Source organism: Cutibacterium sp. LaCa_255 (genome assembly GCF_057458005.1).
In genome coordinates this window covers 1724664-1782334 of sequence record NZ_CP190956.1, presented here as the reverse complement: position 1 = coordinate 1782334, position 57671 = coordinate 1724664, and the positions used below count along the sequence as shown (strand labels likewise).

General features: G+C 63.3%; 51 protein-coding genes and 1 pseudogene (2 of these 52 cut by a window edge). 34 read left to right on the top strand and 18 right to left on the bottom strand.

Going from position 1 to position 57671, the window contains the following annotated elements; genetic code table 11:
• The 4 genes in view from sufC to ACP8ML_RS08045 are tightly spaced (at most 2 nt apart) and all read left to right on the top strand, a layout consistent with a single transcriptional unit that may run on beyond the window.
• Positions 1-244, top strand: the 3' end of a protein-coding gene (sufC, locus tag ACP8ML_RS08060) for a Fe-S cluster assembly ATPase SufC (protein WP_004808738.1). The gene continues 524 nt to the left of window position 1, outside the view; only the last 244 of its 768 coding nucleotides appear in the window; its start codon lies beyond the left edge, outside the window; its stop codon occupies positions 242-244.
• A 2-nt stretch (positions 245-246) separates the two neighbouring features.
• Positions 247-1488, top strand: coding sequence for an aminotransferase class V-fold PLP-dependent enzyme (locus ACP8ML_RS08055; protein ID WP_065673451.1), 1242 nt, complete (start codon positions 247-249; stop codon positions 1486-1488).
• A complete protein-coding gene (gene sufU / locus ACP8ML_RS08050) occupies positions 1485-1976 on the top strand; it encodes a Fe-S cluster assembly sulfur transfer protein SufU (protein WP_117188569.1) in 492 nt (163 codons plus the stop codon). Before ACP8ML_RS08055 ends, sufU begins: the two co-directional genes overlap by 4 nt.
• Entirely contained in the window at positions 1976-2332 is a 357-nt protein-coding gene (locus ACP8ML_RS08045; RefSeq protein ID WP_004808735.1) for a metal-sulfur cluster assembly factor, read from the top strand. Before sufU ends, ACP8ML_RS08045 begins: the two co-directional genes overlap by 1 nt.
• Positions 2333-2408: 76 nt before the next feature.
• On the opposite strand, the gene ACP8ML_RS08040 is transcribed toward ACP8ML_RS08045, so the two are convergent.
• The 3 genes from ACP8ML_RS08040 to ACP8ML_RS08030 all read right to left on the bottom strand — a co-directional run bounded on the left by ACP8ML_RS08040 (position 2409) and on the right by ACP8ML_RS08030 (position 5821).
• A complete protein-coding gene (locus tag ACP8ML_RS08040) occupies positions 2409-4421 on the bottom strand; it encodes an oxidoreductase (protein ID WP_171048535.1) in 2013 nt (670 codons plus the stop codon).
• A gap of 156 nt (positions 4422-4577) precedes the next feature.
• Positions 4578-5450 (bottom strand): KPN_02809 family neutral zinc metallopeptidase, encoded by an 873-nt coding sequence (gene ypfJ, locus ACP8ML_RS08035; RefSeq protein WP_117188567.1) that lies wholly within the window; start codon positions 5448-5450, stop codon positions 4578-4580.
• A gap of 11 nt (positions 5451-5461) precedes the next feature.
• A complete protein-coding gene (locus ACP8ML_RS08030; RefSeq protein ID WP_036975351.1) occupies positions 5462-5821 on the bottom strand; it encodes a hypothetical protein in 360 nt (119 codons plus the stop codon).
• Positions 5822-5839: 18 nt separating this feature from the next.
• Between ACP8ML_RS08030 and ACP8ML_RS08025 the strand changes: the two genes are divergently transcribed.
• The 3 genes from ACP8ML_RS08025 to ACP8ML_RS08015 all read left to right on the top strand — a co-directional run bounded on the left by ACP8ML_RS08025 (position 5840) and on the right by ACP8ML_RS08015 (position 8562).
• Complete coding sequence (locus ACP8ML_RS08025; RefSeq protein ID WP_171048534.1) at positions 5840-6337, top strand: GNAT family N-acetyltransferase; 498 nt, start codon at positions 5840-5842, stop codon at positions 6335-6337.
• A 54-nt stretch (positions 6338-6391) separates the two neighbouring features.
• Positions 6392-7990, top strand: a complete 1599-nt coding sequence (locus ACP8ML_RS08020) for an ABC-F family ATP-binding cassette domain-containing protein (RefSeq protein WP_016665770.1) — start codon at positions 6392-6394, stop codon at positions 7988-7990.
• Positions 7991-8058: 68 nt separating this feature from the next.
• Entirely contained in the window at positions 8059-8562 is a 504-nt protein-coding gene (locus ACP8ML_RS08015) for a helix-turn-helix domain-containing protein (protein ID WP_016665769.1), read from the top strand.
• A gap of 19 nt (positions 8563-8581) precedes the next feature.
• On the opposite strand, the gene ACP8ML_RS08010 is transcribed toward ACP8ML_RS08015, so the two are convergent.
• From ACP8ML_RS08010 to ACP8ML_RS08000, 3 genes are all read right to left on the bottom strand, one after another.
• Entirely contained in the window at positions 8582-9403 is an 822-nt protein-coding gene (locus ACP8ML_RS08010; RefSeq protein WP_346723500.1) for a methyltransferase domain-containing protein, read from the bottom strand.
• Positions 9400-10230, bottom strand: a complete 831-nt coding sequence (locus ACP8ML_RS08005; protein ID WP_117188563.1) for an SURF1 family cytochrome oxidase biogenesis protein — start codon at positions 10228-10230, stop codon at positions 9400-9402. Before ACP8ML_RS08005 ends, ACP8ML_RS08010 begins: the two co-directional genes overlap by 4 nt.
• 71 nt (positions 10231-10301) lie before the next feature.
• Positions 10302-10589, bottom strand: a complete 288-nt coding sequence (locus ACP8ML_RS08000) for a DUF3099 domain-containing protein (RefSeq protein ID WP_306453171.1) — start codon at positions 10587-10589, stop codon at positions 10302-10304.
• A 135-nt stretch (positions 10590-10724) separates the two neighbouring features.
• Between ACP8ML_RS08000 and ACP8ML_RS07995 the strand changes: the two genes are divergently transcribed.
• Positions 10725-11444: a beta-ketoacyl-ACP reductase gene (locus ACP8ML_RS07995; protein ID WP_016665764.1), complete on the top strand. Its 720-nt coding sequence runs from the start codon at positions 10725-10727 to the stop codon at positions 11442-11444.
• A gap of 41 nt (positions 11445-11485) precedes the next feature.
• On the top strand, positions 11486-12259 hold the full coding sequence (gene fabI, locus ACP8ML_RS07990) for an enoyl-ACP reductase FabI (RefSeq protein WP_016665763.1): 774 nt from the start codon (positions 11486-11488) through the stop codon (positions 12257-12259).
• Here the strand turns inward: fabI and ACP8ML_RS07985 are convergent, their stop codons facing one another.
• On the bottom strand, positions 12260-13000 hold the full coding sequence (locus tag ACP8ML_RS07985) for a hypothetical protein (protein ID WP_069102703.1): 741 nt from the start codon (positions 12998-13000) through the stop codon (positions 12260-12262).
• Positions 13001-13113: 113 nt separating this feature from the next.
• Here ACP8ML_RS07985 and ACP8ML_RS07980 point away from each other — a divergent pair, with 113 nt between their 5' ends.
• From ACP8ML_RS07980 to ACP8ML_RS07960, 5 genes are all read left to right on the top strand, one after another.
• The gene (locus tag ACP8ML_RS07980) at positions 13114-13899 is read left to right on the top strand and encodes an ABC transporter ATP-binding protein (protein WP_036979508.1); all 786 of its coding nucleotides are present in this window, start codon (positions 13114-13116) and stop codon (positions 13897-13899) included.
• Positions 13900-13924: 25 nt separating this feature from the next.
• Complete coding sequence (locus tag ACP8ML_RS07975) at positions 13925-14389, top strand: NfeD family protein (RefSeq protein ID WP_004808721.1); 465 nt, start codon at positions 13925-13927, stop codon at positions 14387-14389.
• Positions 14390-14474: 85 nt separating this feature from the next.
• Positions 14475-15743, top strand: a complete 1269-nt coding sequence (locus tag ACP8ML_RS07970) for an SPFH domain-containing protein (RefSeq protein ID WP_004808720.1) — start codon at positions 14475-14477, stop codon at positions 15741-15743.
• A 169-nt stretch (positions 15744-15912) separates the two neighbouring features.
• Positions 15913-16254: an ArsR/SmtB family transcription factor gene (locus ACP8ML_RS07965; protein WP_065673460.1), complete on the top strand. Its 342-nt coding sequence runs from the start codon at positions 15913-15915 to the stop codon at positions 16252-16254.
• Complete coding sequence (locus ACP8ML_RS07960; RefSeq protein ID WP_065673461.1) at positions 16251-17387, top strand: MFS transporter; 1137 nt, start codon at positions 16251-16253, stop codon at positions 17385-17387. Before ACP8ML_RS07965 ends, ACP8ML_RS07960 begins: the two co-directional genes overlap by 4 nt.
• 4 nt (positions 17388-17391) lie before the next feature.
• Here the strand turns inward: ACP8ML_RS07960 and ACP8ML_RS07955 are convergent, their stop codons facing one another.
• Positions 17392-18378, bottom strand: a complete 987-nt coding sequence (locus ACP8ML_RS07955; RefSeq protein WP_065673462.1) for a bile acid:sodium symporter family protein — start codon at positions 18376-18378, stop codon at positions 17392-17394.
• A 32-nt stretch (positions 18379-18410) separates the two neighbouring features.
• Between ACP8ML_RS07955 and ACP8ML_RS07950 the strand changes: the two genes are divergently transcribed.
• On the top strand, positions 18411-19250 hold the full coding sequence (locus ACP8ML_RS07950; protein ID WP_117188561.1) for a TrmH family RNA methyltransferase: 840 nt from the start codon (positions 18411-18413) through the stop codon (positions 19248-19250).
• On the opposite strand, the gene def is transcribed toward ACP8ML_RS07950, so the two are convergent.
• On the bottom strand, positions 19234-19836 hold the full coding sequence (gene def, locus ACP8ML_RS07945; RefSeq protein ID WP_016665755.1) for a peptide deformylase: 603 nt from the start codon (positions 19834-19836) through the stop codon (positions 19234-19236). The two genes, ACP8ML_RS07950 and def, sit on opposite strands and share 17 nt — an antisense overlap.
• Positions 19837-19902: 66 nt before the next feature.
• Positions 19903-20985: a lactonase family protein gene (locus ACP8ML_RS07940; RefSeq protein ID WP_036979503.1), complete on the bottom strand. Its 1083-nt coding sequence runs from the start codon at positions 20983-20985 to the stop codon at positions 19903-19905.
• 151 nt (positions 20986-21136) lie between these two features.
• Here ACP8ML_RS07940 and ACP8ML_RS07935 point away from each other — a divergent pair.
• Positions 21137-21888, top strand: a pseudogene (locus ACP8ML_RS07935) (peptidoglycan DD-metalloendopeptidase family protein).
• Here the strand turns inward: ACP8ML_RS07935 and ACP8ML_RS07930 are convergent.
• Complete coding sequence (locus tag ACP8ML_RS07930; RefSeq protein ID WP_117188559.1) at positions 21850-22785, bottom strand: tyrosine recombinase XerC; 936 nt, start codon at positions 22783-22785, stop codon at positions 21850-21852. The pseudogene ACP8ML_RS07935 and the gene ACP8ML_RS07930 sit on opposite strands and share 39 nt — an antisense overlap.
• Before the next feature lie 326 nt (positions 22786-23111).
• On the opposite strand from ACP8ML_RS07930, the gene ACP8ML_RS07925 reads away from it, so the two are divergent.
• The 8 genes from ACP8ML_RS07925 (at position 23112) to gdhA (ending at position 33594) form a co-directional block, all read left to right on the top strand.
• Complete coding sequence (locus ACP8ML_RS07925) at positions 23112-26420, top strand: endo-beta-N-acetylglucosaminidase (protein WP_117188557.1); 3309 nt, start codon at positions 23112-23114, stop codon at positions 26418-26420.
• Positions 26421-26745: 325 nt separating this feature from the next.
• Positions 26746-27594: a 30S ribosomal protein S2 gene (rpsB, locus tag ACP8ML_RS07920; protein WP_016665751.1), complete on the top strand. Its 849-nt coding sequence runs from the start codon at positions 26746-26748 to the stop codon at positions 27592-27594.
• A gap of 35 nt (positions 27595-27629) precedes the next feature.
• The gene (gene tsf, locus ACP8ML_RS07915) at positions 27630-28442 is read left to right on the top strand and encodes a translation elongation factor Ts (RefSeq protein ID WP_016665750.1); all 813 of its coding nucleotides are present in this window, start codon (positions 27630-27632) and stop codon (positions 28440-28442) included.
• Between the two features lie 233 nt (positions 28443-28675).
• On the top strand, positions 28676-29392 hold the full coding sequence (gene pyrH / locus ACP8ML_RS07910) for a UMP kinase (RefSeq protein WP_036975349.1): 717 nt from the start codon (positions 28676-28678) through the stop codon (positions 29390-29392).
• Between the two features lie 33 nt (positions 29393-29425).
• Complete coding sequence (frr, locus tag ACP8ML_RS07905) at positions 29426-29980, top strand: ribosome recycling factor (protein WP_016665748.1); 555 nt, start codon at positions 29426-29428, stop codon at positions 29978-29980.
• A gap of 11 nt (positions 29981-29991) precedes the next feature.
• The gene (locus ACP8ML_RS07900; protein WP_063279302.1) at positions 29992-30855 is read left to right on the top strand and encodes a phosphatidate cytidylyltransferase; all 864 of its coding nucleotides are present in this window, start codon (positions 29992-29994) and stop codon (positions 30853-30855) included.
• Between the two features lie 61 nt (positions 30856-30916).
• Positions 30917-32170 (top strand): dual-specificity RNA methyltransferase RlmN, encoded by a 1254-nt coding sequence (gene rlmN, locus ACP8ML_RS07895; RefSeq protein WP_051128978.1) that lies wholly within the window; start codon positions 30917-30919, stop codon positions 32168-32170.
• Positions 32171-32256: 86 nt separating this feature from the next.
• Positions 32257-33594, top strand: a complete 1338-nt coding sequence (gene gdhA, locus ACP8ML_RS07890) for an NADP-specific glutamate dehydrogenase (protein ID WP_486702907.1) — start codon at positions 32257-32259, stop codon at positions 33592-33594.
• Positions 33595-33752: 158 nt separating this feature from the next.
• On the opposite strand, the gene ACP8ML_RS07885 is transcribed toward gdhA, so the two are convergent.
• Positions 33753-35123 carry a serine hydrolase domain-containing protein gene (locus ACP8ML_RS07885; RefSeq protein ID WP_016665744.1) on the bottom strand — a complete coding sequence of 457 codons (1371 nt, stop codon included), beginning with the start codon at positions 35121-35123 and terminating at the stop codon, positions 33753-33755.
• A 98-nt stretch (positions 35124-35221) separates the two neighbouring features.
• Here ACP8ML_RS07885 and dxr point away from each other — a divergent pair, with 98 nt between their 5' ends.
• The 5 genes from dxr to ACP8ML_RS07860 all read left to right on the top strand — a co-directional run bounded on the left by dxr (position 35222) and on the right by ACP8ML_RS07860 (position 42633).
• Positions 35222-36445 (top strand): 1-deoxy-D-xylulose-5-phosphate reductoisomerase, encoded by a 1224-nt coding sequence (gene dxr, locus ACP8ML_RS07880; RefSeq protein ID WP_117188555.1) that lies wholly within the window; start codon positions 35222-35224, stop codon positions 36443-36445.
• Positions 36442-37719: a M50 family metallopeptidase gene (locus ACP8ML_RS07875; protein ID WP_117188553.1), complete on the top strand. Its 1278-nt coding sequence runs from the start codon at positions 36442-36444 to the stop codon at positions 37717-37719. Before dxr ends, ACP8ML_RS07875 begins: the two co-directional genes overlap by 4 nt.
• A gap of 156 nt (positions 37720-37875) precedes the next feature.
• Positions 37876-40524 (top strand): ExeM/NucH family extracellular endonuclease, encoded by a 2649-nt coding sequence (locus tag ACP8ML_RS07870; RefSeq protein WP_117188703.1) that lies wholly within the window; start codon positions 37876-37878, stop codon positions 40522-40524.
• A gap of 86 nt (positions 40525-40610) precedes the next feature.
• Entirely contained in the window at positions 40611-41792 is a 1182-nt protein-coding gene (gene ispG, locus ACP8ML_RS07865; protein WP_036975348.1) for a flavodoxin-dependent (E)-4-hydroxy-3-methylbut-2-enyl-diphosphate synthase, read from the top strand.
• Between the two features lies 1 nt (position 41793).
• A complete protein-coding gene (locus tag ACP8ML_RS07860; protein ID WP_486702906.1) occupies positions 41794-42633 on the top strand; it encodes a GNAT family N-acetyltransferase in 840 nt (279 codons plus the stop codon).
• A 537-nt stretch (positions 42634-43170) separates the two neighbouring features.
• Here the strand turns inward: ACP8ML_RS07860 and ACP8ML_RS07855 are convergent.
• Genes ACP8ML_RS07855 through ACP8ML_RS07835 form a run of 5 tightly spaced genes read right to left on the bottom strand, consistent with a single transcriptional unit; the run spans position 43171 to position 50210 of the window.
• Positions 43171-44028 carry an anchored repeat-type ABC transporter permease subunit gene (locus ACP8ML_RS07855; RefSeq protein ID WP_015582435.1) on the bottom strand — a complete coding sequence of 286 codons (858 nt, stop codon included), beginning with the start codon at positions 44026-44028 and terminating at the stop codon, positions 43171-43173.
• A gap of 13 nt (positions 44029-44041) precedes the next feature.
• Complete coding sequence (locus tag ACP8ML_RS07850) at positions 44042-44815, bottom strand: anchored repeat-type ABC transporter ATP-binding subunit (protein ID WP_117188551.1); 774 nt, start codon at positions 44813-44815, stop codon at positions 44042-44044.
• Positions 44808-45887: a choice-of-anchor M domain-containing protein gene (locus tag ACP8ML_RS07845; RefSeq protein WP_117188549.1), complete on the bottom strand. Its 1080-nt coding sequence runs from the start codon at positions 45885-45887 to the stop codon at positions 44808-44810. Before ACP8ML_RS07845 ends, ACP8ML_RS07850 begins: the two co-directional genes overlap by 8 nt.
• Before the next feature lie 19 nt (positions 45888-45906).
• Complete coding sequence (locus ACP8ML_RS07840) at positions 45907-47433, bottom strand: anchored repeat ABC transporter, substrate-binding protein (RefSeq protein WP_065673865.1); 1527 nt, start codon at positions 47431-47433, stop codon at positions 45907-45909.
• Positions 47430-50210 (bottom strand): TIGR03773 family transporter-associated surface protein, encoded by a 2781-nt coding sequence (locus tag ACP8ML_RS07835; protein WP_117188547.1) that lies wholly within the window; start codon positions 50208-50210, stop codon positions 47430-47432. The genes ACP8ML_RS07840 and ACP8ML_RS07835 overlap by 4 nt, the downstream gene beginning before the upstream one ends.
• A 506-nt stretch (positions 50211-50716) precedes the next feature.
• On the opposite strand from ACP8ML_RS07835, the gene ACP8ML_RS07830 reads away from it, so the two are divergent.
• From ACP8ML_RS07830 to ACP8ML_RS07820, 3 genes are all read left to right on the top strand, one after another.
• The gene (locus ACP8ML_RS07830) at positions 50717-52462 is read left to right on the top strand and encodes a proline--tRNA ligase (protein ID WP_036975346.1); all 1746 of its coding nucleotides are present in this window, start codon (positions 50717-50719) and stop codon (positions 52460-52462) included.
• A 162-nt stretch (positions 52463-52624) separates the two neighbouring features.
• Positions 52625-54376: a TIGR03767 family metallophosphoesterase gene (locus ACP8ML_RS07825; protein WP_171048533.1), complete on the top strand. Its 1752-nt coding sequence runs from the start codon at positions 52625-52627 to the stop codon at positions 54374-54376.
• An 87-nt stretch (positions 54377-54463) separates the two neighbouring features.
• A complete protein-coding gene (locus ACP8ML_RS07820) occupies positions 54464-55231 on the top strand; it encodes a sulfite exporter TauE/SafE family protein (RefSeq protein ID WP_117188544.1) in 768 nt (255 codons plus the stop codon).
• 31 nt (positions 55232-55262) lie between these two features.
• On the opposite strand, the gene ACP8ML_RS07815 is transcribed toward ACP8ML_RS07820, so the two are convergent.
• Positions 55263-56207: a DUF4439 domain-containing protein gene (locus ACP8ML_RS07815; protein ID WP_065674223.1), complete on the bottom strand. Its 945-nt coding sequence runs from the start codon at positions 56205-56207 to the stop codon at positions 55263-55265.
• A 144-nt stretch (positions 56208-56351) separates the two neighbouring features.
• On the opposite strand from ACP8ML_RS07815, the gene rimP reads away from it, so the two are divergent.
• Both rimP and nusA read left to right on the top strand, forming a co-directional pair.
• Positions 56352-56888, top strand: coding sequence for a ribosome maturation factor RimP (gene rimP, locus ACP8ML_RS07810; protein WP_065674222.1), 537 nt, complete (start codon positions 56352-56354; stop codon positions 56886-56888).
• 1 nt (position 56889) lies between these two features.
• A protein-coding gene (gene nusA / locus ACP8ML_RS07805; RefSeq protein ID WP_016665729.1) for a transcription termination factor NusA crosses the window boundary here: on the top strand, positions 56890-57671 show its 5' portion. The gene runs 190 nt beyond the window's last position; the window shows 782 of its 972 coding nt (coding positions 1-782); it begins with the start codon at positions 56890-56892; its stop codon lies beyond the right edge, outside the window.

The following is a 57671-nucleotide window of genomic DNA, read 5'->3' as shown; positions in this document are numbered from 1 at the left end:
CTCCGGCCTGGACATCGATGCCCTCAAGGTCGTCGCCAACACCGTCAACCGGTACATGACCGACCCTGAGCATGGGCTCATGCTCATCACCCACTACACCCGAATCCTGCGTTACGTTAAGCCCACCCAGGTTCACGTCTACGTCGATGGCCGGGTGGCCGCCACCGGTGGTCCGGAGCTGGGTGAGGAGCTCGAGGCTGAGGGCTACGAGAAGTACGTGTCCGCTGTCAAGGCCAACTCTTGATCATGAGCTACGACGTCGAGAAGATCAGGAAGGATTTCCCCATCCTGTCCACCAGGGTGGGGGAGTACCCGCTGACGTACCTTGACTCGGCCAACACCTCCCAGAAACCGCAGGTCGTCATCGACGCCCTGAGCGAGCACTACGCCCGACACAACGCCAACGTTGCTCGGGCCATGCACCAGCTCGGGTTGGAGTCCACCCAGGCATACGAGGGCGGGCGTGAACGCACCGCGCGGTTCCTCGGGGCGTCTCGTCCCGAGGAAGTAGTGGCCCTGTCGAACGCCTCGGAGGCTCTCAACCTGTGTGCCCACACCTTGGGTGAGCGTCTCGGACCCGGTGACGAGGTCGTCATCTCGGTGATGGAGCATCACTCCAACCTGGTGCCATGGCAGCTCGTGTGTCAGCGCACCGGAGCCACCCTGCGGTGGTTCGACATCACCGATGAGGGCCGTCTCGACCTCGAGAAGGCCGAGGCGGAGGGCCTCATCAACGAGCACACCAAGGTCGTCTCCCTGACCCTGGCCTCCAACGTGCTCGGCACGATCAACCCGATCGGGATGATCGCCGAGCAGGCCCATGCCGTCGGTGCCGTCATGGTGGTCGACGCATCCCAGGCCGTCCCACAGATGCCTGTTGATGTGTCGGCCCTGGGAGCTGACCTGGTGGCTTTCACCGGCCACAAGATGTGCGGCCCGACCGGTATTGGCATTCTCTGGGGGCGCTACGACCTGCTCGCCGAGCTCCCGCCCTTCCTCGGCGGTGGCGAGATGATCGAGGTCGTGCGCATGGAGGGATCGACCTACGCCGAGCCCCCGCATCGCTTCGAGGCAGGCACCCCGCCGATCGCTCAGCTCGCCGCCCTCGGCGTGGCCGCTGACTATCTGGATGGCATCGGGATGGAGGCCATTGCCGAGCACGAGCACGAGCTCGCGGCCCGGATGCTCGAGGGTCTGCAGACCGTCAAGGGGGTGCACATCCTCGGACCGATCGACGCCACCGCCCGTACCGGCACGGTGTCCTTCACCATCGAGGGAGTACATCCGCACGACGCCATGAGCCTCATGGATGGTCACGGGGTCGCAGTGCGCGGTGGCCACCACTGTGCCAGGCCGTTGCACGAACGGCTGGGAATACAGTCGTCCCTTCGTGCGTCGTCATACCTGTACTCCACCACGGACGAGGTGGATCGGCTCGTCGAGTCCGTCGAGTACGCTCGGAGCTTCTTTGCCGGAGGTGTCGCATGAACGTCGAGGAGATGTATCAGCAGATCATCCTGGATCACTACCGGGAGAAGCACCACAGTGGTCTGCGCGAGGACTACGACGCCGAGGTGACCCAGGTCAACCCGTCTTGTGGCGACGAGTTGCTGCTGCGGGTTCACCTGGATGGCGACGTCATCTCCGACGTGTCCTATGACGCGGTGGGGTGCTCCATCTCCCAGGCGTCGACCTCGGTCATGACCGATCTCATCATCGGCAAGACCATCGACGAGGCCCAGGAGCTCTACCGCGGCTTCCAGGAGATGATGCGCTCTCGCGGCACCATCGAGCTCGACGAGGACACCTACGAGGACGCCATTGCCTTCGAGGGAGTCGCCAAGCTCATGGCGCGAGTCAAGTGCGCGATGCTCGGCTGGTCAGCACTGGAGGACAGTCTGCTCAAGGCGACCGAGAAGGCTCCGGCCACTGCCGATGCGATCGCTGAGAAGAACGAGACGAAGGAGGAGGGCTGATGAGCGATGACAACGCCGTGCCCGCCCAGGAAGTGACGCTGACGGCCATGCCGACCGTCGACGACGTCATCGAGGCGATGAAGGACGTCATCGACCCCGAACTCATGGTCAACGTCGTTGACCTCGGCCTCGTCTACGGGGTCAACATCGACGACGAGGGCAATGTCACCATCGACATGACGCTGACCAGCCCCACCTGCCCGCTGACGGATCGGCTGGAGTATGACACCCAGACGGTGCTGGAGGGGATCGTCAAGTCCGCGACGATCAACTGGGTGTGGCTGCCGCCGTGGGGTCTGGAGCGCATCACCGATGATGGCCGGGCGCAGCTCCAGGCGATTGGCTTCAACGTCTGAGTCTGTCGTCACGCCCCTGTGCCCGCAGGGACTGACGGGAGGGGCCGGGGAAGACCCAGCCCCTCCCTGGGCACACTCAAATACTGGAGGCCACCTCGTAGGCGTCCCAGATCGCGTACATGATGTTGGCGGGCTTGCGGGCGTCCCCGATGATGTTGAACGGCAATCCGGTCGCCTCGACGGCGCCACGCAGGTCCTGCTCAGGCAGATAGCCGATGGCGGCGACGACCGAGTCGGCGGGCAGTTCCTTCTCGTGGCCGTTGACCTCGACCATGAGCCCCTTCGGCGTGGTGTGCAGGGCCTTGGCATTAGCCATCACCTCGATCCCATGGAAGGGAACCAGGCGACGCAGCATGTCCTCATTGGCAGCGCACAGCGGGGCATTTCGGGTGAGAATGTCGGGTTCGGCCTCGACGATCGTCACTTCGGCCTCGGCTTCCCGCATCGCCAGAGCCAGCTCGCAACCCGTCAGGCCGCCGCCGATGATGACGATCCTCTTGCCCAGTGAGTCACGATGGAGCAGGGCGTCGGTGGCGTCGACGACCGTGGTGTCATCACCCAGATCGAGTCGACGTGGCGTTGACCCGGTGGCCAGGATGATGTGATCGGCCCCGAAGGACGCGATGAGGTCGGCGGTTGCCGGGGTGTTGAGACGGATCTCCACACCCAGCTCCTCCAGGGTCGTTCGGTACCAGTCGAGCAGGGCCAGGTCGTCCTCCTTGAAGGAGGGTTGGCCACCAGCGAGTACGACACCGCCGATGTGGTCGCTGGCCTCGACGATGACGGCCTCGTGTCCGCGTTCGCTGAGGACTCGCGCTGCCTCCATGCCCGCCAGACCAGCACCGATGATGAGCACCCTCTTGGCGCGGTGCGGCAACACCGGATGCAGATGGGTGTCGGCCTCGCGTCCGGTCTCCGGGTTCACCGAGCAGTTCAGCACGGTGTACTTGCCGATACGACCGATGCAGCCCTCCTGGCAGGAGATGCAGGGACGTACCCGTTCCGAATGGTCGGTCTGCAACTTGATGACGATGTCCGGGTCAGCCAGGGTTGGTCGGGCCAAGGACACCATGTCGACGATCCCGTCGGAGACCGCATTGGCGGCAAGGTCAGGATCGTCCATCCGTCCTGCGACGATGAGCGGGATGTCCGGCAGAGCCTCCTTGAGCTCGGAGGCATAGGGCAGGTAGAGCCCCTTCGCCTGGTACATCGGCGGATGGTTCCAGAACCAGGCGTCGTAACAGCCGACGTCGATGTCGAGGGCTTCGTATCCATAGGAGTGCAGCAGGCGAGCGGCCTCGATGCCCTCAGGCATGTCACGACCGACTTCCTCGAACTCCTCGTCGGGAAGGGCACCGACGTTCCAGTCCTTCATCATGGACTTCGGCGAGAAGCGGATCTGGACCGGGAAGTCGTCCCCGACCGCCTCGTGGATGGTCTCGACGATCTCGCGCGGGAACCGCAGGCGGTTCTCCAGCGATCCGCCGTATTCGTCGGTGCGGTGGTTGAACCTCTCGATGGCGAACTGGTCAATGAGGTAGCCCTCATGGCAGGCATGCACCTGGATCCCGTCGAAGCCAGCTTCATCGGCAACCTTCGCGGCGATCCGGAACTGGGCGACGATCTGGTGGATCTCGTCCTTGGTGATCTCGCGGCAGGTAACCCTCGGATTCCACATGTAGGGGATTTCAGACGGGGCTGCCGGCTTCTCACCGGGACGCAGCACGACAGGCATGATGACTCGTCCGAACCCGGCACCGACCTGCAGGACGATGCGGGAGTCATGGGCGTGAACCCGTTCCGTCATCTCCCGTGACGTCCGCAGGAAGCAGGCAGGAGACAGCGTCGGATTGGGCAGCGTGCCGCTGGGCAGGTGTTCGATCGGGTTCGTCACCTGACAGACGCCGGTGATGATGAGGCCGATACCGCCGGCAGCTCGCCGGACGTAGTAGTCGATTCCTCGTTGGTTCCAGCCGCCCTCAGCGGTGGACATGCCCAGTGGGCCCATCGGGCCCATGGCGTAGCGGTTCTTGACGTGGATGGAGCCGATGGTCGTCGGCTCGAACAGAATTCGATGGATCTCGCTCACAACAACCTCCCCTCGGCCGGCGTCATCGATGACGCACTGAATTGGATGCCGTGTGCATCTCTATTGTATTCGCTGGACGCGAACGCGGTGGCTGAATCCGTTCAGACGCTGCGTTGGGGGCTATGGGTCAGGTCGTGTGAGCCGACGGCTCACACGTCACCCCAGGTCATTGGTGGAGAAGGTGTCGCACTTGGCCGGGTCGCCGGTGTCGAAGCCGCGCTGGGCCCAGTGAACTCGCATCCCCGACGAGCCGTGGGTCCACTTGTCGGGTTGCACGCCGCCACTGTACTGACGCTGGATGTGGTCATCGCCGACGGCTCGAGCAGCCTCGACGACCTTGGCCAGGTCGTCACGGGTGACATTGTCGATGATGTCGTCCTCGTTCTCCGAGGTCCACTTGAGATAGGTGCCGGCATAGCAGTCGGCCTGCAATTCGAGGCGTACTGACGCCGACTTCGGGCCGGTCTGGTTACCCGATGCGTGAGCCTCGGACAATGTCCCCAGCAGGTCCTGGGCGTGATGACCGTATTCGTGGGCCATGATGTAGGCCTCGGCAGCGGTGGAGGACTGAGTACCAAGCTGCTGCAACAGGGTGCCGAGGAAGTTCGTGTCGAGATAGACCATCTTGTCCGGCGGGCAGTAGAAAGGCCCAGTCTGGGCGTCGGCGTGACCACACCCGGTGCGCGCCGAACGGCTGAATGGGGTCGTCTTGGCCTTGGCGTAGCCCTCGATCTGGGTTTCCCAGTACTGGTTGATGCTGGTGGCGTAGGCCGCCCAGCGGCAGTTGGGGTCCCTCTTGACGTCGGCTCCGGTACGGCAGCGTGACACCGCGGTCGTCGAGTTGGCCGGGACGGTTTGTGATTGATCGTTCTGACCGAGCAGATCGCCAGGATTGACGCCCAGCAAAACCGCAATGAGAAGGACGACGACCCCGGCACCTCCTCCGATGGCGACACGCCCACCGCCGCCACCGCCACCGGGGGAGCCGATGGAACCGGGATCAATACCTGCGTCGTCCTTGAAATCCATGACGCCCCGTCTCAGACGGCGAACCAGCAGATGACGCCAGCGATGACCAGCGCGGCTGGAATGATGATGGCCAACAGGTGCCACCACCGTTTCTCCAACCAGATCTGCGTCAGGACGCCAATGATGAGGCCAAGAACGCCCAGGGCAACCACCGAACACCAGTAGGTGACGGGCTCACCACGCTGGCACACGTCGGCGGCCTGGTCGCAGAGGGACCACCACGCGAGATATCCGAAAATCCCCAATCCAAGCACGGCGACGACAACACCGCAGATGACGAGAATCAGGTATCGGCGCCATGAACGGGCGACGTCTTCAAGGTCGTCGTCATCCTCTGGTGCTGCTCGGCGTGGCGTACTCATGCCTGACATTCTGTCAAGATGTGGGGCATGATGTCTCCTTTCGCGCGGGGAAATGAACCCAATGTCGCCCGGAAAGACCCTGGAAAAGGCATTGTCACCCTTCATCACGATCACGCCACGCGGATGGACGCCACTACCCTCTACGAATGCCTGTGGTTGCGCAGCGCCGTGTTCAACGGGGAGCAACAGTGCACTGAGCCGGACCTGGACGGACGAGAACTCGAACCCACCACGGTCCTGGTGTGGGCCGCGGTCGACGGGCATCCGGTTGGAACCCTGCGCATCCTTGACGACGACCACATCGTCATCGGACGAGTCGTCGTCGACGACAACCACCGCGGCCTCCACATTGGCCGGCGCATGATGGATCTGGCCCGTGAACTTGCGCGCGCCATCGACAAGGAGATCACCTTGCACGCTCAGTCGTACCTGGAGAACTGGTACGGCGATTTCGGTTTCGTCGTCACCGGGCCGCACTTCGACGAGGCAGGTATCGATCACGTCCCCATGACCTTGGGACGCTGATTCATCCAGGCTCTCCATTTGGTCCAAGTCGTCAGGACGGGGGAAGATGGGCCGGTGCTGCAGGTCAAGGATGTGGAGGTGCGGGTCGGAGCCAGGCTCCTGCTCAACCCAGTGAGTTTCCAGGTCACCGCTGGGGACAAGATCGGTTTGGTGGGTCGAAACGGTGCCGGCAAGACGACCCTGACCCGCATCCTGGCGGGTGAGGGGCTACCCGCCGCAGGTTCGGTGAGACGTACCGGGGAACTCGGCTACCTGCCTCAGGACCCCCGCGATCCTGACATGGAGACCATTGCCCGAGCACGAATCCTCTCGGCCCGTGGCCTGGACCACATGCTCGAACGGATGCGTACCCTGGAGCACCAGATGGCCAACGGCTCCGACGAGGAGCGGGCGGTCGCGATGGACAAGTACTCCAAGGCGGAGGACCGTCTCATCGCCGCTGGCGGTTACGGAGCCTCTGCCGAGGCTGCTCGGATCGCGTCGAACCTGGGACTTGACGATCGCGTGCTGTCCCAGCCACTCAAGAACCTTTCCGGTGGTCAGCGTCGTCGAGTCGAGCTGGCGCGCATCCTGTTCTCCGGGGCAGACACCCTCCTCCTGGACGAGCCGACCAACCACCTGGACGCCGACTCCATCGTCTGGCTGCGCAGCTTTCTGCAGTCCTACTCGGGCGGGGTCCTCATGATCTCCCACGACACCGGTCTGGTGGAGGCCACCGTCAACAAGGTCTTCCACCTCGACGCCAACCGCGCCACCCTCGACATCTACTCCATGGGGTGGAAGCTCTATCTGGAGCAGCGAGCTGCTGACGAGAAGCGTCGTCACAAGGAGAGGATCAACGCCGAGCGCAAGGCTGCTGCCCTGCAGGTCCAGGCTGACAAGCTGCATGCCAAGGCGACGAAGGCCGTTGCCGCCCAGCAGATGGCCCGGCGCGCCGAGAAGCTGCTTGCCGGGGTAGAGGGAGAGAGAGCTGTCGACAAGGTGGCCGCCATCCGCTTCCCCGACCCGGCCCCCTGTGGCAAGACGCCTCTGACGGCCCGCAACCTCACCAAGACCTACGGTTCCCTGGAGGTCTTCACCGGGGTGGACCTGGCCATTGACCGGGGTTCCCAGGTCGTCGTCCTCGGGCTCAACGGTGCCGGAAAGACAACCCTGCTTCGGATCCTGGCAGGCAAGGAGACCCCCGACACCGGCGAGGTCATCGCCGGGCATGGCCTCAAACTGGGCTATTTTGCTCAGGAGCACGACCTGCTGGACATGGATCGCACTGTGCTGGAGAACATGGCCAGCGCAGCAGCTGATCTCGACGAGACCGAGATGCGCAAGGTGCTGGGCTCCTTCCTCTTCACTGGCGACGACGTCCACAAACCGGCCGGGGTGCTCTCCGGCGGCGAGAAGACCCGTCTTGCCCTGGCCACCCTCGTCGTCTCCTCGGCCAATGTGCTGCTGCTCGACGAGCCGACCAACAATCTTGACCCAGCCAGCCGAGAGCAGGTCCTCGACGCCATCGGCCACTTCGGTGGGGCGATCATTCTCGTCACCCACGACGAGGGAGCCGTCCATGCCCTCGACCCTGATCGGGTGCTCGTGTTGCCCGATGGCACTGAGGACATGTGGAGCGCTGACTACGCCGAGCTCATCAGTCTGGCCTGATATTGCAGTCCTGACGACCATGACATGCCGTAGCATGATGGCGCACAGGACGTTGTCGAGGAGGGCTGATGGTCACACGTGCGCCCAGACTGGTTGGTGAGGCCAGGCAGGCGATGGCCGAGGAATTGGCGGGTCGGTACAACCAAGGTGCGTCGATCCGGTCGTTGGCACGCGAGTCCGGACGGTCCTACGGACTGGTGCAGAAGCTCTTGCGGGAAGCCGGGGTGGAGTTTCGTCCTCGTGGTGGTGCGGACCCGGCGTCGCCTGAGACCAAGGCCGAGCGTGAGACCGTGCAGCAGGAACAGGCAGATGATCAGCCCGACGTCGAGGCCCTCCGGCTGGCCGTCGAGACCGCAGTGGCCCGTGCGGAGAAGGCCGACCGCAAGGCACGCAAGGCTGAGAAGGCATTGCGCAAGTTGCGTCGCAAGGGAGCCGGGAAGTCCCGCCGCAAGGAGGCCAAGGCGACCCTCAACAAGCATCGTGCCAAGGCTGAGAAGGCCGACCGCAAGGTGCGCAAGGCTCGTCGTCGCCTCGACGAGGTCGAACACGCAGCAGAGCCTCGTCAGTTCTGAGGGTCGTACGCGTCCGTGATCAGCGCGGGACCAGGGTGGTGATCTCCACCGCTGAGGTGACTTCCACCGCATCCACATGAACGTCCTGGACGTGGTGGGCGCTGGGCCCCATCGCGACGACGTCTGAGGCCGTCGGCCCGTCGAGGCCGACGACGGTGCTAATGTCCTCATGTCCGGCAGCTTCGAACTGTGATTCCAGACCGGCCACGAGTTCGTCATGCTTGTGGGGTTGAATACCGATCATCCCGGTTGTCTCGCGCAACTGGTGCAGATGCTCGGGCAGGGGAGTGACGACGACGAGGAGGCCGTCGGGACGCAGTATGCGCTTGAACTCATCGCGGTTGCGCGGCGCGAAAACGCACAACACGGCGTCCATGCACCCGGTGCGGATCGGTAGACCGGCCCAGGTGTCGGCGACGACAGCTGCCATCCGAGGATGGGTTCTCGCTGCCTTGCGAATGGCTGCTGATGAGACATCGGTGGCCAGACCGTAGGCAGTTGCGTGACCTTCGAGGACCTGTGCCAGATGATGTCCCGTTCCAGCCCCGACCTCGACGATGCTCCCGCGGTCGGCGAGGATCTCGGTGAGACGACCGTCGAGGTCGTGGAAGAGACCGGCGTCAAGTACCCGCTGACGTGACGTGACCATCGCGGGGGTGTCAGCGTTCGCTCCGGCCGGGGAGGTCATCATCGTCACATGGCCCTGTTTGGCGATGTCGAGACAATGGCCTTCCTCGCAGCGCAGGGACCTCCCATTGAGGTTCAGGGGTCTTTCGTGGCCACGGCGTTGACAGGTCGGGCACACCAGCCACGGCAGGGCCAGGGACAAGGTCGGCGTCACTTGGTGGCCGTCCTCGTCTCAGTGGTCCCGGACTCCTGGGGCGCTGCGATGGTGCCTTCGTCGTCGATGGTCGCAGTATGCGCCGAGATCCGGTTGGCCTTGGCCCGGCGCTTCTGACGATCCTTGACATCACCTCGGATGAGCACGAAGAGACCGATCACCGCGATGGCGGTGAAGCAGAACCATTGGATGGCATAGGACAGGTGCGGGCCATCATCGAGTTCTGGAAGTTCCATGGGAACCAGACTCCTCTGGGCCGGGACCATCGAGGTGGCCGTGATGTAACCGTTGACGTAGGTGATCCCCTGCGTCTTGCCGATGGCGTTGGAGTTGATGAGCCTGACCTTGCCCTGTACCGGGTCGGTGGCGGTGGGCTTGCCGTGTTCATTGCCCTTGACCCGCCCGGTGATCGTCACGGTTCCAGAAGGCGCTGGCGGCAAGGCCTGATTGTCACCGGTGGCGGAGGATCGCTTGAGGAAGCCGCGATCGATGAGAACGCGCTGACCATCCTTGGTGACGATGGGGGTGACGACCTCGGACCCTTCATCATCGCCATTGCTGCGATAACGCACCTGAAGCTCGTGAGCCGTGTCGAAGGTGCCGGTGATGGTGGCCGGGCGCCACTGTTCCTGCGCGGTCACCGGGTGCTCACCCATGAGGGTCGACCACTCGACCGGTCGCTTGTTCTCGTTGGTACGGATGATCTCATTGGCCTCGCGGCGGCCCGACAGCCGGTGCAGCTGCCATTCGCCGAGGCGTACCATGACCAGGCCCAGCGCAATGACCAGGAGGGTCAGGGCCACCCATCGAACCCACAGCTTCTTCACGTCCTCGAGCCTAGTTGGTCCTGCCACGTTGGCTGCTGGCAGGCCTCAGGCGTCCGATCCATGCCCAGGATTCAGTTCTCGTCGACCTCTCCATGGATCGTCACTGCCGGGTTCAGCTCCCCGCGATTTTCCTCAGCGTGCTGGGAGGGCAAGGTGTCAGTGGTGCGTCGGTCCGCCGCATTGCCGAGGACGACAGCGATGGCAGGGATGACGGCAGCCCCCAGCAGGAAGGTCCACCGCCAGGGACTGGGGGTGATGACGAGCCCGATGAAGCACAAGGTTCGCACCAGCATTGACCACAGATAGCGACGCTGACGCATCTCCAGATCATCGCTGGCAGATCTCTTCGCGGACGTGATGGAGTGCCGGGAGTTATGGTGCCCCCTGTGCCACCGAACACGTGCAGCGTCACTCACCCGTCCAGCCTAAGTCTGCGACGCCAATCAGGTCGAACCGTCCGAGCTCTTGGTGGTGGCCTGCGATAGGTTCATTCCATGAGTCCAGACACCTCGGGCCGCGTTGCCCTCGTCACAGGTGGATCGCGCGGTATCGGTGCTGCGATCGCCGCAGATCTGCACGCACAGGGATACCGAGTGGCTGCCACGAGTCGCTCGGCCACCGCACCTGAGGGGGTGATGCCGGTCGCCTGCGATGTCACCGACGCAGACTCCGTCGACGCAGCATTCAGCCAGGTGGAGAAGGAGTTCGGCCCGGTCGAGGTGCTCGTCGCCAACGCAGGCATCACTCGGGACGGACTCCTCGCCCGTATGAAGGAGGAGGACTTCACCGACGTTCTCGACACCAACCTCACGGGTGCCTACCGCGTCATTCGTCGCGCTGCCAGGGCGATGACTCGCTCCCGGTTCGGACGCATCGTCCTGACCTCCTCGGTGGTCGGCCTGCTCGGTTCGCCTGGCCAGGTCAACTATGCCGCGTCGAAGGCCGGCATGGTCGGTATCGCCCGGTCCGTGACCCGCGAGCTCGGTTCCCGTGGCATCACCTGCAACCTCGTCGCTCCCGGTTTCATCTCCACCGAGATGACTGACGAACTGCCCGAGAAGGTCGTCGAGGACTACCTGGAGCGCATCCCGGCCAAGCGGTTGGGAACGGTTGACGATGTCGTCGCCGCTGTCCGGTTCCTCGTCTCCGACCCCGCCGGGTACATCTCCGGTGCCGTGATCCCCGTCGACGGCGGGCTCGGCATGGGCCACTGACACCACGTACATCCATCCCCATCGACTGGAAGGACATCACCATGGGGCTTCTTGAAGGACGCACCATCCTCGTCACCGGCGTGACGATGCACACCTCGATTGCGTTCAAGGTGGCTCAGATCGCCCAGGAGCAGGGTGCACGGGTCATCGTCTCCAACCTGCCTCGGGCGGTCGGGGTCACCCGTCGCGCAGTGCGCAAGCTCGATCCGGTGCCGGAGGTGCTGGAGCTTGACGTCACCGACGACGACCAGCTTGCCGCCCTGCCCCAGCAACTGCGCGGCCTCGGGGTGGAGAAGCTCGACGGCGTCGTCCACGCCATCGCCTTCGCCAACCCGAAGACGGCCCTGGGCGGCAAGTTCCTCGAGACCGAGTGGGAGGACGTCTCGGTGGCGGTGCACACCTCCACCTACTCCTACGTCTCCCTCATCACCGCCCTCGACGGGATGCTCGCCGAGCATGCCTCCGTCGTCGGTCTGACCTTCGACGCCACCGTTTCCTGGCCCTTCTACGACTGGATGGGAGTTGCCAAGGCTGGGCTGGAGTCGGCCAACCGTTATCTGGCCCGCTACATGGGTCCCAAGGGAGTTCGCTGCAACCTCGTCTCGGCCGGCCCGTTGGACACCATGGCCAAGACAGCCATTCCCGGCGCCGACGCCTTCAACGACCTGTGGGGAGAGCGTGCCCCGCTCGGCTGGGACACCAAGGACACCACTCCTGCCGCCAAGGGGATCGTTGCCCTGCTGTCCGACTGGTTCCCCGCCACCACCGGCGAGATGATCCACGTCGACGGAGGCATGGGTTCGACCGGAGCCTGATCAGGTCAGCGGCCACGAGGTGGCTGCTGTGATCGCTTGGGAGGCGGCGTTGCGCAACTGGCGCAGCGCCGCCTCCCGCGTGTGTGCGCTGTGGGCCGTGATCAGCTGGTGGGCAGAGGCGAGTCCGGCGTCACAGGCGGTCAACACGGTCCACGCCGAGTCGAGGAGCCTTTGGTCGGAGGGGCGGTGACCGGTCAGATGAGGGGCAATGGCCTCAGGGCGTTCCCCGGCGACCATGCCCAGATCACTGAGCCGGGATGCCGTGGCCGTCATCGCCGAACGAAGCAGGGGAGCCGCATCGGCGGGAGTTAACGGGGGCAGCGGAGCTACTGCTCGGGCGATAGTCCACTGCATGGCAGAACCGACAGGCTGGGGGATCCACGCCGTACCGGCGGGCACGGCAGCCGAGCCTTGATGACAGATGATGACAGCCCCGGCGTCGAGAGCCGCGTGGTTGACCCGAGCTGGACCGCGCAGACCGGCGAGCTGGCCGGGGGCGGGCAGTAGGAGGCCCCAGAACACCGGGGAGTCGTGGGGGGCGTGGGAGATCCGGGCCAGGGCCATCCGTATCGGGACCGAGGACAGCGGATCGTGCTCGGACAGGCCGAGGACTTCCTCAGGATCATGAACGTGGTGGGCCGCCACCATCTCCAACAGCTCCGCCTCGGCATGGGGAGCGGTCGTGCGACCGGCACACAGTTCGTTGAGCAGACAGGTGAGACGGCAGCAGATCTCGAGCACCTGCCCAGATTAGACGCCTGAGATGACATCGAAGGCCACAGTTCGCGGCGACACCACGCCAACCTCGTCGCGCCAGCCAGTGAATGTCGCCGACACAAGGTAAGTTCATACGCATGAGTGCAGTGGCGCAGTTGGCAGGCGTGGGAGTCCGACGCGGGGAGCGATGGATCCTCGACAATGTCGACCTCGACGTCGAAGAAGGCCAGCGTTGGGTGATGGTTGGCCCCAATGGGGCGGGAAAGACGACCCTTCTGCAGGTCTTGGGAGCTGAGCTTCACCCCACTGAGGGATTGGTCGAAATCCTCGATGAGATCCTCGGAGCCGTCGATGTCTTTGAGCTGCGCCCACGTATCGGCATGGCCTCCTCGGCCCTGGCACACCGCATCCCGGCCCAGGAGAAGGTCGGGAACATCGTCGTCTCGGCTGCCTGGGCTGTCGTCGGACGCTGGCGTGAAGCCTATGACGAGCAGGATGTCACCCGCGCCGATGAGTTGCTGGAGCGTATGGGTCTGGTCGGCATGGTTGATCGCACCTGGGGCACCCTCAGCGAGGGGGAGCGCAAGCGGGTCGAAATTGCCCGAGCACTCATGACTGATCCTGAGCTGCTGCTCCTGGACGAGCCCGCGGCGGGCCTCGATCTCGCCGGTCGTGAGCAGTTGGTTGACGTGCTCTCGTCCGTCTTCACCGATCCTGATGCTCCTGCCTCAGTGCTCGTCACCCATCACCTGGAGGAGATCCCGGCTGGCGTCACCCATGCCCTGATCATGGCTGACGGCCGCATCGTGGCTGCTGGGCCAGTTGAGACGACCCTGACCTCCGAGGTTCTCTCGGGTGCCTTCGGAATGCCGCTGACCGTCAGCCATGTTGATGGCCGATGGAACGCTCGCGCCGCGCACTGATATCTGACGACGGGAGAACGCCGTGATGGAGCCCTTCGAGGACTGGCCGTGGCTGGTCTGGCTGGTCGGCTCGGCGGTGCTGGCCTGCACTGAGATGCTCACCGGTGATTTCACCCTGCTCATGCTGGCTGGTGGAGCGGCTGCTGGTGCCCTCACAGCTTTCTTCCTGCCGGGGATGATTCTGGTCCAGGCGATCGTGGCCGTGGCCGTTGCCATCCTCATGCTGGCGGTGCTGCGTCCCACCCTGTTGCGACGGGTGCGAGAGGCTCCTGGATACCGTTCGTCCTTGGACAAGTTGGTTGGCTCCAACGGCGTCGCGACCAGTGAGATCACCGATGGGCACGGACAAGTCAAGGTTGACGGCGAGGAGTGGTCGGCTCGGTCGGTCGAGCCCGGCATGACAATTGCCTCAGGCGAGAAGGTTGAGGTCTTCGAAGTGGACGGGACAACCCTCGTCGTATATCCAGTTTTCAAGAGCCTCGGTCCGTGATCTGGAGATTTGCCCCTGATCTGGGATGATGTAGGCGGTGCCGGGTTGTGACCGGCACGGTCCAAGATCCCTTGCAGGAGTTTCCATGCCCCAGTTCATCGTGGTTCTGGTGATCATTGCGCTGCTCGTCGCCTTCCTGGCCTCGAGCATCAAGATCATCCACCAGCAGAAGATTGGCTTGGTCGAGCGGCTCGGAAAGTTCAACCGACGACTCACCCCCGGCCCCCACCTGGTCATCCCCATCATCGATCGCGTGCAGTACAACCTCGACATGCGTGAGCAGGTCGTCCCCTTCCCGCCGCAGGGAGTCATCACCGAGGACAACCTGATGGTGAACATCGACTCGGTCATCTACTTCCAGATCGTTGACCCCGAGCGCGCCGCTTACGAGGCCCAGTCCTACAAGACGGCCATCGAGCAGCTCACCATGACGACGCTGCGAAACATCATCGGTGGCATGGACATGGAGGCCGCTCTCACCAGCCGCGAGGAGATCAACCAGAAGCTTCGGTCGGTCCTCGATGAGGCCACCGGAAAGTGGGGTATCAAGGTCAATCGCGTGGAGTTGCGAGCTATCGAGCCGCCGCCTACCATCCGCGACGCGATGGAGAAGGGCGCGCGGGCCGAGCGTGACAAGCGGGCCGCCATTCTGTTGGCGGAAGGTCAGCGTCAGTCTCAGATCCTGTCGGCCGGTGGTGACCGGGAGTCCGCCATCTTGCGTGCCCAGGGTGATCGCGAGGCTGCCGTGCTGCGAGCCCAGGCCGACCGTCAGGCCCAGATGCTGCGGGCCGAGGGCGAGGCCCAGGCCATCACGACGGTGTTCAATGCCATCCATGCCGGTCAGCCCGACCAAGGCCTGTTGGCCTACCAGTACATGCAGATGCTGCCGACCCTGGCTCGCGGTGACTCCAACAAGGTCTGGGTCGTACCGTCCGAGCTCAATGACGCCCTCAAGGGGCTGGGATCGATGGCTGGCGGTGCACCTCAGGGGTCCGACGAGGGTGGATTCTCGGTCGCCGATCCGAGCCGGTTCACCGCGCCGGAGAAGGTTGACGTCTTCGCCGAGATCGAGGCTCAGAAGGCTGAGGAGAAGGAGGCTTCCGAGGCCACCGTCCAACAGGCCATTCAGGAAGCTGCCAAGCTGGAGAATCCGGGGCTGTCAGGCAAACGTCACAAGGAGCCGAGCCAGGTTCCTGGCGCCTCGGCCCTTGCCCAGGTTGAAGCTCAGTCCGAGTCGACTGCTGCTGATCAGGGGCGACAAGGAGTTCCTGGAGACCAGGTTGATCAACCGGCCAACACCCAGTACGTCGGTGATCAGCACTTTGGAGGGCAGCGGCCTTCACAGGATCAGTGAGGTAGTTGGGCCGGGGCCATGATGGCCTCGGCCTCTCTGCTATCAACGGACGGGGCGCCGATACGCGGCACGCTACGACGATGGGGGCCATTGACACTGTGCATGTTTTCTTGCATGATTATCGTGCAAGAAAACATGCACAGTTGTCGTATCCGTGTTGAGGAGTCCCATGTCCCCGTCTCGAACATATGTCCATCCTGACGCGTCGGAGATTCTCCTTCCGCGGGTTCTCTATGCGTTGAGTGATCCGATTCGTCTTGAGATGGTGCGCCGCCTGTCGCTGGTCGAGGAGGCAGACAGCCTTGACTTGGCGGATGATCTGCCGCGCTCAACCTTGACGTATCACACCCGTATCCTTCGGGAGAACGGGATCACCTTTACCCGCTCTCAAGGCAGGTCCTGCCTGATTTCGCTGCGCGCCCGAGACCTCAACGACCGTTTTCCGGGTTTACTCGACTCGGTCCTTGCCGGCTTGGCGGCCGACGTCTCCCGTGAGGACTCAGCCTCGTGATCGGCAGGTTGTGGCCTTATTTTGTGGGAACCGTCGCCCTCGGTCTCGATGCTTATGTCATTGCAGGCATGTTGCCCAAGATCGCATCGGATCTCGGCAGCAGTTCGGGCACGGTCGGGCTGGGTGTTGCGGCCTTCACAGCTGCCTACGCGATATCTGGGCCTGTTCTTGCAGGTGTTGCTGGCAGGCGGGCCGCTCGGTCACTCCTTCTAGCGCTGTCCCTCTTCGTAGCATCAAACATCATCTCCGCATTGGCGACGACAGTTGCAATTTTTATCGCGTCGCGGCTTCTTGCAGGTGCTGCGGCCGGTGTTTACTCTCCACTGTCGTCGGCGGTGGCCGCACACAGCGTTTCGGCTGACCGGAGGGGACGCGCGTTGTCCTTGATCCTTGCGGGTTTGGCATGCGGCACTGTGTTTGGGGTTCCGCTCGGGCTGATGGTGGCTGACTGGGCCTCGTGGAGGTGGACCTTTGGCCTCATCGTCGGGGTCGGGCTATGCGCGATGCTGGGAATAGGTCTGCTTGGTCGTGGCCGGATAGCGAATGTGGAAACCCCCTCTGCGGGTGCACGCTTTGCGACTCTCGGCAAGGCGTCAAACGTGGTTACCATGCTGGTGACTCTATGTACCGGGATCGCTTCACTGGGGCTGTACACCTATTTCATACCTCTGCTTGACGGCCTGGGCCTGAGTTCGGCCCATGTATGGCTGATATGGGTGTGGGGGATAGGTGGTGCCATAGGTGCATTGTTTGTAGGTCGTGTGGTTGACGCGGCACAACGTTCGACTGCCGTGACGGCCTTGATCACCGCATTGCTCTTACTCGCATTCCTGATACTGGCCTGGAACCCATCGGTCATCGTTGTGGCCATGAGCATTTTGTGCTGGGGGATGCTGGGGTGGGCGTCACTCGCCCCTCAGCAGCACACCCTTATGGTGGACAATCCCCATGATGGCACGACAGCCGTTGCCGCAAACGCGTCGGCAAATTATTTGGGATCGGCGATTGGATCGATGGCTGGCGCGGCCCTGGTTGACCAAGGATTCGTCGGTGAAAGCCTGGCACATGTCGCCGCAATCCCGGTCATTGTTGCGTTCCTGCTTCAGCTTGTGCGAATTCGGATGTCGACATGACGCGTCATTGTGTGGTTTCCCGCTGGCGGGCATAGCGTCCCGCCAGCACTCCGCAAGCGATGAGCTGGGCCAGGTGGAAGATCATGAGGGGCAGCACGATGAGACCGACCGGCTGTCCCGCGAACAGCACCGTCGCCATCGGTAGGCCGGTGGCCAGCGATTTCTTGGTGCCGCAAAACTGTATGGCGATGCGGTCGTCACGGTCGAAGCCGAGCCATCCGGCTCCTGCCCAGGTCAACCACAGCATGAAGAACAACAGGACCAGGCATATGAGGGTCAGGACGATCATCGATGCCGGTGACACCAAGGACCACATGTGCTCGCGCATACCTTCTGAAAATGCCGAATAGACGACGAGGATGATTGACCCCTGATCGACAAATTTGAGTGGCTTACGGTGCCTTGTGACGAAATCTGCGGTCCACCGACGTGACAGCTGGCCCAACACAAACGGCAGCAGCAATTGGATGATGACATCAAGAAAGCTTGACGCCTGAATCGTCAGCCCGCCGCTCGTCGACATCATGAGGAGGGCCAGGACGGGGGTGAGGAAGGTCCCCAAGAGATTCGACGTGGTTGCTGCAACGATGGCCCCCGCGACGTTGCCGTGGGCGATTGAGGTGAAGTTGATCGACGACTGCACCGTCGAGGGCACCAGGCAAATCCACAACATCCCGACGTACAGGGTTTTGGGTATCGCCCAAGGCACTAGGCCGTGCATTGCCAGTCCGACGAGCGGAAAGACGACGAAGGTAGAGACCAGGATCGCTCCCTGTAATTTCCAATTCTTGAGACCGTCGAGAGTTTCGCGGGGTTCCAGCCGGGCACCATAGAGGAAGAACAGGATAAAAATAAGGACAGTGACGCCGTGATCGACGACGGGTACAGCCGGCCCCGTGGCAGGAAAGATCGACCCAATGATGGCCGTCACGACGATGGCGATGACGAATCCGTCGATGGGCAGCTTGCGGCGTGGCTTGGCGGAACTCACCTGCCCACGATAGCCACCGGTAGGTTGGAGCGGTGGCAACGTTCATAGACATCGACGATCCGGCCGACTCGCGCCTGGCCGACTACGTCAGCTTGCGCGACGTCAACTTGCGAAAGTCCTTGGAGGCTGAGCATGGGCTCTTCATCGCGGAGGGGGCCAAGGTCATCCGGCGCGCTTGTGAGGCGGGGTACCCGCCCAGATCATTCCTGCTGGCTCCTCGCTGGATCGACGGTCTGCGCGATCTCTTCGACGACCTTGACGTCGAGGTCTACGTCGTCTCCGAAGCCCTGGCCGAGCAGGTGACCGGGTTCCACGTCCACCGTGGTGCTCTGGCGTCGATGTGTCGACAGACCCGCTGGAGCGCCGCCGATCTCACGGATGCTCGCCGACTGGTGGTGTGCGAGGACATCGTGGACCACACCAATGTCGGCGCGATCATCCGGTGTGTCGCAGGCATCGGGTGGGACGGTGTCCTGTTGGCCCCCCGCGCTGCCGATCCGCTCTACCGTCGAGCCATCAAGACGTCGATGGGAACCGTCTTCCAGCTGCCCTGGGCCAGGCTCGAGGACTGGTCAGGTGGTCTCGACGAGCTGCGAAACCATGGCTTCACGGTGGCGGCAATGGCCCTGAGTGACGACTCGGTCACCCTGGACGAGTTCTCCGCGGACCTGCGAGCCAACCCACGGAAGGTTGCCCTGCTCATGGGCACTGAGGGGGCGGGTCTGTCGTCCCACTGGATCAGTCAGGCCGACGTCGTGGTGCGCATCCCGATGGCCGGAGGAGTGGACTCCCTCAACGTCGCAGCAGCCGCAGCGGTGGCCTGCTACGAGTTGCGGGACGTCACGCCCTCACGAATCAGCCCTTCGGGGTGAGCGGCCAGTCGTCGGGGTAGAGATGGGCCACCTTGTCGTGCTGCTCGTCGAGCTTGCGACGTGAACGCTTGGAGAGCCGGTCCCCGAAGACGACTCCGTTGCAGTGGTCGGTCTCGTGCTGCAGACAGCGGGCGAAGAAACCGGTTCCGGTGACGGTGATGTCGTTGCCCCAGGGATCCTGGCCTGTGCAGGTGGCCAGGTCGGGGCGGGCCAGGGACTGGAATCCGCCGGGCCAGGAGAGGCAGCCTTCGTCAGCCGCCTCGAGGCGGCGATCGCGTCCCTCCGGCAGGGTGACGACCGGGTTGCAGAAGGCACCATGGTGGACGATGTTGTCGGCGTCCGGGCAGATGTAGACGAACAGAGACAGGTCAACCCCCACCTGGGTTGCGGCCAGACCCACACCGTCGGCGGCGTCCATGGTGGTGAACATGTCACGAATGAGGGTCGTCAGGTCCTCGTTGAACTCGGTGACGGGGCGGGTCTGGGCGTGGAGAACAGGCTCCCCCCACCGGGTGACCCGGCGCAGGGACCCACCTTTGAACAGATCCTCCCAACGGGGGTCGTCATTGGGGGTGTGCTTGCGCATGGCTGATCTCCTGAGGTTGATGAATGTCCGGGGGTGATTGTCTCACGAGTGGGCAGGTGCCCGTGATCACCCGATGGTTGGGCCGACGAGCACCCGCATGACCCCGGGTTGGTCGATGGTGGTCTCGACCTGCCACTCGCCGGTCTGGTCGTCGCGGCAATGAATCGCGATGTGGCCCTCTTCCGGCAGTGCGGCCCAGACTCGGGTGCCGCCCTGCGTGGTCACGGTGATGTCACGCGGATTGGCCCCGGTGCCGTCGAATTCGTCAACCAGTTCGAGTCGTCCGAACCGGCCTTCCAACACCCCGACACTTCCCACCAGACGGTTGGCGACGAAGTGTTGGCCATCCGGGGAGGACACGATTGCAGACGGCTGGGCAGGTGCTTGGGAGGGATAACCTCCCCGAGAAGGGACCTTTGACCACCGCGATGACGGCGTCTCGGTGACGAATCGCCAATCCCGAGCCCACATGTCGTGTCCGGTGGGCCGGGACCAAGTGCTAACCGTTCCGGACAATTCTCCGGCGACGGTCAGGATCTGCTTGCGGCCGTCCTCGGTGAGGGTGAGGTGACGAGGGCCCATACCGGCAGGGGTCTTGAGAGAACCGATGATCTCAGGACCAGCCTCGCTCCAGCGCAGGAAACAGACACGGTCGGCCCCCAGGTCGGTGACGGCGAGGTGAGCGCGATCCAACCAGGTCACCTGGTGGGCGTGAGGCCCTTCCTGACGGTCAGGCAGCGGGCCGGGGAAGGCGCGGTCCTGGCCCAGATCCAGGACGTGACGAACCGTCGGCCGGGTCAGGTCCGACAGATCCACGAACTCAACCTGACCGGAGGCGTAGTCGGCGATCGCCATGAGTCGACCGGTGGGATCGACGGTACCGTGACAGGGCGATTGGCCTTCCAGCTCGACGGTTCCGACAACCTGGAACTGGCGTCCGGGGTGGACTAGCCACAGGGTGCTGTCACGTTCGCAGAGCACGGCAACCACGTTGTACAGCGGCGTCACCCAGGACGCATCCCCGAGCTGGCAGCTGCCGACGATCTCGGTGTGGAGCCCGTCGGAATCATCGGTCAGCTGCCATGCGGTGATACCTCCAACTGAGACATCGGTGGTGCGATGGCAGGCAAGAACTGGGGTGAGGGCCATGATTGGCAGCCTACTCACGATGAGCCTTCCATAAGGCCACATGACGCAGGACGTGGGGTTGTCCACAAGCAATGACATCCAATGTCGTGTGGTTGTCCACAGGCCAGAAAGATGATGGCGGATGTCGCGGGCTCGGACGACAACTGAAGATGTGAGGAAATCTGTCTGTATCAGTGTGTTGATCATCGTCATCGGGACATGCCTGTTGGTCTTGCCTGCCCCTACGCGCAGCGTTGCGGCTCCGTCCGCGGAAGCTCTGTCGTGGCGAGCACGACCGACAGGTGATCGTGGCGTGCCGGCCCGGAGGCGTCCTCCCGTGCCCGGTCCCGTCATCAAGGGGTTCGATCCTCCGGCCAAGCCGTGGTTGCCCGGCAGCCGTGGGGTGGAGTTCTCGGCATCGCCGGGGGAGCCGGTGAGGACCGTCACAGCTGGGGTCGTCGTCTTCGCCGGACAAGTCGCCGGCACCGGGGTGGTCAGCATCATGTTGCCCGACGGACGGCGGACCACCCACATGCCGGTGGTTCCTGTCGTGGCGGTCGGTGACGTCGTCATTCCCGGTCAGGTCATTGGGCTAGTGGGCGTGGGACCACCATGTTCCCGGACTTGTCTGCACTGGGGACTCAAGAAAGGAACTGAGTATCAGAATCCGATGACCCTGTTGGACACCGAGGTACGTCTCCTGCCAATGCAGGGGCGAGCTCGGGTGGTGTCGGTCAGACGGGACCTTCGCCATCCCTTGGAGCTTCCCGGCGCGAAACCTCGTATGAGGTCTGCCGGTACGTTGATGCCGCCATGGCTGGGAGCCGGTCGTGATGGGGTGCTCCTCGTCGACGACCAGGTGGCTCGGGCCGTGACCCGAAGGGGTCACGCCCTGGGGTGAGCCTGACGAAAAGCCGTCCGTAGTCTCTCGGTGGATACGTGCGTGTAGATCTGAGTGGTGGCCAGTGATTCATGTCCCAGCATGTCCTGGACGGTTCGTAGATCAGCTCCGCCCTCCAGAAGGTGCGTCGCCATGGCGTGACGCAGTCCGTGGGGCCCCAGGTCGGGGGAATCCGGTTCGGCTCGCAGATGGGTGTGAACGATGCGTCTCACCACTCGTTGATCGATCCGACCACCACGGGTGCCGAGGAAGAGTGCCCTTCCAGAGGTGGAGCAGACCCATTCCTGACGACGCCCCAGCCATTCGTCGACAGCGCGCAGCGCGGGCCCTCCCATCGGCACGGTGCGTTGCTTGTTTCCCTTGCCGGTCACTCGCACCGTCTGGCGAGAGCGGTCGACGTCACCCAGGTCCAGACCACACAGCTCACCGACGCGCAGGCCGCCTCCGTAGAGCACTTCCAGGATGGCGGCATCACGGGCACCCTGCGGTGACTCATCGCTGCGCGCCTCGGCAACCGCATCGTCAAGGATGTGGCGTGCCTGCTCGACGCCGAGGGTGGTCGGCAGACGTTTCGGAGCCTTGGCCGAGGACAGGGCGGTCGTCGGGTCTCCGTCGATGAGCCCCTCGTTGGATGCCCATCGGAAGAAGACCCGCGCCGCTGACCAGCGGCGCTGCATGGTGGCCGCCGTTGCGCCAGCCAGCCGGGTGTCGGCCAGCCAGGCTCGCACGCGGGCCGTATCGATGTGTCCGATCGAGTTGACACCGTGGTCGTGCACGTGCTCCATGAGGTCGGTGAGGTCAGCCCGGTAGCTACGAATGGTGTTGGGGGAGCGATGCAGGGTTGCGAGATGATCGGAGAAGTCCTCGATGGGCACCGAGAGCGCACTCGGAAGGCGCGGGGAGTCAGGGCGGGGATTCATCGATTCCCACTGTGGCCTGTCACTGTCGGGATGACGAAGTGGACACGCGGAGGTGGTTGAGGATTGAGCAGATGTATGGCGGTCATATTGCTCGCGAATCGGACGGTTGGAGAGAGATATCGAACAGTCGGATAGAGGCAGTGGAGCCATGACGTGACGGATCGGTACGCCGCGGCGTGGGTCGGATCAAGAATCAGCTGTGCCAGTGTGCACGGTGAGGTGTCGGAGATAGTTGGCTGGCATGTTACTCGAGTTATGATGTGGCCTTGACGCCATATACTAATCCGGTTTAGCGTAGTGTTACTTTCACCGCTGAAAGGACCACTATGAAGCGACTACTTATTGCTGGTCTGGCTGTCATCGTTGGACTCGGAGGGATTGTCGGCTGCGGGTTGACTGCGCAGGCTGACGACAGCGTCGCCCCTGTCGGGGATCGGGTGTTAGCGTCGGCCCAGCCCCGCAATGCCGGTCATCGTCTGCAAGACATCCGTACCTGGAGTCCCCAGACTGACCCATACGCCTCCTATCTGCGAGCTCAGGTTCCGCTGCAGTCGCGCATCGCCCGCGACCCTGGCACTCAGATTCGCCGCAACCTTGACGGTAAGGCCGAGGTTATGCTTATGCAGGGCGACTACGGCAACTCATTTTTCGGGAATTTCCGGAATAATGATGGATTTGCGAACAATGTCCTTAATTTCTGGCAGTACGTGGACTACTGGAGTCCTTGGCATGGCTCTGCGACAGCCCGCACTCCTGAAGCGTTGTATGATCCCGCCACCAGTGATTGGCGCACCCGCAACTTCGAGTTCGGTATTGTCGACATCCCGAATGCCGCCTACACTAACGCTGCCCATCGCAATGGTGTTAAATCCATCGGCACGATCTACTTTGACCCGGCGTTTCGTCCCGGTCTCACGTTTGCTGAGGCCTTTGATAAAGATCCGAATTCTGAAGGATACATTATTGCCGAGAAGTTGGTCGAAATGGCACGTTACTTCGGTTTCGATGGGTACTTCCTTAATGAGGAAGAGGGTAACCTTCGAGATCCTCGATTCAAGCCTTTCATGAGCTACCTGACGTCCAAAGGTCTCTACACACAGTGGTACACGAATTCTTCGGGTAGCTTCTCGACATCGAAATCCAACTTGCTTGATCATGGCAAGATCATGGATTCAGTGTTCCTAAACTACACGTGGCCAGGCTCTCAGGACCAGTCGGTTGTCGCTGCCAGGGCCAGCGGATATGATCCGCACAAATCACTCTTCTTCGGAGTCGAAGCTAATCAGGCTCGGTTCGACGGGAAACACCCGTCGGCCTCCCGGCTTCCGAGTCTCTACAAATCTGTTGAGGATCACAGTCCGAAGGCATCGGTTGCCCTCTTTACCCCGAGCGATATGTACCAGCGGGGACTGGCGGACGATGTTAAACCCAAGAATGTCAGTAAGTCCATTCCGCTGTTCCAGCAGGATTCCTATCAATGGATGGTTTCTGAACGTGAAAGGATGTACTTTTCGGGAGTTGCATCTAACCCGCAGGACACCGGGTCACACCCAGGGCATTCCCGGCCTGAGGTTGGCGTCAAGGACTCCTCATCATGGGTTGGGGTGGCCGACTTCACTCCGGCCAGGTCGGTCATTTCGGGGTCACGCTTCCACACTGATTTCAATACCGGTCACGGCATGCAGTGGTACCACGATGGCGAGGTCTCCAACTCGCGCTCATGGACCAACATGGATGCCCAGTCCATCCTGCCGAGTTGGCAGTGGTGGATTGACACCAAAGGTTCCCGACCATCGGTTGATTTCGACTACGGCCCGACCGAACAGCGTAGAAGCGTCGACGGCGTCTCGATGAAGACCCCCTACCAACAAATCGGGGGATGGAGAGGGGGCTCATCCCTCGTCGTCCACGGTGACATGAGTCGGCAAACGACATTGAAGCTGTTCAAAACTCGGCTGGCGGTGGGCGGCAACACTACGATGCCACTCACTTTCCGCAAGAGTTCGGCGAGTGGAGGGGCCATGAAGGTTGCCCTCGTCTTCGCTGATCACCCCGGGCAGGTCATCAACCTCGCGGTGCCTCAGAGTGCTGCCCGTGGGCAGTGGACTACCTCCACCCTTGACCTAGGGCGGTTCGCAGGGCGAACTATCACCACCATCGGTCTTCAGTTTGACCCCTCGTCTCACTACCAGATGAACATCGGCTCGATATCGGTACGTGACGGTGCCAAGGCGCCCGAGGCTCCCAATCGGGTAAAACTAGACAAGGTGTACGACGATGGGCAGGCCGTCTTGTCGTGGCAGACCGCACCCTTCGAGGACGTGTCCGAGTATGTGGTGGACGCTACTGGATCCGATGGCAAGACTGTCCACCTGACATCGGGATATACCGATCTGGCCTATGTCAAGAAAGTTCCCGACGCTAGGGGAAGGGTGACTTTTGCGGTGCGTGCTGTCGGTCACGACGGTCAGGTCTCGAAGCCTACGACGGCCGTCTTTGATTACTCGACCCAGCCGCGTCGTATCAAGGTGGCTGAATCTCCCACGGCCTCGAAACTGCTCACGGAGGCGGCCACTCCGGGCAATCTCGATGTGTCGTGGGACCCGAAGGGCCTTGCCGGGACATGCCGTATCCACGTCAGCCTCGTTGATATCGCCCCTGGCGAGATTGACAATCAGCCATATGGCCTGACAGTTCCCTGCTCCACGGGGTCAGCCACGGTGCCGGTGCCTGTGCGCGAGGGATATCCCTACGACCTGACGATTAGCTCGGATAAAGACCAAGGGCTGTCGTATAGGGGGCGGACCCACGATTCGTGGGCTGCCCCGGTGACCCTCAACGACATCGTCATTGACGAGGATCATTCCGGGTTTCACATGCGCAATCTCACCTCGCCCGACTGGTACCAGCTTGACGTGGCATGGCAGGGAATGGACGGTACGTCCTCGCTGATCACCAAGATTCGTCGTGGAGGTTCGGTGCGCGGAGGCTGGGGTGCCAGTCCTACCACTGACGATCCGACAGCTTTTCACCGTTTTCCAGCAGCCGACGGAACTCTCGTGACGACTGTCACCGATTATGCCGGGAACACAACAGTTCAGAGGTTCATGATCAAGGGTTACGGTCTAGTGATACCGACCATCAAGCCATCGTTCACAGTCAGGGGCAAGGGCACCCAGAAAGTCACGGCGGGGCATGAGATTGACCCGGTCACCATGACGGTAAGCGCAGCAGCGCCGTTGTCATGGCGGATCCGTGGGTCTTTACCCGATGGACTGTTGTGGCGTAGTGACATGTCCGGTGATGGACTGACGCCTCTCAGTGGGACGTTATCGGGCAGCCCGACAGCTACTGGAACACAGAGAATTGTCGTCGAGGCGACCGATGTGTACGGAAATAGTGCTAGCGAGGAGGTCGTCGTGGAGACCGTTGCCGCCCCATCTACGTCGTCTACGGCACCTAAGCCAACAGGCGCGTCTGGTGAGACGTCGAATACTCCAATCGTTACTGCCCCGCGTATTCCAGACACAAACACAACAGGTATGGGTCGCTCGCCGGTCGTGACATCACATTCGCAGTGGCATGAAACCATGCGGAAGGAACGCCCCAGCATGATGCCCCACACCGGCTTCTGACGGCGGGCGCCCTGCTGTCCGCGTAGCGGCAGGGTGATGGCGGTGTTGGATGACGGCGTTGACGGTGTCGTCGCCCAACACCATTGGTTGCACACAGTCCGCTGTCATGAATTGGCCCAATCTTCGATCAGCGTCATAAACTAGACACGCAGTCCGGACTCTTTCGGGCTGACTTCGCATGCATCGATGTCATCGACACCGGACGCCCACGGTCCTGCCACGGCAGGCGGGCGAACGGTGATGCATCAGGAGGTGACGCAATCCCGCGTCGCCGCACAACCGTTTGGCACACCCGTGGTGTGCCCTGATGAGGAAGGACACGGTCATGGCCGTCGTCACCACTCGCCAGCTCCTCGAGAGCGGCGTTCACTTCGGACACCAGACCCGTCGCTGGAACCCGAAGATGAAGCGTTTCATCTTCACCGAGCGCAACGGCATCTACATCATCGACCTGCACCAGTCGCTGACCTACATCGACAAGGCTTACGCCTTCGTCAAGGAGACTGTCGCCAAGGGGGGCCAGATTCTCTTCGTCGGCACCAAGAAGCAGGCTCAGGAGTCCATCGTCGAGCAGGCCAGCCGCGTTGGCATGCCCTACGTCAACCAGCGTTGGCTCGGCGGAATGCTCACCAACTTCCAGACCATCTCGAAGCGCATCGCCCGACTCAAGGAGCTCGAGGCCATGGACTTCGACAAGGTCTCTGGCTCCGGTCTCACGAAGAAGGAGCTGCTCATGCTCTCCCGTGAGAAGGACAAGCTGGCCAAGGACCTCGGTGGCATCCGCGACATGCCGAAGACTCCTCAGGCCATCTGGGTTGTCGACACCAAGAAGGAGCACCTCGCCATTGACGAGGCTCGCAAGCTCAAGATCCCGGTTGTCGCCATCCTCGACACGAACTGCGACCCGGACGAGGTCGACTACCCGATCCCGGGCAATGACGACGCCATCCGTTCGGTGTCCCTGCTGACCCGCATCATCGCCGACGCCGTCGCCGAGGGCCTCATGGCTCGCTCCTCCGCCAAGTCCGGTGACCAGGCTGCCGAGGCTGAGCCCATGCCTGACTGGGAGCGTGAGCTCCTCCAGGGTGGAGACGCCAAGGCTGAGAACAAGACCGAGGCCGAGGAGCCGAAGGCCGACGCCCCCAAGGCCGACGAGGCCGAGAAGTCCAACTGAAGTTCGCCCACGCCTAGACAGGACTGAGATTACCCATGGCTATCACTGCTGCTGAGGTCAAGAAGCTGCGCGACGCCACCGGCGCCGGCATGATGGACGCCAAGAAGGCACTCACGGAGGCCGACGGCGACTTCGACAAGGCCGTTGACATTCTGCGCGTCTCCGGCGCTGCCAAGGCCGCCAAGCGTTCCGACCGCGAGGCCAGCAACGGCCTGGTCGCCGCTGCCGGTACTTCCCTGGTGCACATCGGTTCCGAGACCGACTTCGTCGCCAAGAACGAGGAGTTCATCGCCACTGCCAAGGAGATTGCCGAGGCCGTCGATAAGGCTGGAGCCGACTCCAAGGACGCCGCCAACGCCGCCACCCTGGCCGACGGCACCACCGTCGCCGACAAGCTCGCTGAGCTCGCCGCCAAGATCGGTGAGAAGATCGAGCTCGCCAACGCCGCCCACGTCGACGGCAACGCTCACGTCTACCTTCACCGTCGTTCCCAGGACCTGCCCCCGCAGGTCGGCGTGATGGTCGAGTACGAGGGTGGCGACAAGGAGGCCGTGCACGGCGTCTGCCTGCAGATCGCCGCCATGAACCCGCGCTGGCTGTCCCGTGACGAGGTCCCCGCCGACGTCGTCGAGCACGAGCGCACTGTCGCCGGCGACATCGCCCGCGAAGAGGGCAAGCCCGAGAAGATCATCGACCGCATCGTCGAAGGTCGTCTCAACGGCTTCTACAAGGAGAACTGCCTGCTCGACCAGCCGGCCATCTCCGACGACAAGAAGTCCGTCGCCCAGACCCTTGAGGCCGCTGACGTCACCATCAAGCGCTTCGTGCGCTTCTCCGCTGGAGAGTGATTCCTTCCCGGCACGAACCGGGGATGACTGACACGAACGGCCCCACCACGTGGTGGGGCCGTTCGTCGTTCCCAGACTCGAGGGTTCGCTGGAGTTCAGAGGTCCCGGGCCACCCATGACGGGATCCCCCCGGTAGTGAATGCCGGTCGAGACCACGGTGAACTGCGGCGGTAGCCATCCTCGGGCTAAGCTGAAGTGACGCATCCCGCGTCAATGTCCGCCGACCAGGAGAGATGATGCCAGAGCGCTACAACCGAGTTCTTCTCAAATTGTCCGGAGAGGTTTTCGGAGGGGGAGGAATCGGTGTCGACGCCGATGTCGTGGCCGCCAAGGCCCGCGAGATCGCCGATATCGCCAACAGCGGCGTCCAGGTGGCCGTCGTCGTCGGAGGTGGGAACTTCTTCCGTGGAGCTGAGCTTCAGCAACGCGGCATGCAGCGTGATCGCGCCGATTACATGGGCATGCTCGGCACTGTCATGAACTGCCTCGCCCTTCAGGATTTCTGTGAGAAGGCCGGAGTCGACACCCGCGTCCAGACCGCCATCACCATGGGCCAGGTCGCCGAACCGTACATTCCCCGCAAGGCCGAGCGTCACATGGAGAAGGGACGAGTTGTCATCTTCGGCGCTGGGTCCGGGATGCCGTACTTCTCGACCGACACCGTTGCCGCGCAGCGAGCCCTCGAGATCGGCGCGGATGCCCTACTCATGGGCAAGCAGGGAGTGGACGGCGTCTACGACAGCGATCCCAAGACTAACCCGAACGCCCACAAGTTCGATGAACTGACCTACGACGAGTTCCTGTCACGTGACCTCAAGGTCGCCGACGCCACCGCCGTCGCCATGGCCAGGGACAACGATCTGACGATGGTCTTCTTCAACCTCGAGACCCCGGGCAACATCGCCCGTGTCATCAATGGTGAGGAGATCGGCACCACCGTCCATCGCTGAACCATCGAAGACACACCAAGGAAGGACTACACAGTGAGCGACATCATCAAGGACGCCGAGAAGAAGATGGGGTCAGCGGTCGACCATGCCCGCGAGGAGTTCGCGGCCATTCGAACCGGACGTGCCAATCCCGCCATGTTCAACAAGATCATGGTCGATTACTACGGCGCCCCCACCCCCCTGCAGCAGCTCGCCAGCTTCCAGGTTCCGGAGGCTCGCACCGTCCTCATCGCCCCGTTCGACAAGAGCTGCGTCAACGAGGTCGAGAAGGCCGTCCGCGACTCGGATCTGGGCGTTAACCCCTCCAATGACGGCAACGTCGTGCGTTGTGTCCTGCCGGCCCTCACCGAGGAACGCCGCAAGGAGTACATCAAGATGGCCAAGGGGAAGGCTGAGGAAGGCCGTATCGCCGTCCGCAACGTCCGTCGCGCAAGCAACGACATCGTCAAGAAGCAGGAGAAGGACAAGGAGATCTCCGAGGACGAGATGACTCGTCTGGAGAAGGAGCTCGACCAGGTCACGCGCAAGTACGTCGAACAGATCGACGAACTCCTGAAGTCCAAGGAGAGCGAGCTCCTCGAGATCTGATCGGATTCGGGATGGACAACTCGCAGCAGAAGGCCACGGCCACACGTACCCCACGTGCCGGCCGTGATCTTCCTGCTGCCATCACCACGGGTGTGGTGCTGTGCGGGGCCGTCATCGGCACCGTCGGGTGGTGGCACTGGGGGTTCGTCCTGCTGATGGCCCTTGCTCTGGTGGCCGGAGCCATCGAGCTTCATCGAGCGATGGCTCGACTGGGCATGGATTCTGCAGTTGTGCCGATCTGTGTCGGCACCGTGGTGATGGTCATCGGGGCCTACGCGGCCTCGACGATGGACCTCCACATCCTGCCCAACACCTTCCTCGTTGCCACCCTCGGGGCGACGACGGTCGCGGCGATGGCATGGCGTCTGCCGCGCGGTTCCGACGGATTCGTCGAGGATGTCGCGGCGAGTCTGTTCACTATCGCCTACCTGCCTCTGCTGGGCTGCTTCGTCCCACTCATGATGGGAGACGACGGAGGCAGTCGTCGCATCGCCACCTGGATCCTCAGCGTCGTCGCCTCCGACACTGGCGGCTATGCCATCGGGGTGCTTTTCGGCAAGCACAAGATGGCTCCGATGATCAGCCCCAAGAAGAGCTGGGAGGGATTCGCCGGATCCGTCATCACGGCGGCCCTCGTCGGATGGGCCTGTCTGGGCGGCCTGCTCTCAGCCCCGGCCTGGGCCGGTTTGCTCCTCGGCGTGGTTCTCGCGTTCACTGGGACTGCGGGAGATCTCGTCGAGTCAATGATCAAGCGCGATGCCGGTATCAAGGACATGTCGAACTTTCTGCCCGGCCACGGCGGAGTGATGGACCGGCTGGACTCGGTGCTGTTCTCAGCACCCTTCGCATGGCTCGTCATGTCCCTGGTGCTGTGACCGAGCTTGTGCCTGTCATCTGATCGCGCCGGGGAACCTCGCAGCCACCGTGAACGGATCCATGGTGGCTGACCTCAATTCTGAGAGGAATGTCGTGACCGACCCTGAACCTGAGCGTCCGAGCCTGTCTCCGTCGGGACTGGTGCTGCCCACCACACCGCTGGCCGAGAAGGAGATTCCGGTTGTGGTGCGTACCCCGAAGCGCACCAAGCCCCCCCGCCACTGGATCGATCTGAGCGTCGAGGAGAGGGTGCAGGCAGTCAAGGATCTCGGTCTGCCGGCCTTCCGCGCACGCCAGATTTCCACCCACGTCTTTGACCGTTGGGAGGTTGACCCCACCGAGTGGACTGACCTGCCCAAGTCAGCCCGTCAGGAAGTCGCCGACGCATGGTTCCCGACCCTGTTGACCCAGGTCTCCCGGCAGTCCTGCGACCGTGGCATGACCGTGAAGACTCTGTGGCGGCTACATGGCGGGGCGCTGGTGGAGTCGGTTCTCATGCATTACCCAGCCACCCATCATTCTGCGGCTCGCACCACCTTGTGCATCTCCTCCCAGGCCGGCTGCGGCATGGCCTGCCCGTTCTGCGCGACCGGGCAGGGCGGTATCCAGCGCAACATGTCCACCGCTGAGATCGTGAGCCAGGTGCTGGCAGCCAACCGTCTCATCGAGGCTGGAGAGGTTCCCGGGGCCAGTGGCCGAGTTCACAACATCGTTTTCATGGGCATGGGCGAGCCGATGGCCAATTACCGTTCGGTGCTCACTGCGATTCGCACCTTGACCGCTGGGGGGCCCGACGGGGTTGGCATGAGTGCCCGGGCCCTGACGGTCTCTACCGTTGGTCTCGTGCCGCGTATCAAGGCGCTGACCGAGGAGGGGATCCCCGTCACCCTGGCCGTCTCCCTGCATGCCCCCGACGATGAGTTGCGTGATGAACTCATCCCGGTCAACCGTCGTTGGAAGGTCGACGAGCTCCTCGATGCCGCCTGGCAGTACGCGGAGAAGACCAAGCGTCGGGTCTCGATCGAGTACGCTCTCATGAAGGACATCAACGACCAGGCTGACCGGGCCGCCGTGCTGGCTCGCCAGATTCGTCGTCGTGGTGACTGGACCTGGGCTCACGTCAACCTCATCCCGCTCAACCCGACCCCGGGTTCGCGCTGGACGGCGTCACGCCCGGAGGATCAGGATGCCTTTGTCGAGATCCTGGAGCGCTGGAAGATTCCGGTCACGGTGCGCGACACCCGAGGCTCCGAAATTGATGGCGCATGTGGTCAGTTGGCTGCTGTGGGGCGCTCGGAAGGTTTGGGCAACTAGTCCATTGGGTGAGCCAGGGGGATGGCTCAGGGCGATGTGGTGCGAAAATCAACCGAAGGACGTCTGCACATGAAGGAGGTCGCTGGATGGATAGCCAGCTCGAGGACGCCTACGAGGCGGTGCTGAAGCGCAATTCGGGGGAGGCCAAGTTCCACCAGGCCGTACGGGAGATCTTCGAGTCCCTCGGCCCGGTGCTCGAGAAGAACCCGCAGTACGTCGAGGCAGCAGTCCTGTCGCGTATCTGCGAACCGGAGCGTCAGATCATCTTCCGGGTCCCGTGGGTCGATGACAAGGGCAAGGTGCGCATCAACCGTGGTTTCCGTGTCGAGTACTCGTCGGTACTGGGGCCGTACAAGGGCGGACTGCGATTCCACCCCTCGGTGTACCTGGGAACCATCAAGTTCCTCGGTTTCGAGCAGGTCTTCAAGAATGCGCTGACCGGCATGCCGATCGGTGGTGCCAAGGGCGGCTCGGACTTCGATCCGCACGACGCCTCCGAAGGTGAGGTCATGAGGTTTTGCCAGTCGTTCATGACCGAGCTCTACCGTCATCTCGGTGAGCACACCGACGTCCCTGCCGGTGACATCGGCGTCGGTGGCCGTGAGATTGGTTTCCTCTTCGGCCAGTACAAGCGGATCACCAACCGTCACGAGTCCGGGGTTCTCACCGGAAAGGGACTCACCTGGGGTGGTTCCCTGGTGCGCACCGAGGCCACCGGCTACGGCGCGGTCTTCTTCGTCCAGCGCATGCTGGCGACCAATGGAAGGTCCTTGGACGGCCTGCGAGTCACCGTCTCCGGGTCGGGCAACGTCGCCATTTACGCCATCGAGAAGGCCCAGGACCTCGGTGCGACGGTCGTCGCGTGCTCGGACTCCAACGGGTACGTCGTAGACGAGAAGGGGATCGACGTCGCCCTGCTCAAGCAGGTCAAGGAGATCGAGCGGGCACGCATCAGCGAGTACGCCGCTCGCCGCGACTCGGCCACCTTCCACACCGACGGCTCGATCTGGGACACCACGGCTGACGTCGCCCTGCCTTGCGCGACCCAGAACGAGCTCAATGGCCAGGCGGCCGCCACGCTCATCCGGAATGGTGTGGTTGCCGTGGCCGAAGGTGCCAACATGCCATGTACCCCCGAGGCTGTGCACGCCTTCCATGATGCCGGTGTCCTCTTCGCTCCCGGCAAGGCCTCCAACGCTGGTGGCGTGGCCACCTCGGCCCTGGAGATGCAGCAAAATGCCGCGCGCGACTCCTGGGACTTCGACGCCACAGAGGCCCGCCTGCAGCAGATCATGGCTGACATCCATGATCGCTGCATCGAGACCGCTGACGCCTATGGCCACCCAGGCGACTACGTCATGGGTGCCAACATCGCCGGATTCACCAAGGTGGCGGACGCCGTCATCGCGATGGGTGTCGTCTGAGCGAATCCATCGCACCTGGTCCGCCGCCGGTGGTAGCGAGATCATGGACGTCAGCAAGGGCGGCACACTCGGTCAGATCGGCCCCTTCCCGAGTCCGGACGGATCCGGTGCCGTCTACTCCGGCTGCTCGACCCTCTCGATCTCGATGTGGGGCGGGCTCATCGATGCGGCTCCGGGTGGACCAAACCAAACAGACCGCGGGGATCGAGGGGGACACAATCCCACTGGATCGTCGTGGAACCCGGCGACATCCGCACAGTCAGGCCGTGGGGACTGGAGATGACGTCAAGTTTCGCGATGAAGGTCTCGCCCTGCCAACCACCGCTTGCCGCGATGTCTATGGAACCCTCACCGACACGGCAGTGACACGTCAGCCATTCGTCATGACCGACGACGAGGTCGAGAGCGGCGTCGAAGATGCCGAACTGGGGTTGGGCGCAGTGCCAGGACATCGCCCAGCCGTCACCGTCACCGCGAGGGGAGACGACAATGTGAGAACCATCGACGATTCCCTGCACCGAGCGCGCCGGGTCGAACTTCCCGGAGACCGTGGGCAGGGTGCGGACAACTTCCTCGGGTTCGGGATCGATCCCCTCCACCAGTGCCGGAACGAGATGATCCCAGACGATCTGCAGAATCGCCTGTTTGTCCCCGGGGCCCTCGCCGACCTCATTGGTCATGACGACGACGGCGTCGACCTCGGGGATGACGAGGGCGAACTGGCCGAAGGCGCCGTCAAGACGGTAGCCGTGGCTCGAGATCCAGGTCTGCCAGCCATAACCCAGTCCCCACTCGGGGCCGGTGAGGCCATCGGATTCGACATGCTTGACGCGGTGCTGCTCGATCCATTCCCGGGGGAGCAGACGCTTGCCGTCATGGATGCCGTCGTCGAGGAGGAGCTGGGCGAACCGACCCATGTCCTCGGCGTCGATGTGCAGGCCACTGAACCCCAACGGAATGCCATCCATGTCGCCGGCCCAGCTGTGTGGCCCACAGCCCAGCGGTTCCAGTACCTCTCGGGTGATGATGGCGTCGACATCCGCCCCGGTGTGTTGACGCACGATCCGAGAGAGCAGCCAGGTGCCGAGGTTGTTGTAGGCGAAGTCGGCCCCGGGACGTCCGGCAGGTTCGGTCGCCAACCACAGCTGAGCGGTTTCGGTGCTGGGAATTCGCAGTACGCTCAGGGGAGGCTCGGTGAGTTGTTCGGGGGAGTGGCCACTCGCCATCGCCAGGACGTCACGGACCCTGATGGATCTGGCCACCGGGCCGGTCTCACCGGTGCAGGAGGTGGGCAACAGGTCGGCCAGGGTGTCGTCGTACCCGAAGGCGCCACGGTCCACTGCGATGCCGACGGCAGCAGAGGTGAAGGTCTTCGAGCAGGAATAGACGAGGCCGGGTACGTCGGGGCTCCAGGGTGCCCAGCGACGCCGCCCGACGACCTGCCCGTGCTGACGGACGATGAGTCGATGGGGGTGGGCCCCGGCTTCTTCGAGGGCATCGGCGGTGATGTCGAGGACACTGTCGATCATGAATCCACTGTAGGGCCGCTGGCCAGGGTTTTGAGGCGACGATTGAACGGATTCTCCCTCGAATCGGCCCTCTGGAATGGTCGTGACAGACTGGCAGGGTGAAGAAGGTCATCATTCTCGGCTCCACTGGATCGATCGGAACGCAGACCCTGGAGGTCATTGCGTCACGCCGTGACCAGTTCGAGGTCGCCGGCATATCGGCAGGTGGTTCAGACGTTGGCCTGCTGGCCCAGCAGGTACTCGACTTCGCCATTCCCGTGGTGGCGATCGCACGGGAGGATGCAGCCGAGGAACTTATGAGAGCACTGGCTGTCCAGGCCGGGTCACGCGATGTCCCGGTGCCCAATCCTCAGATCCTGGCGGGGCCGGAGGCTTCGACACAGCTGGCCGGGATGCCCGCTGACGTCGTCTGCAATGCCATCACCGGAGCTGCCGGTCTGCGCCCGACCCTGGCAACCCTTGCTGCCGGGACGACCCTGGCCCTGGCCAACAAGGAGTCCCTGGTCATCGGTGGCAGGCTCGTCACTCAGGCGGCCGCTCCCGGACAGATCGTCGCGGTCGACTCGGAGCACTCCGCCTTTGCCCAGTGCCTGCGCGGAGGTGGACGCAATGAGGTGCGCCGTCTCGTCCTGACGGCCTCCGGCGGTCCGTTCCGCGGCCGTGACAGGGAATCCCTGGCTGACGTCACCGCCTCCGACGCCATGAAGCACCCCACCTGGAACATGGGACGCGTCATCACGATTAACTCCTCGACCTTGGTCAACAAGGGCTTGGAGCTGCTCGAGGCCGCCCTGCTCTATGACGTCGACCTCGACGACATCACCGTCGTCGTCCATCCCCAGTCCGTCGTCCACTCCATGGTGGAGTTCTGGGACGGCGCCACCATCGCCCAGGCATCTCCGCCCGACATGAGGCTGCCGATCGCCCTGGGTCTGTCGTGGCCCGATCGCATCCCTGACGCCGCGGCTGGTTGTGACTGGTCGACCGCCACCCAGTGGACTTTCGAGCCGCTGGACAACGAGACCTTCGGGGCCGTCGAACTGGCGCGTTGCTCGGGTAAGGCGTCCGGCACCGCTCCGGCCGTCTTCAATGCCGCCAACGAGTCCTGTGTCGACGCCTTCTGCGAGGGCCGCATCGGATTCCTCGACATTACCGACACTATCGCCGCCGTCCTCGACGAGCACCTGTCCGGTGACGGCAATGGTGTGCCTGGCGCTCGTCACATCGGTGACGAAGCCCTCAGCCTCGACGCCGTGCTGGCGGCCGACTCGTGGGGCCGCCGCCGCGCCGCCGAGCTGTGCGCACGGGGACGCGGCCAGTGACCGTACTGGTCGAGGTGCTGGCGGGGATCCTCTTCTTCGCCCTCATCATCCTTTCGGTTCTGCTGCACGAGTGTGGCCATTTCATCCCGGCCAAGATCTTCGGGGTCAAGGTCACCGAGTTCTTCGCCGGATTCGGGCCCAAGATGTGGTCGGTCGAACGCGGCGAGACCGAGTACGGGTTCAAGTGGATACCGCTCGGCGGCTACGTGCGCCTGGTCGGGATGTATCCGGCCGAGGTGCATCACCGTCATGCCAACAAGCTGACGAAGCTGGCCGACGAGGCTAGGGCAGCCGAGGCTGAGGAGATCACTGACGCGGACCGCGGACGTCTCTTCAGCGACAAACCCGTCTGGCAGCGTCTCATCATCATGAGTGGCGGAATCCTCACCAATCTGCTGCTGGCCTTCCTGTTGTTCTGGGGAGTGTTCGGCATCTACGGTCGGCCCGCCGAGACGACCACGGTGGCCGTGGTGACTCCGTGTGTCCAGATGACCAAGACTCAGGAGTGCTCGTCGGACGACCCGCCGGCCCCGGCGGCGAGAGCCGGGCTGCAGCCGGGGGACCGCATTGTCTCCTTCAACGGCGAACAGGTCGAGTCCTGGTCCCAGTTGCAAGAACTCATCCGTGACAACGGGGACGGGGAAGTCCGTCTGGAGGTGGAGCGGGACGGTCACCCGGTGGCTCTGGAACCGACCCGGACCATTCTCAATGAGATGCCAGACATCAACAACCCTGGCCGCAGCGTCACGGTGGGATATTTGGGATTCAGCCCGACCATGGTCATCGTTCATTCCGGGCCGGGGGACACCGTCTCCCAGATGTGGGTGATGTCGCAGCAGTCGTTGAGGGCCCTGGCCAGACTCCCCGTGCTGACCTGGAATGTCGCCTCCGACATGGTCACCGGCAAGACTCGTGACGTCAACAGCCCGATGAGCATCGTGGGAGCGTCGCGAGTTGCCGGAGACATCGCAGGCAATGGGCAACTGACCTTCGGGGACAAGGTTGCCTCGGGGTCGAGCTTGCTTGGTGGCCTCAATCTCTTCCTCTTCTGGTTCAACGTGGTGCCCCTGCCACCCATGGATGGTGGACACATCGCCGGAGCCATCTACGAGGCGTGCAAACGGCGGATCTTCCGGATTGCTGGCAAGCCTGATCCGGGCCCGGCCGATACCGCGATGATGCTGCCCGTGGCATGGGTCATCGGCGTCCTCATGCTTGTCATGGGGCTTATCCTCGTCGTCGCTGACGTCGTCTCCCCAGTCAAGATCTTCTGACTCTCCGGCAATCCTGTGAATTAGCCGTGAGATGCCGGGTCGTCACGCAATGATGGGGGAAAATTCGGTGAATTGTCGGTGACAACCGTTCCTGCCGTCGTATCTACCGTGGCAAGGTGGCGCGCGAACGTTCCCTGCCACGAGATGGGATTTCTCATGACCACAATGTCCAGACGCGTCCTGGCAGGCCTCTCTGCTCTGTCGTGCGGCGCCGCCGCTGTCGTCGCGGTCCAGCCGGCCCATGCCGATCCGACAGCAGCCAGCCACGTCGTCATCAATGAGGTCTATGGAGGTGGCGGTAACTCCGGTGCCACTTGGACCCACGACTTCGTCGAATTGCTCAACCCCACCTCCACGGACGTCTCCGTCAAGGGGTGGAAGCTGGAATACCTCACTGGCAAGGGCAAGGTGGCCAACACCTGCAGCCTGGCCGGCGTCGTCAAGGCTGGTGGCCACTTCCTGGTCCAGGAGGCCAGGGGAGACGGCGGCAGCAAGGCCCTCCCGACTCCCGACGCCGAGTGCTCGGCATTCATGAGTGCTACCAAGGGTTCGGTACGTATCACTGACGCATCTGGGGCCACCGTTGACCTGGTTGGTTACGGTGCTGCCTCGGTGGCCGAGAAGAAGGCGGCTCCCGCTCCGTCGAACACCACCTCGATCGAGCGTCGTCATGGCGTCGATACCGACGACAACTCGGCGGACTTCGAGGTCGGCGGTCCCACCCCGACGAATTCTGGTTCGGTCCCGGCACCCACCCCGGCGCCGACGCCCACCCCGACTCCCGTCCCGGACCCGACCGAGACCCCGATTGCCACGATCCAGGGCAATGGCCCGGCCAGCCCACTGGTCGACAAGACCGTCACCACGGTGGGCGTCGTCACCGCTACCTATCCGACCGGCGGATTCAACGGCATCTACATCCAGACCCCGGGATCCGGTGGCACCCCGAAGAAGGCCACGGACGCCTCTGACGGTGTCTTCGTGTACTCGAAGTGGGCCGCCGCCAACGTCAAGGTCGGCGACTGCGTGACCGTCAAGGGCACCGTCATGGAGTACGACGACCTCACCGAGATCGGTGGCAGCACCCGAGTCGACCGCAAGTCCGGTTGCGCCCCTGTCAAGGCCACTGAGCTGACCTCCCTGCCGGCCACTGACGCTGACCGGGAAGCCTACGAAGGCATGCTCGTCAAGCCCACCAGCGGCTACACCGTCACCAACAATTACGGCCTCAATCAGTACGGTCAGATTGGCCTGGCCGATGGCGACAAGCCCCTCTACCAAGGCACCGAGATTGCCCTTCCGGGCAAGGACGCCGAGGCCGTCGAGGCTGCCAACAAGGCCAAGTACATCAACCTTGACGACGGTTCGTCATGGAACTTCATGACGAACGCCGACGCCAAGAACTCCCCCCTGCCGTACCTGTCCCAGGACACCCCGATACGCACCGGCACCCACGTCGACTTCACTTCGCCGGTCATCATGGACCAGCGGTTCGGCTGGAACTTCCAGCCCACCGGTCAGGTCGTCGGCGCGGACTCCAAGCTCTCCCCGATCAAGGCCGGCAACAACCGCCCGACCACCCCGCCGGCCGTCGGCGGCAACGTCAAGCTGGCCAGCTTCAACGTACTGAGCTACTTCACCGACCTGGGCCAGGACGAGCCGAACTGCAAGGCCTATGTTGATCGTGACGGCAACCCGGTCTCGGCAAACTACTGCCTGGTCCGTGGCGCCTACACCCCGAAGGCCTTCGCCGACCAGCAGGCCAAGATTGTCACCGCGATCAACGGTCTGGGGGCCGATGTCGTCTCCCTCGAGGAGGTCGAGAACTCCGCTCAGATCACCTGGCATCCGGGACAGTCCCGCGACGCCTCCCTGGCCAATCTTGTTGCCGCCCTCAACAAGGCCGCCGGTGAGAAGGTATGGGCCTACGTGCCCAGTCCGACCGTCATTCCGCCGAACGAAGACGTCATCCGCTCGGCCTTCATCTACAAGATCGGCAGGGTCTCCCCCGTGGGCGCCTCGCAGATCTTGACCGACCCGGCCTTCGCCAATGCCCGTCAGCCGCTGGCCCAGCGCTTCCAGCCGGAGGGTTCCAGGCGAACCTTCGTGGCGGTCGTCAACCACTTCAAGTCCAAGGGCTCGGGTGAGGACGACGGCACCGGCCAGGGCAAGTCGAACCCCAGCCGCGTCTCCCAGGCCAAGGCTCTGACAGGATGGGTGAACACGACCTTCAAGGATGACCCGGTCTTCATGCTCGGTGACTTCAACGCCTACGCCATGGAAGATCCGATTCGCGCCATCAAGGACGCCGGATTCAGCGAGGTCGTCGAGGAACACGATCCGAGTGCTGCCAGCTACCAGTACTCCGGCCGTGTTGGTTCGCTCGACCACATCTTCACCAATGCCAAGGCCCATGAGCTGGTCTCCGGTGCCGGTATCTGGGACATCAATGGCTCCGAGTCGGTGGCCATGCAGTACTCGCGTCGTAACTACAACGTGACTGACTTCTACACCACCAGCCAGTTCGGCGCCTCGGACCATTCCCCGGCACTGGTCGGCTTCTCGATGCAGGCTCCGTCCCCGACTCCATCGATGACGCCGACAACTGTCCCGACGACTCCGTCGGTCACCACCCCGTCCCTGACTCCGTCGATGACGCCGACAACTGCCCCGGTGACGACTGTCTCGACGACGACTCCGTCGGTCACCGCGCCAGCATCGGCCACTGCCCCCAGTACGACGGTCGCTCCGGCCCGCGAGTATGTGCCGGGACCCCGCCCCGGTCTGCCTCACACCGGAGTCTGACAAACCCTCGCAGCACCCGCCCTGTCACCACGACAGGGCGGGTGCTCGCTGTCAGCGTCACCACACTGGTGTACGTAGGTGACACAATAGAAACGACAATCCGCGATTTCAGGAGTGACACGTCAATGACCGTGAACCTGGGTATGCCCACCCCTCCCGTTCCGACCCTGGCGCCGCGTCGCAAGACGCACCAGATCAAGGTGGGAGATGTGCTGGTCGGTGGGGATGCACCCATTTCGGTGCAGTCCATGACGACAACCAAGACTCATGACATCGGTGCCACCCTGCAGCAGATCGCCGCCCTGACCGCGGCCGGCTGCGACATCGTCCGCGTCGCCTGCCCGACCGACAAGGACGCCGAGGCGCTGCCGATCATCGCCAAGCAATCCCAGATCCCGGTGATCGCCGACATCCACTTCCAGCCCAAGTACGTCTTCCAAGCGATCGAGGCCGGCTGCGGTGCGGTGCGCGTCAACCCGGGCAACATTCGCAAGTTCGACGACCAGATCGAGGCGATCTGCAAGTCTGCCACCGAGCACGGCACCAGCATCCGCATCGGCGTCAATGCTGGCTCCCTCGACAAGCGTCTGCTCGACAAGTACGGCGCCCCGACTGCCGAGGCCATGGTGGAATCGGCATTGTGGGAGGCGAGCCTCTTCGAGCAGTACGGGTTCCGTGACTTCAAGATCTCGGTCAAGCACCACGACCCCGTTGTCATGATCCGCGCCTATGAACAGCTCGCCGAGAAGTGCGACTACCCGCTGCACCTGGGCGTCACCGAGGCCGGACCCGCCTTCCAGGGCACCATCAAGTCCGCGGTCGCCTTCGGGCACCTGCTCGCCGAGGGCATCGGTGACACCATCCGCGTCTCGCTGTCGGCCGACCCGGTCGAGGAGGTCAAGGTCGGCATCAAGATCCTGGAGTCCCTCAACCTGCGCCCCCGCGGCCTGGAAATCGTCTCCTGCCCCTCCTGCGGACGCTGCCAGGTCGACGTCCTGTCCCTGGCCAACGACGTCACTGACGCTCTCGAGGGAATTGACGCCCCGCTGCGCGTGGCCGTCATGGGATGTGTCGTCAACGGTCTGGGCGAGGGTCGTGAGGCCGATCTCGGTGTTGCTGCCGGCAATGGCAAGGGCAAGATCTTCAAGCACGGCGAGGTCATCCGTACCGTCCCCGAGAGCGAGATCGTCCAGACCCTCGTCGACGAGGCGAACCGGATGGCCGAGACCATGAACGAGACCGGGGAACCGGAAGTCGCGGTCTCCTGACGTGTTCACCAGGATCAGGGTCCTCGACGACACCGACGTTGGTCAGGTCACTGAATTCCTGCAGCAGGACCCGGTGGGAAATCTCTTCCTCTTGTCGCGCATCCAGGCCAACGGCTTGGATCGCGGCAGACTCGGGTGCCCTGTCGTCGGTGTGGTGCATTCCCGAGAATTGCAGGGGGTACTCCATCTGGGCGCCAACGTCGTACCGGTGGCCTCGGACGAGTCAACGATCGAGGAGCTGTCCTCCAGAGTTGGTCCGTGGCGGACGTCCTCGTCCATGATGGGCCGTTCCGGTCCGGTGATGGCTCTGCAACGCATCCTGTCGCAGCGCTACCCGCGCGCCTGGGGGAGACCCCGCGAGGTCCGTGCCAGCCAGCCGTTGTTGGAGCTGCAGGAACCGTCCCGCGTCGCTCCAGATCCCCGTGTCACGGCTGCGACAATGGGTCATTTCCAGGCCTATTTCCAGGCTGCGGTGGCGATGTACACCGAGGAGGTCGGCGTCAGCCCGATCGAAAGCTCCGGCGGGTACATGCGACACATGCGCGCTCTCGTCCAGAAGGGACACTGCTTTGTCATTGTCGATGACGACGGAACCGTGCGATGGAAGTCAGACATCGGCGTCAGCTGGCGGTCGCACTGTCAGATTCAGGGAGTCTGGCTGGATCCGGCGTGGCGGGGCAAGGGCCTTGCGGATGCTGCCATGACTGCCATAGCACACCTGTGTCAGCGACGCTACGAGTCGGTGTCCCTCTACGTCAATGACTTCAACATCCGAGCCCTGGCGATGTACGACACCGTCGGTTTCCGTCAGGTGGGGGAAATGGCCACCGTGCTCTACTGACGGCCCGCTGCGACCGGGGCATAAAGGCGGATGAACAGGGTCGGCGCTCATGTCGGTGACCTTGCCCCGCGTCGCAGACACCAAGTGAACGCTCTCAACAGCGGGGCCTTCGACACTGTCGCTGGAGATCGGTGTGTGACAATGCCATCGGTGGTGAGTAACCCGGGGCGCATGGTCGCCTACCAAGGACGTACATGGGTGCTTCAGCCGGGCGATTTCCGCTGTCGGGAATTTTGTTCACCTGAACCAATGGATCCTCCGTTTCGCTCAGAGACGCGCTGTCACGCGTGCCGTTGAGCCCGAGAAGGAGAAATGAATCCTTCCAATAGGTATGCACGCTCACGGTTCCAGTGGTGCCCCAGATCTTGAATTGTCGACAGTGATGTGTTTTCCGGAGACTGTCGGCTCTGATTCCATGGAACTCCACGGTGCTCCAACAGACCAATCGGAGGTGCCCCCCCTGCCCGTGGAGTGATCGGCATCCACGTGGTGAGCGGTGTACGGCAGGGGGCGGGATAGGGAGGAAACAGGACTGCCTCAGGCGACCCGGCGCCGCATCCCCCCGAGCAGCCCGCGCGGCGCGAGGACCCAGCACAGGAGAAACACCGCCGTCGCGACGAGGACGATCGTCCCGCCGGCCGGAAGGTCGATCGACCACGACAGGTACAGGCCTACCAGGGCGCTGAGGCCGCCGATCACCGGCGCCAGGACCATCATTCGACCCAACCGATCGGTGAACAGGCGGGCGGTGGCGGCCGGGGTCACCAACAGGGCCAGAACGAGGACGTTGCCGATGACCTGCACAGAGATGACGACGGTCATCGTCACCAGCACGTAGAGCAGCAGGTCGAGGGCGAAGACCGGAAGGTTGGAGGCTCGCGCAGTCTCGCGGTCAAGGCCGACGGTCACCAGCTCCTTGTGGACGGCGCGTTCCAGGAGCAGCACGATGGCCCCGGCCACGCACACGACGACGATGTCGTCGTTAGTGATACCCGTAATGGATCCGAAGAGGAACTGTTGCAGGGAACCCGAGTACCCAGGAGCTCTGGAGATGATGACGATTCCCAACGCGAAGGCTCCCGCAAAGAGGATTCCGATGACGGAGTCCTCCTTGAGGCGTCGGTTTTGGGAGACGATGGCCACCAGGACGGCAGTGACGAGACCGGCCACAGCACCACCGACGAGCAGCGATCCCTGGAGTAGGAAGGCCACCGCTAAACCGGGGAAGACCGAGTGGGCCACCGCGTCGCCGATGAAGGCCATGCCTCTCAGCACGACATGGGAACCGATGACGCCGGCAACCATCGAGCAGACCACGGCAACGAGCAAGGCCTTCGGCAGGAAGACCAGCAGGGGATTGGTGAGATCAGTGAAGAACTCCCATGGAGTGAGCATTGATGGTTCCTTGTCAGACAGGGGTGTGGACGGGTTCAGCAGCCCCGACCATGGTCAGCAGCGGGGAGTTCGCGGTGACCCCGAAGGCCTTCATCCACATCGTCGGATCACGCAGTTCCTCCGGGGTGGAGTCGGCGACGACGGTGCGGTTGATGAGGCATACCCGGTCAGCGGTGGCCATGGCCTGGGCGAGGTCGTGGGTCGTCATGACCAGTGTGGTGCCGTCGGCCGCCAAGCGGCAGAACAGCTCGGTGAGCATCTCCTGAGTCGGCATGTCGACCCCGGTGAACGGCTCGTCCAGAAGCAGCACGGAGGGACGTGTGGCCAGGGCTCGGGCAATGAGAACACGCTGACGCTGACCGCCGGAGAGTTCTCCCACGGTGCGATCTGCCAAGTCCGCCATGTCGGCGATCCGCAGGGCGTCGCGCACCGCGATGTGGTCATCCTTGCCAGGACGACGTAGCCACCCGATGTGGCGGGTTCGTCCGCTCATGACGACGTCGGCGACGCTGATGGGGAAGTCCCAGGCGAATTCGTGACGCTGGGGGACGTAACCGATGTGACGCCATCCCTTGCCGGGAGCGGACCCAGCGACCTCAACACTGCCCTTGGCTGGTTTCACCAAGCCGAGCATGCTGCGCAGAATGGTCGTCTTGCCGGCGCCGTTGGGGCCCAGGAGTGCCAGCAGGTCACCCCTGCTGGCTGACAGGTTGACGTCGTGGAGCACGCGGAGGCCGCCCAGGTTGACGGCCATGTCAGTGATCTTGATGGATCCGAGGTCACTCATGCGAACTCGTTCCACTGTCGGAGGTCTTGGCCGATGTTGCGTCGGTGCCCTCGTCCTTCCATACCTCGTCGTGCATCTTCCTGGACTTCGAGCGTCCCACCAGAGCAGCGATGATGAGGGCGATGATGACGACTCCGGCGATGATCGCGATGATCATTCCCCACGGGGTGTCATGGTCGGAATCATCAGTGGAGTTGGTGGCAGCTGTTGGCGTGGAGGCCTTCGCAGAGGCCGAGGCAGCGGCGGAGCTGCTTGTTGAGGCCATGCCGGACGCCGAGGAATCCGATGCCGCGGAAGCCTGGGAGGACGCCGAGGCAGAGGCACCCATGGTTCGAGCCTCGTCGACCGAACCCTTGTCACCGACGACGAACCTCAGCTTGGTCGAGTAGGAGTGCTTGGCGCCCTTGGCGTCGGTGCCGCGGACATCGACGGAGATGGTCTGCGCTCCCGGATCGGAGAACACCCAGTTGGCGTGCACATGGGTGTTGGTCTCCATGTGCACCAACTGCTCTCCGGACCTGGTGGAGTCATACAGCGGTGTCGGGGCGTCGAAACCGTTCTCGATGAACATGTGGGCCTGACCTGGACCCTCGTGCCCGGTGAAGACGAGTTCGGCGCCACGAGGGAAGTTCTTGACGATCTCCGGGGCCTGGGTGTTCCAACCGAGCCACACGACCTTCTGGTCCTGGGTCTGTGGAATGACATATGCCTTCTTGCCACGCATGTCGCCGAGGAAGGAGTAGGCCTCGTCGTTCGGCACGTCGATACGGGACGCATCGACCACGCGTAGCACGGCGTCATCGGTGTTGCGCCACACCGGCGGGTTGGCGGTGTCGTCGCGGGCCATGAGGGTGAACTTGCCGTCAACGATGCGAGGGCCGACATCGACGTGTCCTCGCCTGATCTCGGCGGGTTCCTTGGCCACCTTCTCGTTGTCTGTCACCGTCTGCTTGAGGGCAGGATCTGGTGGCGGGGTAGGGGAGGCATGGGCTGGCTGCGAGAGTGCGAAACCAGTACTGAGCGCGATGAACATGGCAGACAGGGATGCCAACCGACGGTGTTTCGTAATCATGGATTCCTCCGCAGGAGCCTCATCCCAGGCACTTGGCCAGGGAGTCGGCGTCGAATTTCATGAGGTCGATGTAGTTCGTGACTCGGTCGTCGAAGGTGTCGCCGTAAATGGGGCACACCTGGACACCGTTCTCGGCGGCAATGGCCGCGAGCACTGAGGAGCCACGCAGCACATTGGGTTCCAGGAACACGGCCGGCACCTTGAGGTCGGCGATGGTCTGGTTGAGTTTGCGTCGTTGTGCCATGGACGGCTCGACACCGGGATTGGCGGTCACGAATCCGGCCACGTGCATGCCGTGGGCCTGGGCGAAGTAGCCGTAGGCGTCGTGGCTCGTGATGAGCTGACGCCGCCCCTTGGGAATGCTGGCGATCTTGCGATCGACGTAGTGCGAGGTCTCTTCCAGCCTCGCCAGGTATGTCTTGGCGTTCTCTCGGTAGGGCTGGGCGCCGTCGGGGTCGGCCTTGATGAGAGCGTCACGGATGACCTGCACGTAGGCCTTGGTGTTCTTGATGCTCATCCACAGATGGGGGTCGATCTCGCCATGAACGTGCGCGCCGAGAACGGCCTGGGGCAGCTGGTGGATCGAGTCGCCAGGGTGGCCCAGGAATCGGAACGCCGGAGTCGGTGGGATTTCGGTGAGTGCCTTCGGGGGCACCCACACCACCGACTTGTCGGGGCTGAGACGCTTCTGGGTGCGGACGCCACCGCCAGTTGGATCGGACAGGATGATCATCTTGCCCTCGTCGATGTCGGCGGAGAGGTCCGCGTGGCCCTTGTCGACGACCGTCCGATTGGCGAGTTCGGGGATCGTGCGTGGATCAGCTCCGACGGCAATCGTCAGGGTCTGGGTGCCGATGGGGGTGTCTCCCTTGGCCGTGGACAGGGTGGCCGCGAAGGTCGCCTTGTAGATGCCAGGCTTGCTGAACGCCCACGACATGTGGGTGTGGGCGTCAGCAGGAAGCTCGACGTCATCACGCTCGTCGACGCCGTCAGTCGTCGAGTAGTAGATCTGCGGACGACCAAAGGTGCCGGTGATGTAGGCGGTGAGATCGCCAGGACCGTCGACGGATTTCAATTGGAGATGGACCGAGGACGAACGGTCGGCCCCTTGAGCAGTGCCCTTGCCGATGACCCGCAGGCCCAGCCAGACGGTGTCCAGGTTGGCATTCTCGACGAGCGGGATGACCTCAGCGCCATACTTCTGTGCCTCCTCAGCCAGAGAGACGTTGATCGATCCGGCAGGCAGGGAGGCGTCGATGGTCTTGATGACCGAATGGGGCTCGAGCATGAGGTAGTTCGACAGGGCGACCTTCGAGTACACGACGGTCCGGACATCACGCAGCGACGGCTCGTAGGCGTGGGGGTCGGCGCCGGAGGGCACCATCGAGGTGACGGTGGCACGATCGCCGGCGACGTTGCGCGTCAGGTCAGCGAGGATGGGCGTGGTCGTCACCACGGAAAGCTTGTCGTTCTGGGAAGCGGGCGCGTGGCCGCACCCAGCCAGAAGGCTGAGTGCGGCCACGACGCACACCAGGCGTTTTCTCACCCGCGTCGTCTCCTCGCCACGAGGAGAGCGCCGGTCAGACCGATAACCGCGAGGGCTCCGGCCACCAGACCCTGGTTGGTCTGGGAGGCGATACCGGAATCGCCGAAGGTGCCGTTCTCACCGGAGCGTGGCAGCCCGTTGAGATCGCAGGGCTTGCCATCGGGGGTGCGGCCCACGATGGTGTAAGCCGGCTCGGTGTTCTGGTTGGCGCCGGTGGAGGCCAACACCTTGCCGATGGAGGCGGCGACCGACTTGGCATCGATACCCACTGCGAAGTGGAGGGTGCCGGTGGCGCTGACCTTCTTGCCGGCCTTGGTGGTGGCCGTCTGGGTGACGGTCACGACGTAGTGGCCGGGGGCGGTGAACACCCAGTTCGGGTGAGCATGGGTGTTGGCCGGGACGGTGTAGCTGGTGGGTCCGCCGACGTTGTCGAAGACCCGCTGGCCCACTCCACCACCGAAGGTGCCGGACATGAACACGGCCATCTTGCCGGGGCCGCTGACCTTGTCCAGGTGCATCTGGACCGGGCCGGTGGTGCCGCTGACGATTGACTCGTGCATGGTGTTGACGCCGAGCCACGGCACGCCGGGAACCTGGGTCGCACCGATGAGCCACACCTTGCTGCCGCCCTTGGCGATGAACTCCATGCCGGCCGGAGCCGTGGTGTTGGCCTTGTCACCGACAGCCATCACGATGCTCGACGGCACAACCCACTTCGCCGGGGCGGAGCGGTCGTCCTTGAGAGCGGAGATGAGCTTGCCGGCCTGCAGCTGGACGCCCCAGTCGAAGTGACCCTCGGTGGCGATGGACGCAGGATGGGTGGCAGACTGAGCCGTCTTCTTCACGGCAGCGGCAGCCTTGGTGGGGATCTTCACCGGACGGCAGATCTCCTTCCGGGCGGAGGAGCCGCTGGTGGTAGTTCCCTCGGTCGATCCGTTCGGGTCGGAGTTTCCGCCAACCTCGTTGGTCGGCGTGTTGCCGACAACACCGAGATCATCGAAGGGCTTGTCGGAACCGCCCTTGGTGCTGTTCTTGCCGGGAACCGGGGTGCCGCCCTTGCCGCCGTCACTGGTGGGGCAGGTGTTGGCGGCGGCGATGGCCTTGGAACCGACCACCCAGGTGTAGGTGTGGGTTCCGGTGCTGACGGTCTTGCCATTGCGAACGGCGGTGGCGTCAACAGTCATCTGGTAGCGGCCGGGCTTGGTGAACACCCAGTTGGCGTGCACGTGAGACGGCTGTTTGACGGTGATGGTGCCCGGGAGGGTCTTGGACCCACCGTCAAGAAGGGCCTTGACTCCTCCGAAGGAGCTCTGCGAGAACAGGTGCACTTGGCCGGGGCCCTTGACGTTGCGGACGTTGATCTTGACCTCGCTGAAGCTATTGCGATTGACGTCGAAGGTCTCCCAGCCTGGCCACAGCAGATCCTGGTTCTGCGTGATGGGCAGCAGGTAACCCCTGGGGGCACCGGGGTACCCGCTCGGGATGGTGGTCAGGGCAGAGTCCTTGACGGCAAGCAGGACGTTCTCCGGGGTGTGAAGCACACCCTCGCCGGTCACGTCCTCCTTGACCTGCAGGTCAAGACCGTTCTTGGCAGCTGAGCCGACGCGGAAGACGTCGGAATGACCGTGGTCAAGAACGAGCTTCTTGTGGCAGGGCTCCTTGCCGTTGCTCGGTTTCGGGGCCGGGGTGACGGAGGGCTTCGGCTTCGGGGTGGGCTTCGGCTTCGGGGTGACCGAGGGCTTTGGCTTCGGGGTGACCGAGGGCTTTGGCTTCGGGGTGGCCGAGGACTTCGGGGTCTGCGTCAGGGACGGCTTCGGCTTCGGGGTGACCGAGGGCTTTGGCTTCGGGGTGGCCGAGGACTTCGGGGTCTGCGTCAGGGACGGCTTCGGGGTGGCCGAGGGCTCCGGAGTCGGCGTCACGGACGGGGTAGGTGCCGGCTCGGGGGCCGGCTTGCCCCACGGGGCCGGAAGGGCCGTCTGGTCGCCAACCACCCAGGTATAGGTGTGTGGCTTGGTCTGGAAGGTCTTTCCGGACTTATCGGCCACGGCCTGGACGGTCATGGTGTAGACACCTGGCTTGCTGAACACCCAGTTGGCATGCACGTGGGACGGATGATGAACCGTGATCGTGCCCGGCAGGGTATTGGAGCCACCGTCGAGCAGTGACTGAAGGTCTCCGAAGGAGCTCTGCGAGAACAGGTTGACTTGGCCGGGGCCCTTGACGTTGCTGATGTTGATCTTGACGGCGCTGAAGTCATTGCGCTTGACATCGAAGGTCTCCCAACCCGGCCACAGAACCTCCGGGTTCTGGGTGAGGGGGAGGACATAACCCCTGGGAGCTCCCGGCAGACCTGTCGGGATGTCCATGAGTGCAGCGTCCTTGATCTTGAGAAGCACGTTCTCCGGGGTGTGCAGGATGCCCTCTCCGGTTACGTCCTCCTTGAGCTTGAGGTCGAGTCCGCCATTGTCGGTCGATCCGACGCGGAAGATGTCAGTGTGACCATGGTCGAGGACCATAGGCTTTTCGCTGCCCGGGTCGGCGTCCGATCCAACTTGGGCGTAGACGTTGTTGGGATCCCTGAGGTCATCACTGCCCCAGAGACCCTTCATGATCGGCCTGTCGTTGCCCGTACCCCACTCGACGTGGGCGGTGTCGACAAGGCCGTTGTGCAGGAGCTCCCGGCTCGGCGCTGCTGCGTTCGCTGATGATGGGTTGATCGTCAGGAACGTCAGCAGGACGGCAAGGAGCGATGCGAACCGTTTCACGGTGGCCTCCATTGTCTTCCTGTGATTTCCGACTAACTGTATAATGAGAACAGTTATCACCGCCACTGGGGTCTGATATGGGTTCTCGGTGGAGAACCGTGTTGCGACAGGCAATCCTCGGGTTGCCGACGTCAAGAATTCACCTTGTCGAAGACCCCTCCTTAGCTTCATGGTGCTGTGAAATGTGATGTGTGTCACGTTGTATCAACGTTGTACTTGGTTGCCGGTGACCCTAGCTGTGATATCGGGTCATGGATCGACGGCGCGAACCGGGATGATGGGCCCATACGTGCCTGCATCCTGAGGCTGCACGAGATTGCTTGCGTAGAGGGATCGGTCGAAGTCGATACACGTGCTGTGCGTGACCTGCTGAGAGTCTGACGGGCTGTCGAGGGTGAGCTGGCGAAATCGGGCACCGTCCTCCTTGCCGCTAGGATTCAACGTGGTCGTGGCCGGTCACGTCGAAGGGCGGCGGAGGGTCGAGCGCGGCCGGGAAGGTACACGTCGTGTTGACGCGCATGTCACAGCTCTTCGTCCGAACCCTGCGAGAGGATCCGGCCGACGCCGAGGTCCCCAGCCATCGTTGGCTGGTGCGGGCCGGGTACATCCGTCGGGTTGCTCCCGGCATCTACTCATGGCTGCCACTGGGTCTCCGGGTGATGCGCAAGATCGAGGCCATCTGCCGCGAGGAGATGGCTGGAATTGGAGCTCAGGAGGTGTGCTTCCCCGCACTCCTCGCCTCCGATCCTTACAAGGAGACTGGTCGCTGGGTTGAGTACGGCGACAACCTCTTCCGTCTCAAGGATCGCAAGGGGGTGGAGATGTTGCTGGGCCCGACCCACGAGGAGATGTTCACCCTCATGGTCAAGGACCTGTACTCCTCGTACAAGGATCTGCCACTGTGTCTCTACCAGATCCAGAACAAGTACCGAGACGAGGCTCGTCCGCGCGCTGGCATCCTGCGTGGCCGCGAGTTCGTCATGATGGACGCTTACTCCTTCGACGTCGCCCCGGCGGGTCTCGACGAGGCTTACCAGGCCCAGCGCGACGCCTACATTCGCATCTTCAACCGTCTCGGTCTCGACTATGCCATCGTCAAGGCGATGTCCGGTCCGATGGGTGGTTCCCGCTCCGAGGAGTTCCTGGCTATTGCCGCCAATGGTGAGGACACCTTCGTGCGTTCTCCCGGTGGCTATGCAGCCAATGTCGAGGCGGTTCGGATGACTGCCCCGGACCCGCTGCCGATCGAGGGGCTGCCGGATGCGGAGGTCGTCGACACCCCCGAGGTTCCCACCATCGAGTCCCTGGTCCGTATGGCCAACGAGGTGCGTCCTCGCGAGGATCGTCCTTGGACCGGGGCTGACACCCTCAAGAACGTCGTCTTCATGGTGACCCATCCTGACGGCAAGCGTGAGCCACTGGCCATCGGTCTGCCAGGAGATCGCGAGGTCGACGAGAAACGGCTCGAGGCCGCCCTCGAGCCGGCCGTGGCTGAGCCCTTCACGGAAGAGGACTTCGCTGCCAACCCACAGTTGGTCAAGGGGTACATCGGCCCGGGATCCCTGGGCGAGGAGAACTCCTCGAAGGTGCGCTATCTCGTCGATCCCCGTGTCGTCACCGGCACGTCCTGGATCACCGGTGCCGACCAGACGGATCGTCACGTCTTCAACATGGTGGCAGGACGAGACTTCACCCCCGACGGAGTCATCGACGTCGCCGAGATCCGCGAGGGCGATCCCGCTCCCGACGGTAGTGGTGAGCTGCACCTGTCCCGCGGTATCGAGATCGGCCATATCTTCCAGCTCGGCAAGAAGTACGCCGACGCCCTGGGTCTCAAGGTGCTCGACCAGAATGGCAAGCTCGTGACCGTCACCATGGGTTCCTATGGTCTGGGTGTTTCGCGCGCGGTGGCCGCCATCGCCGAGAGCACCTGTGACGACAAGGGTCTGGCCTGGCCTCGCGAGGTCGCTCCCTTCGACGTCCAGGTGCTCGCCACCGGCAAGGGCTCGGAGATCCTCGAGGAGGCGACCAGGATTGCCAGTGAGTTGGCCGAGGCCGGACTCGATGTGCTCCTGGACGACCGTAAGGCGTCCCCGGGCGTGAAATTCGCCGACAGTGAGATCCTCGGTATGCCGACCTCGGTGGTCGTCGGTCGGGGGCTCAAGGACGGGCTCGTTGAAGTTCGCGATCGTGCCACGGGTGAGAATCGTGAGGTCAGTGTGGCCGAGGCTGTATCCGCCGTCCTTGAGGAAGTGCGCGGCTGAGCGCTGATCCGGAGGTGATCGTTTAACCAGCCGACATCCGCACGTGGCTGTATCGTCGTCAACTGTTCTCGAAATCTGGCGCGCAAGTGACCCAATGCCCCTCTGACAATGGGTTTCGTACGTCGGGCCGAACGGCCCCTCGACCTTGCGGAAGGTAAATGGATGCCAGAGGACGAAGACAAATTAACCAGAATTGACGACAACGCGGCCAGGAACACGTTGGGACGACGGAGCTTTCTCGGCGGTATGACCCTGGTTGCTGCGGCAGCGGTGACCGGCACCGCCCCGGCATTGGCTCATGCGTCGAAGCGTCTCCATTCCACGGCCGGGACCACCCTCGAACAGGTGGGCCTGCGGGATCCGGGCAACGGATACCGCAGACTCAAGGCACGGCGCGGGTACCCGCTCGTTGTGCGCGAGGAACTTGCCAGGGGCAAGAGCGGGCGTGATGACCGACGCCACGGCTTGGCGTCGGTCGTTCAGCTCACTGACCTGCACGTGACCGATGTGCAGTCACCGATGCGGGTCGAGTTCCTGCACCTGCTAGCTGGCCCGGCCTTTCGCCCGCAGGAGGCGTTGGGGCCGCTCGCCACGGCCTCCTTGGTGCGCCGAGTCAATTCGCTTCAGGGCGGTCCGGCTACTGGCCGGGCCTTCGACGCTCTCGTCAGCACGGGTGACAACACCGACAACCATGAGCACGTCGAACTGGACTGGTATCTCACCTTGTTGGCCGGGGGCACGATCGTCCCGAATACTGGTGCCCGTGATCGCTGGGAGAGTGTGCAAACCTTCGGGGATCCGCTGTTTTACAATCCTGAAGCGCATCACGGCGACATGTACAAACGTGCCGGCTTTCCCCAGGTGGACGGCTACTTCCGTCGCGTCATGGCCCCGGTGTCGTCCGCGGGTGTGAAGATCCCGTGGTACGCGGTGTTCGGAAACCACGACGACTCAGTCCAAGGCACGCTGCCTGCTGATTGGGAGTTTCTGAAGGCGATGTACACCAGCGATCGAAAGATCACCGGTTTCGCCAGTGACAGGGACGCCAAGGCGTACGTTCAGGCTGCCCAAGGCGGCGGACCGGTCGCGCTGTCCAATGATGCCGTTTCGCTGACTCGGCGGGTCATCGCGGATGAGCGGCGCGTGCCCTTCACTCCTTTTGAGTTCATCAAGGCTCACTTGCGTGAGGATGTTGATGGTGCAGGTCCGCATGGTCACGGTTTCAGCGAAAATGACCTCAACGCGGTACGCGGTTATTACACCTTCCCGATCGCAGAAGGCGTGACCGGTATCAGCCTGGACTCCACCAACCGGGCCGGATACACCAATGGTTCCATCGACGACCGTCAGTGGAAGTGGTTGAAGTCCGTGCTGCGTGCCGGTAGCAGCGTGTACTACGACGAGCTGGGTGTGCGGCAGCATCACGAGGCCAGCGACACCATGTTCGTCCTTTTCAGCCACCATGACTCGAAGACGATGAACAACCCCGTCCTCCCCGGTGACGGCACTGGTATTCGTCATCTCGGCCCTGAACTGGTGTCCCTGCTCTCGCACTACCCGAATGTGGTCGCGTGGGTCAACGGTCATGTGCATGCCAACAACATCACCGCTCACCGGCACGCTCTCGACGCCCGCCGTAGCTGGTGGGAGATCAACACGGCGTCGCACGTCGACTTTCCCCAGATGGCCCGTGTCATCGAGCTTGCTGACAATCACGACGGTACCGTGAGCATCTTCACGACCTTGATCGAGTCCAATGCCCCTTATCAGGCCGACTACGACACCACGGACCCGGATGGTCTGGCCAGTCTGTACCGAGAGTTCGGGGCAAACGACATCCATACGATGGCACGTAGGCTTGGTACATCGGTCGATCACAACACGGAGTTGCTACTGGCACATCCGTGGGCCTGAGGCACCTCCAGGCCGAGAACATGTCGGGCCCCGCCCTTTTCAGGAGGCGGGGCCCCTAATTGTTGGTGTCATACGGAAGGTTGACACGTGACGTCGTGGGTCTTTGCTGGTCTTGTCCTCGCCGCCTTCATGGCAGGGTGGGTCAACGCCGTCGTGGGTGGGGGCGGACTCATCATGCTGCCGTTCTTGTTGGTTGGCTTACCGACCGAGACGCCGGTGGCGACGATCGTCGGGACGAATAAGACGGCCCAAGTCGTCGGGAACCTCACCGCTGGAGTGGGGTACTTGCGCAAGCAGCGCCCGGACTGGCGGATGTTCCTCTCAGCGGCCGGCATGGCCGTCATCGGCGCGGTGATCGGTGCTCGGATCGTCACTTACATGTCCCGAGCGGTCTACACTCCCATCCTGCTCATCGTCCTCGTGGTCATAGGGATTTACACCTGGAGACGACCAGCCCTGGGCGTGAGCTCGCACGGAGAGGGCGGGAAACACCCCGTTCTGGTTCCGATCATCGGCCTCTTCCTGGGGTGTTACGACGGAGCCATCGGACCGGGGGTCGGGACTTTCTGGGTACTCACCTATGTGGCCGTGGGCGGCTATTCCTTCCTCAAGGCCTCCGGGATGGCCAAGATCTGCAACACGGTGACGAACCTCGTCACGATCACGACGCTGGCCATTCACGGTCATGTCTGGTGGCACGTCGCCTGGCCGCTCGTCATCGCCAACGTCGTTGGTGGATTCATCGGAGCTCGGACCGCCATGAAACATGGCAATGGTTTCGTCCGGACGATGTTCCTCATCATCACCAGCGTGCTGGCAGTACGGATGCTAGTTCAGTTGATCTGGGGAATCTGAGTCGTGTTGCCGCCGGGGCGCGGCTTCCTGCTCACACCCAGCCGGGCCAGGTCGTCACTCCAGTGCCCAGATGGACGAGGACCTCAGTCTGGCTGGCCATCGCAGCGACGGCGTGCGGACGTGCTGGCGCCGGGCTCGCGGCTGTCACTCGACCCCAGCCAGACAGCACATTGTCTTCCAGGTCGGACCACAGCGAACGGGTCGCTGCCGCATTGACAGGGGTCGTCGGCATGGGGTAGCCAGGCAGATCAGGGGTCGGGGTGGTAGAGGCCTCGCGGATTCCCTGGCGGACCTCGGCGCGCTGGGCGATGACCCGGTCGCGTCGCCGCCATCCCCAGGCGCGAAGCGGGTCGCCCTCGGCAAGGCGACCAATGCCCCATTCCAGGCCTGCCACGAGGGCATTGAGATGGGTCAGGAGCGCCTGCTGGGCATTGACGAGAGGTTCCTGTCCGACGGAGACCGGGACAACCTTGGGCGTGGGACGTGGAGCGGGGGCGTCGGGGTCGAAAGCTGAGCAGAACACCGAGAGACTGGCCCACACCAGGGATTCCGAGGGGTCACCTGCGGCTCGGCAATTCGACAGATATTGGGTAGCGGCAGCCTTTTCGTGACGCTGCAGCAAGGCAACTGGCGATCCCTGTCCGGCGGTCAACGGTGAAGGTGAGACCGAGGGGGATGGGGAGCCTGTGTTTCCGGAGAAGGGGTCAGTCTGGCTCAGCACCTGACAATGCCGATGATGGGCAGCAGCGACGCGCTGGTACATCACCTTCCGGCCGCCACCGACGGTACTCGCGGCTTTCGTCGCCAACTGCGCCAGAAGGGCTTCCTGGGACACGGCATCGCGACGTTGTGGGGCTGCGCTGGCAATGGTTGAGCGCACCGGGGTCGTTCTCTTGCCGGACTCATGATCGCAACCTGCCAGCCCGATGGCGACGAGACTGGCTCCACTGGCAAGAAGGGTTCTCCGAGCGATCATGTGCTCACCCTATCCATACTGAAGCTGTACCTCCGACCTGACGCCGGGGATCACCCAGGTGGGGAGGCGATGATGTCCAGGTGACAGGACTGAGCGGCTAGACTCGGTGCGGACAATTTGCAACGACAACAGGATGAGACACAGATGAATGCAGAGAGGCTCACCAGCCTGCTGGAACCGGTCGTGTCCCAGCTCGGGCTCGAACTCGATCGCGTCGAGGCCGTGCCTGCCGGACGACGTCGCCTGGTACGAGTGACGGTCGACGGGGATGGCCCTGACGGCCACGGACCCAGCCTTGACGAGATCTCCGAGGCCACTGCCGAGATTTCCCGCTGCCTCGATGATGCCGATGCCATGGGGGAGTCGCCGTACACCCTCGAGGTGTCTTCGCGTGGTGTCTCCACTCCGTTGACCCAGCCACGTCACTACCGACGCAACGTCGGACGCTTGGTGCGGTTCACCCTCAACCCAGCCGAGGGGCAGAAATCCGGGGAGACCTTCGACGGCCGCATCATCGCGGCCACGGAGGAGAAGGTCACCCTCGAGGTCGAGGCAGAGAACTCGAAACCTCACAAGCCCCTGTACACCACCCGCGAGGTCCAGCTGGCTGACGTGGCGAAGGCCATCGTGCAGGTGGAGCTCAATCGTCGCGACGCACAGGCGTCGGAGGAGGAGAACTGAGATGGACATCGACCTGTCGACCCTGCGCATGATTGAGCGGGACAAGGACATCCCGCTCGATTACCTGCTGACGACCCTGGAGGACGCCCTCCTCAACGCCTACGACAAGACGGATGCTCCCGTGAAGGGGGCCAAGGTCCAGCTCGACCGCAAGACCGGGAATGTCGCCGTCATGATCCCGGAGAAGGACGAGGAGGGGGAGATCGTCGGCTGGTACGACGGCACCCCCGATGACTTCGGGCGCGTGGCTGCCTCGACGGCTCGCCAGGTGATCTTCCAGCGTCTGCGCGAGGCCGAGGATGAGCAGAAGTACGGCCATTTCGCGGCGGTCGAGGGTGACGTCATCACTGGCGTGGTCCAGCAGTCCTACCGCGACACCCGCACGGTTCGCGTTGACCTGGGTGCGCTCGAGGGCATCATGCCCCCGGCTGAGCAGGTTCCCGGTGAGGACTACTCGCATGGCCGTCGTATTCGTGTCTACGTCGTGGCAGTGCGCAAGGAGGTCCGTGGCCCGCAGGTGATCGTCTCACGCACCCACCCGAACCTGGTGCGCAAGCTCTTCGCCATGGAGGTGCCGGAGATCGAACAGGGTGTCGTCGAGATCAAGGCCCTGGCTCGTGAGGCCGGTCATCGCTCCAAGATCGCCGTCGTTTCCCACAATCCCGACGTCTCGGCCAAGGGTGCCTGCATCGGACCGATGGGTCAGCGAGTGCGCGCCGTCATGCATGAGTTGGGCGAGGAGAAGATCGACATCATCGACTGGTCGGAGGATCCCGCCGAGTT

Bases quoted from the DNA above. Each gene is read 5' to 3' on its own strand.
- ACP8ML_RS07870 (WP_117188703.1), top strand. From the start codon at position 37,876: ATGACCACAATGTCCAGACGCGTCCTGGCAGGCCTCTCTGCTCTGTCG.
- ACP8ML_RS07815 (WP_065674223.1), bottom strand. From the start codon at position 56,207: ATGATCGCTCGGAGAACCCTTCTTGCCAGTGGAGCCAGTCTCGTCGCC.
- ypfJ (WP_117188567.1), bottom strand. From the start codon at position 5,450: ATGGATTTCAAGGACGACGCAGGTATTGATCCCGGTTCCATCGGCTCC.
- ACP8ML_RS08025 (WP_171048534.1), top strand. From the start codon at position 5,840: ATGATGTCTCCTTTCGCGCGGGGAAATGAACCCAATGTCGCCCGGAAA.
- ACP8ML_RS07925 (WP_117188557.1), top strand. From the start codon at position 23,112: ATGAAGCGACTACTTATTGCTGGTCTGGCTGTCATCGTTGGACTCGGA.
- def (WP_016665755.1), bottom strand. From the start codon at position 19,836: ATGCGCAAGCACACCCCCAATGACGACCCCCGTTGGGAGGATCTGTTC.
- ACP8ML_RS07965 (WP_065673460.1), top strand. From the start codon at position 15,913: ATGTCCCCGTCTCGAACATATGTCCATCCTGACGCGTCGGAGATTCTC.
- ACP8ML_RS07845 (WP_117188549.1), bottom strand. From the start codon at position 45,887: ATGATTACGAAACACCGTCGGTTGGCATCCCTGTCTGCCATGTTCATC.
- ACP8ML_RS07885 (WP_016665744.1), bottom strand. From the start codon at position 35,123: ATGATCGACAGTGTCCTCGACATCACCGCCGATGCCCTCGAAGAAGCC.
- ACP8ML_RS08015 (WP_016665769.1), top strand. From the start codon at position 8,059: ATGGTCACACGTGCGCCCAGACTGGTTGGTGAGGCCAGGCAGGCGATG.
- ACP8ML_RS07830 (WP_036975346.1), top strand. From the start codon at position 50,717: ATGTCACAGCTCTTCGTCCGAACCCTGCGAGAGGATCCGGCCGACGCC.
- ACP8ML_RS07940 (WP_036979503.1), bottom strand. From the start codon at position 20,985: ATGGCCCTCACCCCAGTTCTTGCCTGCCATCGCACCACCGATGTCTCA.
- ACP8ML_RS07900 (WP_063279302.1), top strand. From the start codon at position 29,992: ATGGACAACTCGCAGCAGAAGGCCACGGCCACACGTACCCCACGTGCC.
- rimP (WP_065674222.1), top strand. From the start codon at position 56,352: ATGAATGCAGAGAGGCTCACCAGCCTGCTGGAACCGGTCGTGTCCCAG.
- ACP8ML_RS07835 (WP_117188547.1), bottom strand. From the start codon at position 50,210: ATGGAGGCCACCGTGAAACGGTTCGCATCGCTCCTTGCCGTCCTGCTG.
- rpsB (WP_016665751.1), top strand. From the start codon at position 26,746: ATGGCCGTCGTCACCACTCGCCAGCTCCTCGAGAGCGGCGTTCACTTC.
- ACP8ML_RS07930 (WP_117188559.1), bottom strand. From the start codon at position 22,785: ATGAATCCCCGCCCTGACTCCCCGCGCCTTCCGAGTGCGCTCTCGGTG.
- fabI (WP_016665763.1), top strand. From the start codon at position 11,486: ATGGGGCTTCTTGAAGGACGCACCATCCTCGTCACCGGCGTGACGATG.
- ACP8ML_RS08030 (WP_036975351.1), bottom strand. From the start codon at position 5,821: ATGTCAGGCATGAGTACGCCACGCCGAGCAGCACCAGAGGATGACGAC.
- ACP8ML_RS07995 (WP_016665764.1), top strand. From the start codon at position 10,725: ATGAGTCCAGACACCTCGGGCCGCGTTGCCCTCGTCACAGGTGGATCG.
- tsf (WP_016665750.1), top strand. From the start codon at position 27,630: ATGGCTATCACTGCTGCTGAGGTCAAGAAGCTGCGCGACGCCACCGGC.
- sufU (WP_117188569.1), top strand. From the start codon at position 1,485: ATGAACGTCGAGGAGATGTATCAGCAGATCATCCTGGATCACTACCGG.
- ACP8ML_RS07850 (WP_117188551.1), bottom strand. From the start codon at position 44,815: ATGAGTGACCTCGGATCCATCAAGATCACTGACATGGCCGTCAACCTG.
- rlmN (WP_051128978.1), top strand. From the start codon at position 30,917: ATGGTGGCTGACCTCAATTCTGAGAGGAATGTCGTGACCGACCCTGAA.
- ACP8ML_RS07970 (WP_004808720.1), top strand. From the start codon at position 14,475: ATGCCCCAGTTCATCGTGGTTCTGGTGATCATTGCGCTGCTCGTCGCC.
- ACP8ML_RS07855 (WP_015582435.1), bottom strand. From the start codon at position 44,028: ATGCTCACTCCATGGGAGTTCTTCACTGATCTCACCAATCCCCTGCTG.
- ACP8ML_RS08055 (WP_065673451.1), top strand. From the start codon at position 247: ATGAGCTACGACGTCGAGAAGATCAGGAAGGATTTCCCCATCCTGTCC.
- ACP8ML_RS07975 (WP_004808721.1), top strand. From the start codon at position 13,925: ATGGAGCCCTTCGAGGACTGGCCGTGGCTGGTCTGGCTGGTCGGCTCG.
- pyrH (WP_036975349.1), top strand. From the start codon at position 28,676: ATGATGCCAGAGCGCTACAACCGAGTTCTTCTCAAATTGTCCGGAGAG.
- ACP8ML_RS07980 (WP_036979508.1), top strand. From the start codon at position 13,114: ATGAGTGCAGTGGCGCAGTTGGCAGGCGTGGGAGTCCGACGCGGGGAG.
- ACP8ML_RS07825 (WP_171048533.1), top strand. From the start codon at position 52,625: ATGCCAGAGGACGAAGACAAATTAACCAGAATTGACGACAACGCGGCC.
- ACP8ML_RS08045 (WP_004808735.1), top strand. From the start codon at position 1,976: ATGAGCGATGACAACGCCGTGCCCGCCCAGGAAGTGACGCTGACGGCC.
- gdhA (WP_486702907.1), top strand. From the start codon at position 32,257: ATGGATAGCCAGCTCGAGGACGCCTACGAGGCGGTGCTGAAGCGCAAT.